This window comes from Mycobacterium sp. IDUB_28, from assembly GCF_055419285.1.
Map to the genome: position 1 here is coordinate 56,731 of NZ_JBVAXK010000014.1, position 51,304 is coordinate 108,034.

Here is a 51,304-nt window from a genome sequence, read left to right on the forward strand (position 1 = left end):
CTGGCCCAGTTCGCCGACACCACAGCCAGCGCCCTGCGCACCATGTCGGAGGCCTACAAGACTTTCGATCCTGATTCCGGCTACCCGGTCGATGTGTTCCGCGCCGGCCAGAAAGCCCTCTACTTCCTCTGCGAGAAAAAATGACCCGCCATGTTGAGCACGCCTGGCCACCGCCACCGCCAGCGGGGCCACCGTTCCAGCCGTACCCTCAACCGCCCACCGAGGGCCGGCCGCGGCGTGGGCCAGTCGTGGCCGCCGCCGTGCTCGGCGCGGTCCTCGCCGCGGTCGCCACCGCCGCGATCGCGGTACAGTCCCGGCCAGATCCGACCGCAACGCCAGCAGCGCACGCTCCGGTCACCGTCACGGTGCCGGCACCTAAACCTGCCGCGCCATCGCCGCTACCCACCGAGCAGGCCAACCGGCAGACCTGCGACCAAGGCTTGACCCCCGCCGAGAAGTACATCGACGAGGCCGAGGCCGCACTGGCGACCTTGCCAAGCGGGGTAAAAGTTGGTGATTTGGCCATACCTTCGAATCCGGCGTGGTATGCGGCAGCCCAGCGAGCCGCTGCCGCATACCGACACGCAAGTGATGTATTGAACGCCGGAATCGCTCCTGGGACTACGCCGATGTTGGCCGAAGCAGCCGCGACAGACGTCAAAGAGCTCCGCCTACTTGGCGAAGCGATTCGTACCAACGACACGATGATTGGCAACGCTGGCGAGGTTGCTAACGCGTCGGCGAAAACGATTGCCACTTTGTGTAACCGGTTTGCCCCGTAGCCCGGAAGGGATTGTCGACGTTCATGTTTGGTGACTTGGCGATGCCGACCACGGAGCATTCGGCCGCGATCCTGGCTGGTTCGTGGCCATCGCAGTCGGTGACGGCGTGGTCGGGCTACTCGACCACTCTCGATTCCGCGGCGCGAAATCTGTTCAGCCAGCTGGACATTCAGCAGGACATCAGAGATCTCCTCGCGCCGATGGAAGGCAATTTCATCGACGCGGCCCGCGGCCTGGAAGCCACGCGCGAGACCGCCCTGGAGAACCGGATCGAGGCCTACCGGCACGTCTCCAAGCAGGCGTTGTGGGGCGCCAACGAATTGCACGCGACGAAAGCCGATTTGGTGGAGATCGTCAATAAGGCCGAGGAGGACATCCACTCCGCACGCCAAGCCGCCGCACAGGCCAAAGCCGCCAACCCGCTGGCGACACCGCAAATCGACAGCCAGCTCGCTTCCACCGAAGCCGCGATTGTCGCTCGCGCAACGGCATTGGCGCGCGCCCGCGATCTCCAAGGTGCGGGCACCGTCGCCGCGCTAGCCGCCGACATCGGGCGGTGGACCGCACCCCATAAGGCGCCGAGCGCCGGCGGCACACCGTCCCCGCCCGCGCCGCCGCACGCACCCCAACCCGCCCCGCCCGCACCGCACGGCGGCGGAGGCCGCACTGCACCGGTCGATCACCACCCCAAGACGGATCGGGTTAATCCCGACACACTCCAAAACCCGCACGAAGGGCAGCAGGGAACTCAGCCGGGTAAGCAGTACCAAGAAAGTACGTGGCGTAAGCCCGAAACCGGTACCCACGGCCCAGGTAGCCCATCTCCGTTGTCCAACACTCCCGGGACCGGTTCTTCGCCGTCCCCTGGATCGAGTGCCGGTAGCGGTCCCGGCTCGATGATCAACAGCTTGATGAAGCCCATGACTGGCGGCTCATCGCCGGCATCTTCTGCTGCTCGTGGCGGTGGGTTAGGCAACCCCGGTGCTGGTTCCGCGCCGGCGGCGGGCCAGCTGGGCAACGCCAACGCGGCCTCGCCCAGTAGTGCCGCTGCTGCGGGCCGTGGCGGCGGTGGCGCAAGTTTGGCCGGGTTGGGGTCTGGTATCGCCGAAGTGTCCGCGCGGGCCGCCTCAGGGGCGATCAGCGGGGCGGCCAATGGGCTGGGCGCGGTCGGCAACGTCGGCAACCAGGTCGCGCAGAATGTGGCTGCTGCTGCTGCGCAAGCCCCTGCGGCGGTTCCGGCGGCCACGCCGCCTCCGGCTGCTCCGCCGGGAGGCGGGGCAGGTCCTCCGATGGCGATGATGCCGCCGCCGGCCGGCGGCTCGGGCGCGGTGACTCCGGTCAGCGGCGGCCCGGGCGGTCCCGCGTCGCCGCCGGCGCCCGCTCCACCACCGCCGGGGGGTGCGGCGGTCCCTGGCGGTGGTTCGCCGGCGGGCCCGCAGGTGGCGCCGATGGTGCTGTCGCAGCGGGGGACTCGGGGTATCGGCGCTGACGGCGCCAGCGGTGACGCGTTGGTGGAGCAGGCGATGGACGTGGGCCAGGCGGTGATCGCGTCCATGTTGACGCAGACGCTCGGTGTCGGCTACATCGGCATCGACTACGCGGTGTCGGTGATTTCGGAGCGCACCGGGTCGGTGTCAGCCTGGCTGGCCACCAGCGAAGGCGCTTCCTACATTCCGTTGGGGGTGCGGGTACCCGCCGATGTGCGTTTGGCGCTGACCGACCCCGTGATTGGGCATGACCTATTCGAGAAGGCCGCGGCGGCCGGCGGGGCCAACGCCCTTGAGATGGTGGTGCGCCACGCTGAGGCGCGTGAGATGGCCGCTCCGGGGACCCGGGTGTTGGCGATCGCGTCGTCGTTTCCGATGGAGCAGATGGTCGACTGGGCGGCCGCGGTGGGTGCGCGGCCGGTGTCGGTGCTCGCCGAGCAGGCAGGCTCGATTGCGCCGGTGCAGGTGCCGCTGATGCATCGGTGTGCTGTAGCGATGCCGTGGGAGTGGCGCCAGGCCAACGCTTTTAACGATCAGCAGCGCCTTCAGGTTGCGGCCCGGCACATGCACATGGCCGCCCTCGCAGGACATCTTCATGGTGCGGCGTGTGAGACAGTGATGCGGCAGTTCGAGCTTCGTCAGCCGATCGCAGATTCGTTGTGGGATGAGGTGCGCACCGAGCGGTTCATGGCGCTGGTCGATTACGAGTTGGAAATGCAAACGCAGGGGCAGGGCGGGTCGGATCCGGCGCGACTGTTGGCGTCGGCACGAGCTGCCGAGGTGATCGAGTGTCTGCGCAACTACGACACAGCCGAGGGCTGCGCGGACTTGTTGTATGCGGCCAGATTGGCGGGCGCACCGCTGAATCCGGTAGCAGCAGTCGTTTAGGAGGGGAAAGCGGTTTTGGCAAACGTCAACGTCAATCCAGGTGATCTGATCAGCGCCGCGGACTCATACGCCGCGCTGGCGGCGCGGGCGGCGCAGATCTCCCCGCAAGCGGGCGAAGAGATCCAGCGTATCGCCGCTACCCACGGTCCGATGGGATATCCCGTGGCGGTGGGGATCGCTGCGAGGCTGGCCGAGCGTGAGGGCCCGCTGATGGCGAAAGTTACTGACTTCGGGACATATTCGCAGCGATTCACCGAACATGCGGCCGCCTACACCGGCGCGGATGCGCGAGGGGCAGCGCAGATCAGGGCGGTTGATTTCACCACCGAAACACCGCGCACACCCGGCAACGGTGCGGCGGTGCCGTTGGATAACAACAGTCCGAAGGATTCGAACAAGCCTGGCTGGAACATTGGCGACCCGCGGCATTCGCCGTGGGTGGCGGGACCCAACGGGCCCAGGCCCCCGCAGGGGCCGGGTGCCCCGCGCTGGATCGAGATCGGCCCCGGTTCAGGGACTTACGTGCGTGCTGACGAAGTCCCAGGTGCCATCATAAAGAATCCCGGTGAACTCGGACCGTCACCGTTCTACGACGATTCGGGCAATCCGGTCATCTATGTCGAGCTGGGACCCAATACCGGCGTGTGGGCTCCGATCACCGATTTTCCGGGCGCGCAGTTCCCGCCTCCGCACACGTTTGGGCCGCCGGGAACATCGGAATACATTCCCGGGTCAGGTGTTTGGGTGCCGCGTGACTCGTTGATCCCCGAACCGTTGGCGCCGCAACCGGTGCCGCCGCGAACCGTCAATTCCGGGGCACCTCACTAAGCGAGGGCGCCTGCGCGGATGTCACTTACTTGCTGAGGTCCGCGTGGGATTTCTGCGGTTTGGCTTCGATCCTTTGATGATCGATGTGCCGGTGAATTCAGCATTGTTAGTGGTGTCGTTCTGCGCAGCTTCGGGCAAGATCGGCCATCACCGACACGGCAATATGGATTTGACGCCATATGCTGTTGATGCCATACTGGGTTTGTGGATGTCGATGCTCCCGAAGAGTTCTTCGACTGGCTCGACCGCACAGAAGCCAAGGCACGCAGCGGAAACGAGCCCGCGCGGCGGCTCCTTGCTCGCGCCGTCGATGCCTTGGCACAACTGCGGGCCCTCGCCGCAGCGCCCCAGACGGAAACGCCGGACCTAAAACGGGTGCGCCAATCACGGCACTACCCCGTTTGGCGCACCTCCCACCCCTACGATCGCGACATCGCTTTTCGGCTCATCTGTTGGTTCCCCCCGGAGAGCTCCACAGTGGTGGTCGCTCTCTTCGGCGCCGACAAGGCGCAGATGGGGGATGTCTTTTACGACAGTGTCGGGGCCCGGGCTGACGCCGCGATCAGGCAATGGATAGTTCAGAAAGGAACAGATGATGAGTGATACCGCGCGCACCCGCTTTCGGCGAGCCAACGGACGTATCGACGAGCTGGTCAACGATCCACTGATCGCCGAGGACGTGGCCCGCTACGGCGCCGAACGTGAACACACCAACCGCGTCTACGCACGCGGCCTGGCCGAGATCCGTAAAGCCAGTAACCTCACGCAGCAACAACTCGCAGTGCTGCTCGAAACAGACCAGGGCACCGTCTCGCGGATTGAGCGACGAGACGACTTGCTGCTGTCGACGCTGCGCGACTATCTGGAAGCAGCAGGGGCCCATCACCCGCGGATCGTGGTTGAAAAAGACGGCGTCGAAATTGCACTGGACTTGAACACCTTCGACCGAGGGATGTCGACATAGTGTTTGCTCACAGGCCGTAAGTTCCGAGGGCGACGACTGCGAGGCCGTCCGCTTTGCACACGGCGATGGGACGGTGGCCAGGGTCACGGTGGGCTGAAAATCTGCGTTGTCCGGGTCATCGCGCCGTTAGGCTGGTGGGATGACCGATCGAGTCGACTTGCTGCGCTTAGCAGATGAGCGAAGCAAATTCCGAGCGGCAGTATTTGTTCGCTCTGGCCACCGAATGTGCGATAGTTCGCCGAGCGCGGCATCGGCGATACGGCGTTGAGTCCTTCAGTTGTGCCGGGCGTAATTGCCTGGCCTTTGATCGTGTTCATGACACTGGTGCTAGAGGGGCGCTATCGCTGGTTTAACACCAATCTCTACGAAAGGTATTTCAATAGCACGTTGGCTTTCCTGCTGGTGGCGCAGATCCTTCGGGAGCATCGGGTACAGGATCTGCTCGTCGAATCCTCATTGATGACTAGACCCGGTGCGTGGCAATTAAGTACTGCTGTGATGGGGTACAGCTTCGCAGAGATGATCGGGTTCAGCTTGTTGTGGTCGGGCATGCCGGAAGCCGTGGCGCGCCGCAAGCAGCGATATTATCGGTTAGCGGGCGTTTGCTGCATGGTCGCTTTTCTTGCCTGTGGTACTCGGGCTCGGCTCGACCACAAACCGCTGGAGTTGTTGGAGGGCTGGGACTCTTTGACCACGCTGACTTGTCTGACGGCGATGCTCATGGTTCTCGCGGTACGTCTGATTTGGAATTCTGTTTCCGCGTTGCGATCCACTGGCAGTCGCCGGGAACGCTGGGTTGCGCGCGGCATTCTGGTACTAGGGATCTTCGGCGCTGCGATCGTGGTGCAAGAGGCTGTGTTGCAATTTTTTGATCAGCACGGCTGGACGCACACGGTGGTCTACCGGCAGCAGTCTCACTCGATTGGATTGTTTTTTGCCATCTTGGCACCTTTCGTTATTGCTGCTGTTCCCGTGGCCATCAAAATCCTAGGCTTGGTCGGCCTGGATCCGGTCAGCCGCGACTGGGCCAAGTTGCAGCCGCTGCGGCTGGCTCTGCGGACGGTGGCGCCAGAATGTGCCTATGACCTGGCCGATGGGGAAGGGAGTCGCCGCAAGTCGGCCCTTGAGCTTCGTTTGACCGTGGTCGAGATCCGCGACGCTATTTTGCGGTTGCGTCCGTACTTCCGGGACATTCCTGATGAGGCGCTGGCCGGTTTCCTTAAGGGGCCTCCGGCGGTTCCAGCGCGTGAGCGTGACGGGGCGATCGCAGCGGTGCGGCTCGCCTACGCTGCTGCAGCGAAGGCCGCCGGCGTCACGCCCCAGGTCGTTGAAGGCAGCGGTACTGCTCCGTCCGTGGTGTCGGGTGCAGCGACGTTGGAGGAAGAGGTGGCAGAGCTCGTGACGGTGGCGAAATGGTGGCCGTCGGCCAGCGCAGCGGCGGCGAACTTCCAAGAATCAAAAGTGAAACCAGTGCCATGACTTCATCAGTGTCCACACCGATTCCGCACTCTCGACTCAGGTTGCCTGTGCTGGGTGATCTTTTGACCATCGACTTCACCAGTCCCGTGTTGGGAACCACGGAGAAGTTATCGCGTGCCGAGGACGGCATTTTCGAGCAACGTATCTTCAATTTGTCCGCGGTCGCGCTCGCCAATGCTGAATTAATCGAGGAGGTGAACGACGAGTCTGTCTGGCAGAAGCATGTGGGGCCACTGGTGGAAAAGCTACGCATGACCTTGGGCGACGGACTGTTCACCGCGTATAACGACGAGCCCAGTTGGCGCAGGGCCCATAATATTTTGATGCCTGCGTTCACGAAGGCTGCGATGACGCACTATCACGACAGCATGGTGGTGACGGTGCGAGAACTGCTGGAGGCGTGGCACATCCACAGCGTCGAGCAGACGTGGATCGACATCCCCGCCCAATCCAACAGGCTCACCGTGGAGATCATCGCGCGGGCCGGGCTCGGCCATTCTTTCGGCGGCCTGGATGACCCCAGCGAAAACGCTGCCTTCAGCGCGGCAATTATCAGCGAGTTGGGTTACGTCAGGCGTGCGATGCGTGTTGATCCCATTCCGTTGTGGGATAGGCTATTTGGGAAGAAGCGCCGTGCCCAGCACGAAACGGATCGGAACTATATCCGCGGTCTGGTCAACGATATCGTCCAGACTCGCCGCGATCGGTTGCCTGCGGGCCAACGTCAGGACATGCTGGAGGCCATGCTGCACAGCGCGGATCCGGAGACCGGTGAACGTCTGGCCGCCGAGAACATTGTCAATCAGATTCTCACGCTGATGGCCGCCGGTAGCGAAACCTCCGCGAATACATTGTCTTTCGCGTTGCACTACCTGGCTACTAACTCTGAGGTGGCCGCAAAGGCCAGGGCGGAAGTCGACCAACGATGGCCTGGGCGAACCTTTCCTGAGATCGAGTTCGGCGACATCGCCAAGCTGCGATACCTGCGCCGTGTCGTCGACGAGACTCTGCGGCTGTGGCCCGTGGCCCCCGGCTATTATCGCCAGGCTCGGCGCGACACGACCCTCGGCAACGGCAAATACCATTTCCGACAAGGGGATTGGGTCGCGGTCGTGCTGTTGGCCGCGCACCGCGGGCCCGGGTGGGGTGAGGACGCCGATACCTTCAACCCTGACCGGTTCCTACCGGAGAATCTGCGCAAGTTGCCCGCGCACACGTACAGGCCGTTCGGGACCGGCCCCCGGGCGTGCATTGGGCGCCAATTCGCGCTGCATGAGATCGTGCTGGCCCTCGCCGCCATCCTGCACCAATACGAACTGGAACCACAGCCGGGCTATCGCTTAGAGATCGCTGAAACGCTGACACTCAAACCCGCTGGCCTCCAACTACGTCTGCATCCGCGCCACTGACGTGAGTATCTTTCCGCTGACTCCGCCGCTGGTGGTTGCGCGCGCCGTACTCGCTGCCAGACGCCGTGTTCTGGATCTTGCCGATGCCGCGTTACCGGGGGAGTTCGCGCTGTTTCTGGACATAGCGTCGGCGTTGCAGCGCCCGAAGATCGCCGGCGTTCTCGTGTCCTCAGGGTTGGCTGATGCTCTGGGTAGTGACGCGCGCAATCCGGTCGATCTGGCCCATCAGTTGGGGCTGGACCGCGATGTGACGACCAGGATCGTCGAGGCCGCTATCGCCTCGCGGCTGATGCGACGAAACCGTCGGGGCCGCGTGCGATTGACCAGGGTCGGGGCACCGCTGCGCAGGGATCACCCAAAATCGATCGCTTCCTGGATTACCTACTATGCGCACCCCGATACATCGGCGGCTTTTGCTCATATGGATGCGCAGCTGCGTGAGGGAGCCCAGATCTCTGGATATGACCGGGCATTCGGCAAGTCGATGTGGGAGTACTTCGGCGATCACCCGGAGGTCGGGGCAGTATTCGCTGACGCCATGCGTCAGCTCACGGAGTTTGACCTTGCGGGAATCGTGCGAACTTATCCCTGGCCCGCACATGGGGTGATCTGCGACGTTGCCGGCGGGAAGGGCCATCTGCTTGCCGCCATTCTCGAATGCCGCCCCGAGGCGCGCGGGATCCTGCTCGATGCACCCGAGATCATTGCGCAAGCGGACGGATTTCTGCGTGATCGGGAAGTGAGTAATCGCATCGAGCGGCGCGTGGGTGATCTGTTCGGCCAGTTGGACGCTCAGGCTGACCTTTACACGATGAAGTGGATCATGCACGACTGGAGCGATGACGTGTGTCGCGACATTCTCAAACGTGTGCGCGCCACCATGCCGTCAGGTTCCACGCTGGTGACCATCGATTTGCACCATGAGTCCCGGCACCCGAATGCACTGACGTCGACGGCTGATGTGCTGATGCTGGTGACGTGTGAAGGTGGTCGGGAACGCTCACCGCAGCAGGTGCATGCTTTGATGCGCGAGGCGGGACTCACACCGGGACGAGTGCGCCACTTTGGGCCGACGATGATGGTGGAGGCCACCGCCCCTTAGTGGGAGCCGAAAAAGGCGCGTCTCATTGTCGATTCTTTGGCGCCGGCCTCGGCGGCGGCGAGTAGGACGAGGTGAGCGAACATTTCGGCTTCGCGTTCCTGCTCAGCGACGAAATGCTCACGCCCGAAGATCCTTTGAAGCTTTGCGGGATTGAAGTCGGGCAGTGTTTCGCGGCACAGGTCCAGGTGAAGTTGCGTCAGCCGGGTCCGGGTGTCGCATTGGTTGGCGTGGCCAAGCACCATGTGGCCCACTTCGTGGCAGATGATTTGGTCGATGTGGTGGTGGGAGGTTCCGGCCTCGTAGAGGATGAGGTCCTCGGCGTCGGTGATGAACCACAGTCCGCACGGGCTGTCTCGGAGCGTGGCGGTGTTGACCGGAACCAACCGGATTGGACGTCGCTGCCGGTGCGCCAAATTGTCGACGAACGCTTCGACATTCCACGGCACGGGAAGCGGAAGTTGACCTACGAGGTTGCTCAGTTCGGCGTTAGAGATGGTCACGGCCTGAACTTTCGCCAGAGTCGTCGACGACCGGTGGTAGCTGCTCGAGTTGGCGTATCTGGTCGGCCATAGCTGCCAGGCTGTTGATGGATTGGGTGGTGAGCCCCTGGGCCCGCATGGCCAGGCCACGCACACCGTTATCGCGCAGCGCCTGAATCCAGTTAAGTTGCGCGTCGATGCCAGGGTGCTCGCCGGGTTCGATCAGGTAATACGCTGATACGCCGAAGAATTCGGCTATCGCGCGTAGGTGCTGAACGGTCGGGTTAGTTTTGGCGCCGGTGCGCAGCTGCCATAGGTAGGTTGCGCTAATGGATACGCCGGTCTGTTCGGCGATCGCGGCCGCGGCGGTGGCGTTGGACATCATTGGTTCGGACGGCTTGCGCATGACGTCGAAGAGCCTGTTGAGTTTCACCGACAGTTCAGAGGAGCTGTCGGAGGGTTCGTCGCCGACGGTGCTGGGCAGTGCCGCCTCGTCTCCCACGGTTATCCTTCCGGTTGCATTGACTGTACCCGCAGGGCGCCTGCCCCACGGATTCGCCGTCCACGTGAACTGATGATAGCAGCCTACTTGCTTCCTTAGCCATCCGCCTATATAAACGGCGACATGGTGGATTCATCAGCGCTCCGCCGGCTCGCCATCCATCGCGAGCTGCGATCGCGGTTGCGTGAGGGCGAGGCGGCACGAGGGGCGATGAGGGTCATCGGTTCGCGCGGGCCGGCCGCGGCGCCGAGTCGGCGAGGGCGTGCCCGGAGGCGGGAAGCGCCGCGTCGAGCAACGACGGCTGCTCGAACGCCGCACATATTGTTATCTAATCGTTACCAAAAAAGTGTCGTCTCGACCTTTGCTGAGTTTCGTGACTTTGGCGCGCTGACCTGCTGGAATCTGTATGTGCACTCGCAACGCATCGGGGCGAGTCCACGTCGACCAGGAGGACTTCGATGACCCGAACAGCGCTAGCTTGCTGGCCTTTCGGTGTCGCCCCATCAGCCCACACCGCGTCCCCTACCTGCGCCAGGTATCGCAGGAACATCCGTCACGAACTACCAGTGGATGGATCGCCGAGTTTGCTGGTGGAGCCTCGGTCGTTAAACCGAGGTTCCAGCCGGGCGCTGGCGTGCGCGGCTGTACGCCGCCTGATATTCCTCAACACTGATATCCAGGCACGCAGCCAGCTTGGCGGCGTTGGCCTCAGTCAGTCCAAGGTCGGCGCGTTCGATACCGCGCAACGTCGTGGTGGCAATCTTGGCCGCTGCTGCCAACTGTGGTTGCGTCACGCCCCTGATAACGCGCCAGTCACCGGGGTAGCGCTCCTCAGCGGCCACCGTGACCACATCCTCGATCGGAGCCCCGAGGATGTTCATTACCCGCGCCAGCAGATCGACCTGCGGGGTCCCGCGGCCAGATTCCCATGCGTGCACGGTCGACTGTCCAACACCAGCCAGCCGAGCGAGGTCGCTAACACTCATGCCGCGCTCCTGGCGGACGGTCGCGAAGGCATGCGGATCAAATCCGCGCAGTACGCGTCTTGTCATGCGAGGCCCGCGCCGAGGTCCATAGTCAGACAGATTCACCGAGTTCTCCTAAATCCTGTCAAAGCTGCTGTCATAGACAGCTGTCTTATCCTAGAGTACGGTGTGCTTATCGATCTTACGAAGAGGAGCGATTCGGTGAAATTGCCTCGCGCACTTGCCCAGCGCCCGACACCGCAGATGCCTGACCTTCCTGGCTTCGAGCCGTGTTTTGATCCTCTTCCGGTGTCGCAAGGGCATCAGCTGCCGCCGGCGGTGCGGCCCCTGTACTGGTGGGCGGCTGCACTGCGCACCGAGGGGGACGTGGTGGTCGACATGCGGTTCGACCGATCGTCGATGGTTGCGACGATCACGGTGCGCCAGGCGTCGTATCGGTTGACCAGCGTCGTGCGCCGGTGTGAGGACACTGCGTGCATTCCGCAGAATCTGCCGGCGTTGATGGCGGAGGCGGTGTGGCGGCTGGGTGCGCTCGGGTGGACCGGGGAATTCGCTGCTCTGGTTGACCGGATGCGTGCTGCGGGGGTGGTCGCGCGACCGGCCGCGACCGGCAGGTGCGTCACACCTATTCCCCGGTGGCTGCGTCAGCCCGATACCGAGGTGCGCGTCGCCTATTGGTGGGCGATGAAGCTCATCGAACACGGGTGGCGGTTGCATGCGTGCGGGGATGCTGTTGCCCGGCATGGCTTCATTGCCGAAATTCCCACCACTGGCGCAGAGCCGCTGCTGGTGGTGTTTCCCGGCGATATGGCTCACGACGGGTCAGAGGCCTCGGCGTTGGCTCGACATCTTGCACGGCTGGGAAGCGGCCAGCGGATGGTCGTGCAAACCATTGTTGATCACGCGGCGAAGAAACGGGCCGGGTGATCTGAAGTGTTGTTCCCACAGGGCTTTTTAGGGGCGGTGGTAGCGCTGCTGCTCTAGTGGTGTCGCCGCCGGCGGCGCGTGATTCTGCACATTTTCATAGCGATGACCCTGTCCCAGATGCAGAGAAACCCCCCGAAGGGGGTTGCTCTTGGGTTGGACGAGAAGTTGCGACCTTCGCGTCCAGGGTCTCCCCGAGCGAGAAGGAGATGACTTTGCCAAGTCGATCTCAGGGTAGAGGCTACCCCATAACCGAATCAAGGGTTGCGGCCCGAAACCGCGGAATTGCCGCCCTGACGTGCGATAACGCGTCGCGTCACGGTGCAGCTGCGACCCGAGCGATACCGGCTGCGCCGGCTTGCTGGTCGCCCTCGCTGTTCGATGACTGCCCGTTGTGCGGCAAGCCGCCGATCGAGCCGGTCCGCGTGGAGGGCCAGCTGGCCTGCCGAGGTTGCACCGGGGCGTGCGTGGTCTGCGGGGCTGCGTGCATACCGGGCGACGATGCGTGCGGTGAATGCGCGCGGTGCTTGCGGATGCAGATGGTGCCGGCATGAGGACCCCGCATCTGCTGGCCGGCTCGTGCGCCTCGGCGGATCCCGAGGCTGCTTTCCGGCACGCCGAACTGGCTATTTGGGACGAGCTCGTGCACAGCTTGGCGCGCTATCCGCGCCCGTGGCGATCGGCCGAAGAAGGCGCGATGGTCCTGGGAGAAGAAGTCGACGAGTTGTGGGATGACGTGCGCGCCAACCGGATTGGGTGTGCGCGCGCGGAGGCTGCGCAGGTCGGTGCGATGGCGGTGCGCTTTTTGGTCGAGGTGTGCGAGCCCGGTGGTGCGATCCGGCAGCGGTGCCGGGATGCGCTGGCTGAGCAGGGCCGGCGGCGCGGTGAGGTCGGGCCGCGGGGTCGTGCGCTGGCGTCGAGCCATGAGGGTTTCGGGTTTCTCAAGCGCGAGTTCGACGCGTTGTGGTGCGCGGTGTGTAGCGGCGAGTCGGCGCGATCGGCGGCCCAGCGCGTGGCGGCGGTGGCGGTGCGCTTCATCGCCGAGATCGGTGCAGCGCCGGCGGGAAGGTTGGTGCGATGACGCTCAGTGGTCAGCTGTGGCGGCGCAAAGCGGTGTGCTTTGTGGAGATGCCCGATGCCCCCGAGGTGTGGACGCCGCCGCGTAAACCTCCTCTGGCGGTCCTGGTTCCGCTGGAGCAGATGTGCCAGCGGTGCCCGGTTCGGCGGGAGTGCGCGCGTGATGCGGTCGCATCCGAGGCGGAATGCGGCATGTATGCCGGGGTGTGGGTACCGGAGCGCAAGGAATCCAACGGGTGGTCTCCGGCCATGACGAAGTTGTGTGAGGTCGCCGGCCTGGACCCGGGTGAGCTTGGTTTCTGTGTGGCGGTGGGGGTTTCAGCATGAGCGCTCCCCGGTTCATCGCGCCGCGGCGGCCACGGCCGACTGACTTTTCGGCTGTGACGTGGGCGGCGAGGCTGCATCTGTGTGCAGTGGACGAAGAGCCTGAGGTCCGGCGGCGCCACATTGCCGCGCTGCTGGCGTTCACTCCCACGGTGGTGCGCGTGGACACCAGGATGAGGATCCGGTTCGAGCACGGGGCGACGGCGTTGTGGCTGAGCCAGGTGCTCGCACACAAGGATGTCGCATTGGCCGATGTCAGCACCGACGGCGGCGCGGTGACGATCTCGAATCCGCAGATTGTGCTGGGCCGCTATGGGTTTCGGGACGGCCGCTGGGTGTTCGGGCGTGATCCCGCCGCGGTGGTCGGGGTGAGCCGCGGTGCGGTTCATGCGGCGGCGACGTTCAGTCGGCGTGGCATGCAGGTGCTGTGCCCCAGCGCGCCGATGATGCTGACGTTGGCAGCGCTGCTGGCACGGTTGGGGATTAAGGCGCAGCCCAGTGCTGGTGAACCTCGCGCGGTGGTGGGTCCCGGGCGGGTCGTGGACGCTTTAGATCGGTTGGGGATCGCCAATGTCGGTGCCCAGTACCACCTCATGCGTGAGTCGAACGCAGGTGATGGGCTGTGAGCACGATCGTGGGGGACAGGTGGATCGCTCACCGCATCACCGCGCACCGCATGCACGCCTCGGGTGCGTCGCGGGGGGTCATCGCCGAGCATCTTGGGGTTACCAAGCGTTCGGTGTCGCGGTATCTGAATCTGCCGTGCCCGGATCGTCCGGTGCCCGACAGCGATGAGGTCGAGCTGGCCAGCTTTTACATGGAGGGGGCGTGCGGGCATTTTCCTGAATTGAATTGGGCCAGCCGCAGTTTGCTGATGCAGGCCGAAGTCAAGGAAGTGTGCAAGCACTGCCCGGTGTTGGCGAAATGCCGCAGCTATGGGCTCACCAACGGGCGCCACGACGTCGGCGTGTGGGGTGCGATGACCCTGGCGGAGCGGCAGCGCGAGATCCGTAGGCGTCAGCAGACCGGGTCGCGCCCGGGGCGTGACGATGTCGCGGGGGTGGCTTGAGATGACGATGATGCTGGATCTGCACCTACGTTCTAGCGCGCAGTTTTCGGCTGATCGGCGCTACCGGTACCGGTTGGCTCGGCGCTGGGGGCCGGGCCCGGCGCTGATGTTCGTTTCGCTGAACCCGTCGACGGCCGGCGAGCACATCAACGATGCCACTATCCGCCGCGACATCCGGTTCGCCCGCGGCTTCGGATATGACGCCCTTAGTGCGCTGAACTTGTATGCCGTGCGGTCGACTGACCCGAAAGCGATTGCTTGCGTGGATGATCCGGTCGGGCCGGACAACGATGCGTATCTGGATGCTGCGGCGGCCGAGCACGAGTTAGTCGTGTTCGCGTGGGGATTCGGGGCCCAGGCGCAGCGTGCGCGGGCGGTGGCGACGCGGATTTGGCGGATCTGTCGCGGCACTGGTGGCACCGTGGCGGTGTTGGGCTGGACCCAAGGTGGTCAGCCGCGGCATCCGCTTTACATGCGCGCCGATACCCAGTTGCAGTGCTTATCTGCCGGTGCGCATTTGAGTTTCCTCGACGTCGATGCGCGGTGGTCGGACTTGTTGTCTGACAGCGCAGTACTGGAGGGGCCCGCTTCGGTCAGCGCAGGTGTGCGGTGAACGCGGGCCTGCACAGTTTCGCCGTGGGTGCCTCAGCTGGGCTGAAGCCTCGGTGGCATGCGGTCAATGTCGCTGCGCTGCGGGCGCGCAAGGAGGCCGCGCGTGAGGACCGGGATGGCCACCGGGTGCAGGAGTACTCGGTGTGCGGGCTGCCGTGTATGTCGGCGGCCCGGCTCGGGCCGTTCACTCCCGATAACCCCTTGTTTGAGGAGGGGGGCCGCTGCGAGCGTTGCGGCTGGGTGGTGGCGGTGAGCTGCGGAACTCTCGATCAGGAGATCGACGGGTATACCCCGGTCGGGGTGGCGCGGCAGATCATTGCTGAGGCCGGGCTGGATCCGGATCTGTTACCCACGATCTTGATTGCGATCCTGGCCGATGCTCCGCCCGGGCTCGATGGGGAGTCGGGTCACCGTTCGGATCTGCTGGCCCATGCCGCGGCCCACCGGCCGGTGATCCTCATGTGTGAGCAGTGCAGCCGCACCGGGTGTTGCACCGAGGTGCATGGTCCGCTGACGACGACATGCCCACATGCCTCGGTGATCTGTGGGGCGTGCACCTTCACTGCAGGCACCTGGGCAGGGTGGTGGGAGGGTGCGGCCACCGGCGACTGTGATGTCGCGGCGCCGTGCTCGGTGCTGACCGAGCTCGCCTATGTCTACGGCATCATCACCCGTCCCACTGGGGTCGCGGACCCGTGGCGTGAGCCGGTGTCTCATGGGCAGCTCTAGGAGGGTGCGGCCACACACGCTGGCTCGCACGTGCAGGTATCTCGAATTAGCGGTTTTCGCAGCGGGTTTGGCTGTTTCAGCGGATAGGTGGTCGTGATGGGTTCGCTTCGAGAGGGTTCCTGCGGGTGCGGGTGGATCGTGGTTGACCCCTCTGGCTCACCGTATGCCTGGTATGGATCGGCGCTGGCCTGTGATGAGGGGGCGGTGTGGACGGTCTTTGAACCCGCCCCTGATGTGCGCGCGCAGCTGCTCAGTGCGGGGTGGTCGGTGCGGGCGGGGTCGGGCGTGGAATTGTTCGGTGCTGCCGCGGCGTCGAAGGTGTCCGCGTGAGCCCGCTCAGACCCGCCGGTGGGCGCCGTCCCGGCCGCGGGTCGCGGTCTGCCCTCATTGCGGGTGAGCCTGTGCGGCGCCACGATTCGTGCGCAGTGTGTGGCGGTGCGATCACCTACTATCCGCGCCGCAGTGACGATGTGGTGCCACGTACGTCCGCGGTCGATGAGGCCGTGCGGTGGAGTCACGACACGGTCAGCGACTGGATTAGTCGGCCGCACCGGGCCCGGCCGGCGGCCGGTGTCCGGTCGGGCTGCACCGAGGGCCGGACTCGGCGGGGTGTGCGCGCCGGTGGGCAGCGGGGTGTGCGGTGAGTGCGCCCAGCCGCAGCCAGGCACTCGGTGGGGTGCCGGCGCCGGTGGATGCGGTGGCGATCGCCGAACGCGTGGTAGCGGTCTTGGGAGAGTGTGTGTATCGGGCCGCGCGTGAGGTCGATTTGCAGGACGGTATCGAGCAAGTGTTGCGGCAGAACCGGTTTCGGTTCGATCGGGAATATCGGCTCAGTGCGCAGGATCGTCCGGATTTTCTGGTCGGTGGCTGCGTTGCTATCGAGGTCAAGATGCGCGCTGGCGGGTCGGCGGTGCTCTCGCAGCTGGTGCGCTACGCGGCCCATCGACGGGTGCAGGCCCTGGTGGTGGCCACGGCTCGGCTGTCGACGCTGTCCGGTATTCCCGCAGAGATTCTGGGTGTGCCAGTGCGGACGGTGGCATTGCCGGGACCGGGGCTGGCGCTGTGACCCCGGGGCAGTCGCTTGGCCCCGATCTGCCCGCGCCTGGGTGCGCGCGCTCCGCCGCGGACGCCGTGTCGCAGAACGCGGGGGTGATGGGGTGAGCGCCGCTGCAACAGCCGAGCATCGGCCCGTTGTCCGCCGCCGTCGGTTCGCGCACGACGACCTGGTCGCAGTGGACCTCTTCAGCGGATTCGGAGGCCTCACAAGAGGTATCGAGTTGGCCGGGTTCACCACCATCATGGCGGCCAACCACAACCGCTACAAAGTCGAGGTCCACGAGGCGAACCACCCGCACGCCGAACACTGGATCGCCAACCTCGTTGACCGCGATTCTTCGGACTACCACTCGGCGCGAGACTTACCGGCTAGCGACTTGCTCGTAGCGGGTGTCAGCTGCTTCGCCGCTGGATCCCTCGTCCTGACACGGCGCGGCCTCGTCCCGATCGAGACCGTCTGCGTCGGCGACGAGGTGTGGACGCACCGCGCGCGCTGGCGGCCGGTCACGCGCACGTCGGCCGTCGAACGCCCCACGATCACGGTCAACGCCACCACCGCGATTACCTGCACCAGGGATCACCCGTTTTGGGCCGCGTCTGCGGAACGCGAGTATCAACCGCGCCGCAAGTACCAGCCGCTCGACGGTGCGTGCTGCCTCGAATGCGGCGGTACCGCTACGCGCTTCAGGTCCACGCGCAAGGCTCGGCTGTATTGCTCGACAGCGTGCAGGCGCGCCGCGGATCAGCGTCGAGCACTCCCCTTACTCGGCGAACGTCGGGAAGTCCGAGCGGACAGCCTGAACGGCGTGTTCGTAGGTTCTCCAATCCTTGACAGCGCCGGCGCCGAGCTGCCCGTCATTGACGGTATCGGACCTATTACGCACGACATCGCATGCATGTTGGGCCGGTGGGTCGGCGACGGATGGGTGAGTCGCCGGCCTGAGCGTAACGGCGCGTGGTCGCGCGTCACGATTTGCGCAAGCCATGCCGAGGCGGACGAACTCGGCAAGGAGCTGTCCCGGCTTTCGCTGCCGTGGAATCGAACGCGTCAGCGCACTACCGACACCTTCCATGTCAACCGCCTTGGCCTGGCCACGTTTATCGTCGACAACTTCGGCCACGGCGCTGGCGGCAAACGGGTACCGACGTGGATGTTGTTTGCGCCGCGAACGATCCGCCAGGCGTTCGTCGATGGCTATATGTCGGCGGACGGGTACGCGTGCCGAGATGGGCTGCGTGTCCAAGCGGTGACCGTCTCGAAAGAACTCGCAGTCGCGATGCGCCTGATGCTGACCTCGCTGGACTATTACGCGACGGTCACCTTCGCGCCAAAGGCGCCGGCGGCTGTCATCGAGGGCCGCGTAGTCCGGCAGAGGCCGCAGTGGGTAGTAACGGCGCACCGGTGCCGAGACCGCCGCCCGAAGCATCGCGACGCCGATGGTTACCGATGGGGCAAGGCCAGCGGCACCGTGACGCCCGGCGATGCGGTGACCGTTTACAACATGACGGTCGACGAGGATCACACCTACGTCGTCGATGGCGTGGTTGTGCACAACTGCACTAATCACTCGCAGGCCAACACGAAAAAGGCATACGCGCAGAGCCTTTCGCTGTTCGACATGGAAGACCCCGACTTCGAGGCTAGTGTCACCCGCTCCGAGCGTGACCGGGCGACCGCGAACTGCGTCCTTGCCTACGCCGCCCAGCATCATCCCCGGTTGATCCTGGTCGAGTGCACGACCGAGCTCACCTCGTGGGGGCCGGCTGTGCCCGGTCGGCGCAAGGTGGGTGACGGGTCGACGTACCGGTGGTGGCTGGGCGAGTTCGGCAAGCTCGGCTACCGCTACCGCGTCATGTACTTGAACTCGATGTTCTTCGGGGTACCTCAAAGTCGCGATCGCCTCTATATCGCGTTCTGGGACAGGAGAATCCCTACACCCGATTTGGAGCACCGCCCGCCGTCGTGGTGCGGCTCCTGCGGCCGGGTCGTCGAAGCGGTCTGGACCTGGCGCACCGGAGTGCCGCCGACCGGCTCGGTGCGGTACGGCAAGCAATACGAGTACCGCTGCCCATCGTGTCGGCACGCCGTGAGGCCACCGGTGACACCGTCGCTGGCCGCGCTGGACCTTTCCAACCTCGGCACCCGTATCGGGGACCGCAAGAAACCGCTCGCAGCGGCCACCATGGCCCGCGCTGAACGCTGCCGGCAGCGATTCGCCGAATTCCCGGCAGTTCTGATGCCCGCCAAGGCCGCCCGCGGCTCGGAGCGACACCCATGGCAGCCGATGGCCACCCAAACCAGCCAGCAAGAGACCGCGATCCTGTCGACCGGGGCCGCCATCGCGGCCGCCGCCAACACCTGCGAGCGGCCGGGATCAACGTGGCGCGGCCGGGATCTGTCGGAGCCGTTGTGGGCACACACCACCACCTCGACGGGGCCCCTCACGCCGGCGGCCGCGCTCACGGGTCAGGTGACGGCCGCGCATCGCCACAACGGCGACGGCAAGCACCTCACCCAACCGATGGACACTGTCACCAGCACCCATGAGAAAGCGGTCCTGTTCGCGGTCAACAACTTCCAGGGCGCACCCCGGGCCGCCGATGAGCCACTGCCGACCCAAGGCGGGTCCGAGACGCTGTCGCTGTTGTCGACCGGGGTAGTGCCGTACCGCAAGCACACCACGCCGACCACACACGCCGAGGCGATGCCTACCGTCACCTCCGAGCAGATCCCCGCGCTGATCACCGCAGCAGGTCGGGTGCAGTGCAACGGGTCGATCGACGAGGCGAAATACCGCGCCTACCCGTTGGACAAGCCGCTGGGAACCGTGGTCGGCTCAGCGATCACACAGGGCGTGCTGTTCGCGGGCTGGTACAAGCAGAACGGCAGCCACGGAATGGAGACCGCCTCGCATCCGGTGGCCGATCCGCTCGGCACACTCACACCCCGGGACACCACCGCCCTGCTGAGCGCCGAATGGCGTGCATCACTGGCCGACCTCCCACTCGCGGACTGCTACTTCCGGATGATGGCCGCCCACGAAATCGGGCGCGGCTGCGGATTCGACGTCACCTTCGGCGACTACCCCGGCACGTTCCTCGTCTGGGGCTCCGCGAGGGACCAGACCGACGGCTTCGGTAACGCCGTCTCCCCTCAGGTCGGGGAGTGGATCGGCAGACGGCTGCGCGCTGCACTTCACCAAGCAGCCGCCGCATGACCGATCAGACGACGAGGTCCGAAATGTCAGACGCGCCAACGGTTACGGGCGGGATGGACAGCATCATCCTCCTGGTTTCCGCGCCGCGGTTGGCGCGGCACGTGGGTAGGCCTGGACAGATTCTGGGTGTGCCGATTCGCGCGACGGCACTGTTCAGGCCGGGGCTGTCGCGGTGACCGCGCGGGTGGTAGGGGCATACCGGTGGCTGGCAGCGGGTCTGTGGGAGATCGAGGCCGCACCGGACGTCATGATCATGATCAAGAGGATCTTTCCTCGAGTCGATGCCACCCCCCGGGGCACCGTCACGTTGACGTCTACCTTGGAGGTAGCGCGCAACCTGGAGTGGCTGCTGGATCGCTGGCCGATGAAGGCCTCCCCGGGCGACAGGCAACGGCTGCGGTCATTGGCGCGCGAGCATCGCCGCGCCGAACGTGCTGTGCAACAGGTTCTTTCCGGACAGCACTTGCCGACAGGATCCGGCGCCGGCTGGGTAAGTCCTGCGGTGGCGCTGCGCGCCTATCAGCGGACGGCGCGTGATCTGGTGTGGGCTACCGGCGGTGTGTGCATCGCCGACGAGCTCGGTGCGGGCAAGACGTTCACGAGTTTGGCGCTGTTGGAACAGCCGGCGGCCCGGCCTGCGTTGGCGGTGACGCTGACCGGAACGATGCCGCGGCAGTGGCGCCGCCAGCTCGCGCAGTTCTACCCGGACCTGACTTCGATCGAGGTGCAAAACGGGCCGGTGCACTCCCTGCAACGCCGTGGGCGCACCGCGGATCTGATCGTGATGAACTACGCGAAGCTGGCCAAGTGGCAACACCACCTCAAAGGCGTTGTCCGGACAGTCATCTTCGATGAGGTCCAGGAGTTGCGCCGCGCAGAATCCGACCGCTATAAGGCCGCGACGACGGTCGCGGGGGCAGCGGCCTACCGCGTCGGGTTGTCGGGCACACCGATTTACAACTACGGCGGCGAAATCTACAACGTCATCGACGTGCTACGCCCGGGTGCGCTGGGCAGCCGCGAAGAGTTCGCCAGGGAGTGGTGCCACACGTCGGGGCTGGACACCAAGACCCAAGTCTTTGATCCGCCGGCGCTGCGGTCCCATCTGATTTCTCAGGGGCTGCTGCTGCGACGCACGCTCGAAGAGGTGGGGATCGAGATCCCGCCGACCATTCCGATCGAGCAGTGCGTGCCCTCCGATCCCGCCGTGCTTGCCCAGATCGAGGGCAACGCGGTCGCGTTGGCCCGGCTGATCCTGGACCAAAGCGCCAATCAGCGTCAACGGTGGAGTGCTGCAGGGCAATTCGACTGGATCATGCGTCAGCAGACCGGTATCGCCAAAGCGCCATTTGTTGCTGACTTCGTGGAGATGATCTTGCAGAGCGAGCAGCGGGTGATGCTGTTGGGCTGGCATCACGCAGTGCACGACATCTGGGCGCAACGGCTAAGCCAGTATCGGCCGGCGATGTACACCGGGCGGGAAACGAACCGCCAAAAAGAGCGCTCGATCGACGATTTCATGGCGGGCCGGTCCCGGGTGCTGATTTCGTCGCTGCGTTCCGGGGCGGGTATCGATGGGCTGCAGCACGTGGTGAACACGCTGGTGTTCGGAGAGTTGGACTGGTCCCCGGCGGTCCACAAGCAGGCCATGGGCCGGCCCGGGCGGCCCGGTCAAACGAAGCCGGTGCGCGCCTACTTCTGTATCACCGACTATGGGTCCGATCCGGTCATGCTCGAAACCCTCGACATCAAGAGCCTGCAGGCCGCCGGGCTGATCACCGGCACCGGACGAGGCGGTGTGGTCAAGGCCGCGCCCGTGGCGATGACGCCCGAAAAGTACGACCAGATCCGGCGATTGGCCGCCCAGGTGGTCGAACAGGTCGATCAGCAATCGGCGCCGAGGAGGATCGCGTGAGCACCGCCTCCTCCGGTCGTCGATTGGCCTTCTCCCGCGTTGAGAGGGTCTGTGGCGGTGGTGTGCTGCCCGCCTGGTCACTTCACCGCGGGTGCGGGGGCGGTGGTCGGTGATGGCGAACAATCCCCGCTGGGCCGAAGTGTCTGCTGAAGCCAACGCGGTCCGGGCTCGCCAGGCCGGTCAGGAGCAGGCGGTGCTGGCGCGCGCTGCAGTGGCAGTGCTGCGCATGCAGGAGGGCCCGCATGTGACGCGGTGGATCCAAGCGCTGCAGCACCGCATCGAGCGGCCCGACGCCACGCTGGCCGAGTTGAGCCAGTCGATGTACCCGCCGCTGACCAAGAATGCCTACGCCGCGCTGCTGCGGCGTGCGCTGCGGGGCGCCGAAATCGCCGCCACCGCAGCGTCATCCGAACAGAAGGGGAACTGATCAGTGTTGAAGCGACTCATCGGCACGGTGGCGATCTGGGCGGCCCGGCGGCGCGCGCCGTCGGCGTTTACACGGCAGTGCTGCGACAGCGGTCTTGAGCGCGAGATCGCGGCGGCGCTGACCGACGAAACGCTGGCGTGGGCTCTGAACACCTGGGGTCCTCGATATTTGTGACAGCTGTGACAGGCGTCAATTCCTGCGACATTGCCGCTGGTGGTGCCGGCAACACCACCGCGCGGCCGCGTCGGTCCCAGTCCATCGGCTCGTGGCGTGGTCGGATGGACGGTAACGACTCGGTAAAGGAGGTTCAGCAGCCCGAACACACCCGTTGACGACGGGATTTGACAACTGGATAGCGGGATCCGTATAGGACAGGCCCCCCAGGTTGGGGGCTGGTGGGAAGTTCTGACGAGCTAATCGGAGCGGTCGGTCCGAATTCTGGACAGAAACCCCCGAGGGGGTTTTTGAAAAGAAGTTCTAAGAGCTGATCCTCGGAGCGCCAACTCCGAGGCCTTGATGAGAGATAAAGCGCCAACTCGATCTCTCGGATCCCCAGGTAAATGAGGAGAACACCGTGCTAGGTAGTTCTCAGGGTAGCTTGCACCCTGGACACAGTTCAAGATTTCCGCGCCGAGTTTCACAAAAACCCTCTCTGAACTGCACAGAAGTCGATGCGTCATGGGCGTGTCGCGAACGGGGAAATCCCGGCTTTCGTGCGACCTTCGGCGACTCCGGCGCCGACGATTCTGGCGCCGGTCCTGCGGTGTCGGCCGCCCGCCCGGGTCGTGGCCGCACCGCGCGTGTGCACAGCGTTGGTTTCGCCGACGGCGAGGTCTCTGTGCGCTACACCTGCGCGCGCTCGGCCCCGGCCGCGGCCCGCACCGCCCGCCGGCAGTGGATCGAACAGGCCGGCCACACACCGGCTCAAACCCCGATGTGGCCGAGCCGCGACGCCTGGTTGACCGAACTGTCAGCCTGGCTGGCCACCGACGATGGGTTGGCCGAATGCGCGCGAGTGCACCTGCGGCCCGAACGCGCGCTGCAGGTGGCCATGGTGCTCGCCGCCCACGCCGACCACGCCACCGGACGGAACTGCGCGGTCACCAACGCCACCGTCGCCCAGGGCGCCGCCTGCTCACAGCGCACCGTCACCACCGCGCGCGACATCTTGAGAGTCTCGGGACTGGGCGTGGAAGCTCACCGCGGCAGCGGTTCGGCCTCGACCCCTGGATTCGGGCGCCGACCTTCGGTTTGGCATCTCATCAGCCGCCGCCCGGCCGATGCCTGCGCGGCGGGTCACGCTGTTTGCGACCTACCGCCATCACGTAGTGATAGGCGGTTATCTCTAGAAAGATCTCACTCACCAAACGCGCGTCCGCGCGCGTCGCGATCCCCATCCAGCCCCACCCGACACTCACCATCGCGGCGCTCGCTGCGCGCGCCACGACCCCTGGCCGTGCAGCGCCTAGCTGATGAGCTTGTCGGCAACCGTTACGGCCGCGCCCCGCTGTGTCATGGACTGGGCCGTGGTCACATCGGTGCCATCTGCGACGCGCTCATGACTGCGGGCATCGATCCCGCTGTGTGGTCGGCTAGCCAGCTCACTGAGGCACTGAACACCCAGATGCGATCCACGGGGTGGTCGTGGCCCGACCGCATCGAACGGCCGGCGGCGTTTCTTACCTCGCGTCTGCGGGCACTACCGGCCCGCCCCTGCGCGGCAGGCCGGGGCGGCGGGACCGCCGCCAGCCCGAACAAGAATGTCCGGGTCACTATGCAGGTCCGCGACGCTGAGCCCAACCCCACCCAAGCCCACACTCAACGGTGGTACGCCGATGTGGTCGCCGCGACGACCCCCGCACAGCGTCAGAGGTTGCTGCAAGCCCACGAAACGAAGTTCGGGCCGATCGTGGATCCCATCGTCGCGCTGGCCAACGCCGGCCGCCGTGCTTCGCGACTGTTTCCGCAGCAGCCGCTCACTGACAGCCTGATCCGGTGGGCTCAGGACGTCCTGGGCGGACAACCCAGAGTTGTTGCAGCCAAACCTCTTCCCGCGGCTACCTCACTGAGTACCGAGCTGCTGATCGACCTGGCGATCGGCAAGTGCGAATGCATCGTGTGCGCTGCGCCCCACGCTGTAGCGCGCCCGCAGCTACCGCTGTCATCCATGGTGTGCGAGCACTGCTGGCCAGTTATCGCCGCCGAACTCGACGACCCCAACAGCGACACCCCCGAGGAGACGTGGACGGCATGACCGATCTGCAGGACGCCCCGACCCACTGCCGCAACCAGAATCCGGTGACCCCCGTGCCCGCAGACAACCGGCAACCACCACAGGACCAGGGCGCCGAACAATCCGTGCTCGGCGGGATGCTGCTGAGTAAGGACGCGATCGCCGACGTGGTGGGAAAGCTGCGCGGAGACGACTTCTACCGGCCCAACCACCACAGCATCTACGACGCGATTCTGCACTTGTACGGGCAAGGGGAGCCCGCTGATGCGGTCACCGTGGCCGCCGAACTCGGGCGGCGCGGTGTCCTGCAGCGCATCGGCGGGGCCCCGTACCTGCACACCCTGATCGCGATGGTGCCCACCGCGGCCAACGCCGGCTACTACGCCGACATCGTCGCCGAGAAGGCGGTGCTGCGGCGCCTGGTGCAGGCCGGCACCAGGGTCGTGCAGTACGGGTACGCGGGCGCCGGCGGCGCCGATATCGCCGAGGTCGTCGACCGCGCCCAGGCCGAGATTTACGACGTCACCCAGCGGCGCACAGCCGAGGACTTCCAGGTCCTCGACGACGTGCTGCAAGCCACCATGGACGAGATCGATGCGATCCAGTCCGGGTCCGCGTTATCCCAAGGGGTGCCCTCCGGATTCGCTGAACTTGACGAAGTCACCACAGGCCTGCACGGTGGGCAGATGATCATCATCGCCGGACGCCCCGGTCATGGGAAATCCACTCTGGCACTGGACATTATGCGTTCCTGCTCCATCAAACACAACAAAGCCAGCATCATCTTCTCGCTGGAAATGAGCAAGTCGGAGATCGTGATGCGCCTGCTCTCAGCTGAGGCGCGAATCAAACTCGCCGACATGCGTGCCGGCACCCTCACTGATGCTGACTGGGCGAAAATGGCGCGGCGTATGAGTGAGTTCAGCCAAGCCCCGCTCTACATCGACGACTCAGCGAACCTGACCATGATGGAGATCCGCGCCAAAGCCCGCCGCCTCAAACAGAGAACCGACTTGAAGCTGATCGTTGTCGATTACCTGCAGCTGATGACCTCGGGAAAACGCGTCGAATCACGACAAGCCGAAGTCGGCGAATTCTCCCGCAGCCTCAAGCTATTGGCCAAAGAGCTCGATGTCCCGGTCATTGCGCTGAGCCAGCTCAACCGCGGACCCGAACAACGCGTCGATAAGAAACCCCAACTCGCCGATCTGCGCGAAAGTGGCAATCTGGAGCAAGACTGCGATTTGGCGATCCTGATCCATCGCCCCGACGCCTACGACCGCGACAGCCCCAGAGCCGGCGAAGCAGACTTCGTGATCGCCAAGAACAGGCAAGGAATCACCAAAACCATCACCGTCGCCGCCACTCTCCATCACTCAAGCTTTCGGGACCTTGCACATCCTTATCAAACACTGCCGCAACACCTTTAGCAGTTTCGACACTCGTCGTTGGAAGCCGTCGATGAAAGCTTCAAGGGGTGCATCGTCAATTGGTCGGCGATGCGCTACTGAGGTCGGGAGGTAAGTTCACACCCATGCGTGTACCGGTCCTGGCAGCGCTGTTAGTTGCTACCGCCCTGACAGGCTGCGCCAGTAGCTCAACGCCACCTAGTTCGACAGTCGCCGCACCGACCTCGACCTCCAGCGCGTCACCCGCGCCCAGGGCGGTGCAAGTGGGGGAACGATTCTCCGGGCCCGGAACGTTTCGGGTCGGAGAGGGCCTCGCGGGTGTTCCCATTGCAATCCCTCCCGGGGAGTATCGAATTGAATTCGATGAGGGCCGAACCACTGGACTGTGGTTTACCTGCCGTGGGTTACCGTGCGAGCCGAACAACCGCGGTGAGGTGACCGCGTCGGGCATCGTAAGCATCGAGGAACGCTCAGGGGAGGCCACCTGGTCGGGCATCCAAAGAGACGGCCAGCCCGCAGCTCACCGGACAACCATCGAGATCGACAGAACCGATGGAGCTTTATACCTCGACGGCATCAGCATACAGTTACTGCGGCGCCGCTGAATTCTCGGTGATGCAGCCCGCATCACCGAGATGCGAGACCGGCGGCTTTAGCCGTCGGGGGAATCGGGGCGGGTGACCCGCGTGTGAACCGAAATGTCGTACCCAGAGTGCAGGATGGGGCCATGAGATTGGATGCAGCGAATAGGCTGTGTACCGGCGCCAGTACAGTTCTGCTGTTCGGCTTCTCCTCTTGCCTAGGTCGTGGGGTGTTTGTCGATCGTGGCTCAAGACCTCGCTCCTGGGATCTGGGGCTAGGTTGCCGCCGTGGCGGTTCTTGCTGCTATGGCCCCGATGCCGGCGAAGAAGACCTGATTTTAGCGAAACAGCGAAACGGCCCCCGCACCAAGGACTTTCGCCGTGGGAAGCACCCTCCACATGGCCAGCTACCGAGACCTCGCGCGGTACTGATTGCTAGTAGTGCTAGTAGGACTTCCGCACCGCTTCGACGAGCTGAAAGGATAGCTTCCTGCTTTGCGCCCGATCATGTGCGAGGATGCTGAACCCGACATCGCACAGCGCGTCGACGATGCCGTCGCCGAGTACTTCCAGCGCATGCGGTTTTTCGACCATCCTGATCACGAGTTCAACGCTTCGGCGGCCGCGCTCGGGAGCGTCCCAGTCGGCCACTATTAGCCGGCCACCAGGTCGTACGACACGCGCGAGTTCGGTGTAGGTGTGGGTTCGGTCGGCACTGGGGATCTCGTGCAGGCCATAGCAGGAAATCGCGGCGTCAAAGGTGTTGTCGGAGAACGGCATCCGCGCGGCAGATGCGTGGGTGAACCGGATGTTGTCCATGTCTGCCTTCGCAGCGCGTTTCCTGCCGTATGCCACGGACTCCGCCGAGATGTCTAGTGCGTCGATCTCGCAGTCGCTCCAGCGAGCTGCGACCAACCGAGACAAGTAGCCAGAACCCGCGCACACTTCCACTATTCGCCGGTCTGCTGCACCGATGCGTTCGGCGACCCGCTCGTGCGGGCGACCGGCGATCTTCGGATTGTAAAACTCAAGGACCGGACCGGCGAGCATGAACTTCACCCGATTCGAAAACACAGTTCCAAGATAATGGCTCGGCTGCGGCCGTCGGCCCCACGCGGCGGGCGTTCCGGCTGCCGGGCCGCTTCTCGACGAGCGTTCGATTGAGGACCTCGGCGGGGCAGAAGTGAGGTGTTTTCTAGAAGGCCCGGCAATGATTAATGCGCCGAGCCGTGATGGCGTGAGCTGGTGTAGAACGCAGTCGGCACCCGGCGAGCATCGAGACCGGAGGGCATTCACCGGTGCATTAGTGTTCAACGGGTGACCGGGGAGAAGTCGGTATCCACGTTGGGGTGCGTGGCATTGATCGACACTGATGCGAGGTAAGCGCATGCACAAAGACTTTCCCGAAACGACGGATTCACCGAATTTCCCCGGGCCCGAGGGGCTTGATGTTGAGCCGTACTGGGCGGGGCGGGTGATGGTCTTGGCTGTCTCAGGCTGCGTTGACATGGTGACTTCTGGCCAGCTCAGCGACGCGATCGGAGTCGCCGCAGCGCAGGCACCGGTGGGCATCATTGTCGACTTGTCCAAGACGGATTTTCTGGCATCAACCGGTATGAGTGTGCTCATCCAGGCGCACACCGAGGTGACATCGACGGGGCAGTTCGGGGTAGTCGCCGATGGCCCGGCGACCAGTCGCCCGATGAAATTGCTGGGGCTGGATAAGGTGCTGGGGCTTTATCGCACTCTCGGCGAGGCGCTGGCCGAGATGAACAGCGAGTAGAAGCCGTCGCCAGCGGGTAAACCGTTGCCTGTGAACGAGTTTGGGCCGCCAGATCAGCTCAGGATCTTGGACGACCCTTCACGTCTGGTGTGCACTGTCAGCAGAGATGGCCGCGGTGCCGCGCGAGCCCGTGCGCAGTTCGCCGACTGGCTGTGGCGGCATTTCTGGCTCGATGAACAACAGCTCAGCGACCTGATTTTGGCCGTCAACGAAGCGCTGGCCGATACCGTGACATTCAGCAGCAGTGGTCTCTGCGGCCATGACACGGTCGACATCGTCGTCACCTATCACGATGACACCGACACATTGGTCGTCACGGTCACCGCCGGCGGGCGAACCCCGGGCTTCGGCGACCCGCCCTGCAATAGGCACAGGAACAATGGTCGCGCGAGTGGTGCTGTCCTCATGCGCCTGCTTGCCGATCAGGCCAGGATCGATCCCGCCGAACATGGTTCCCGGATTTCGTTGGTGTGGACCAATCTGCGAGGCCAGTCGAGGTCACACAACCGAGCTCACTGCGGTCCCAAGATGCGTTGCGCAGATGGGGGCTGCGGTCTATCGCGCTTCGCGTAACCGCACGACGTCGCGTTCGGCGCAGCCGATCACTTCGGCTGCCTGTGCGGTCGACAGCGTCGGGTTGAGCAGGATCTGCAACTCATCGGCGGTGAAGAATGGCTCGTTGTCCCACGGTGCCTGATCCCAGCCTGTTTCAATGAAGCCGGAAAACAATTCATCACTCATGGCTGTCCTCACCAATTGATGTGTGAGACCAAGTGTTTGGCGACGGACGACGTGCATAGCCGGATACCGTCGTGGGGGCTTCTTTGCCGCCCCGAGTACGCCGCACTGGGTCAAGTGTAGTGGCGCGCCCCCCAGATCGCGCTCCGCCGAGGTGTGTCCGCGAACCGGCGCGACAGCCTCCCCGTATTGCACTGGCGTCGATGTCGGCGGTCCACCGTGAGCGGGCTTACCGTGGTGGGCGGTTGAAGGCCTCGCGTAGCAGGCCGAAGCCAGCGTCGGAACGCTGGCGGCGCGGGTGTGCCCTGTCGCAGGAAGTTGTGCGGATTGCCGGGTGTTGGGGGGCCCGCTGGTGATGCAGCCTGCATCACGGCACGGGCAGCAATGCCAGATTGTCGTCCGAGGTCTGCCCCGCGCGGATCCGTTCCTCGGCTGACCTGGCGGTGTCCCTGAACGATCGCTCGTATTGCGGTGGGTGTCGCTGGCGAACCCCACGCGGCCCAGTAACACCGTTGGGTCAGGTGTTAAGACAAGCTGCCGTGGCAGCCGAACGGTCTTTCACAGTGATCGGTAGATGATATTTGGCGGCGACGGTGAGGAAACGAATTACGTAGCGGCACTTGCCTGTTTCGGGAATCCATTCGGACAAGGTGGAGTCACCCTTTCGGCTGTTCGCCGAGCTGGACACCGCGATGAGTTCTGTTAGATCGTTCGCGAAGATGCGGCGTAATCGGAGATCCCAGTGAGCAGCGCCGGCATTCCATGCCACCTTCAGTGGGATGACGTGGTCCACCGCCACGTGTGCGAGGTCGATAGTCTGGCCGGTGTATGGATCTGGGTCCAAGCGCCCGGCGGTGACCTTGCATCCACGCGTCCCGGGTTTGTATTCGATATCCCTGAGAGACAGGCGAATTAGCCGGTTGCGGGTATCGCACCCGCTGTGGTCAAGGGGGTCATTCCAGGCGGGACCAAAAACACACGCCTCGCGCACTCCGGTCTTCTTGTCGACCCCACACCCGCGTTGGTAGCCCGGAAGAGGGGCAATAACGTCGACAACAGTGACTTTCGCGAGCACCTCCGAAAGTTCGGTGTGGGTGGCGGTCGAGGTGGAGCCGGCTGTGACGGCTGGGTCGGGGCGGATGCCGATGGTCAGCAACGCCGCCACGGTCGCGGCAGCTGCTGCGATGGCAGGTATCCGGTATTTCGCGGAAGGCCTTCGGACGGCACTGTGGCGCATGGTTGGTGACGGTAACGCGTGAGGGCGACACCGTGGCCAATCGTTGGGGGTATCAAGCGGCGCGGGTGGTGAAATCGGAGAAGGTTGGCAGTTGCAACGTGCTCGGCGAACGCAGCGGCAGGCGGATGTTCAGGGCCATCGCTCGCGCGAGTGAATAGGCCAGGATGCTGGCCAGAACGCGAGCGTCGTCAAGCGCATCGTGGGGCTTTGTTTGTGGCACGTCCCAGTGATGGGCGAGCGACGCCAGCCGCAGGCTGTCGAGTTCAAGGTGTAGCAGTTTCGAGAGTTCTACCGTGCATAGCACCGAAGTGACGGGCAACGTGGTGTTGCTGCGGCGCGCTTCTGCCGCCAAGAAGGCGTAGTCGAAGGCAACGTTGTGGGCGACGAGGATTCGGCCGCGCAGTAGCCGCGCCAGAGTCGGGGCTATGTCGCGGAATCGCTGTTGTCCCGTGAGCATCGCTGCCGTGAGGCCGTGGATGTTGGTGGGACCGGGATCTACGCCGGCGTCGAGGAGACTGTGCAGGGTGCGGCCGACGGTCCCGTTGTGGCTGACGGTGAGGGCAGCGATGCTGAGGACCCGGTCGGTTGCAGGGTTGGTGCCTGAGGTCTCGACGTCGACGACGACATAGTCGCTAGCGGTATCCATAACTGCAAGGATGGCTAGGGGGTCTGACATGTTGGGGTAGTCCGGCCGTAGGTGTGCCCGAGTCGCGACTGGCGGGCGAGCCCGGCCCGCCGCCTGGGAACGTTCACTTTCGATTTGACGACTTGACGAGTCGACTGGTGTCGCAGCGTGACTGTTGGTTGGTGTCGCGGGGCGTGGGACGCTGAAGTGCGACTGGATCATCAGGAAGGCGGCGACGATGGCTGGGGCTCGATGAGGTGTGGGCGCCGTGGCTGATACGGACATCGTGAAGTTGTCGGATGCGGCGCAGAGCTGCGGTATACCGGCGGATATCCTGAAACTGATGGCGAGCGACGGGCTGTTGCCGCAGGTAGTCCGCGGTCGGGCTGGACACATCTACTTCCCCGAAGGTGGTGTTCCAACGTGGGCTGAATGTGTGAGAGTGCTGGAAGAGCAACGAGATCGGCACCTGCGCAACATGAATTCGGCGCTACGGCGGCTTGAGACCGAGCTGGAAGCGGTACGTAACGACATCAGCGAGGCGCGCGAATATCCGCGCCAGGCGCTCGGTATCGACATGATGAGTTTCGGGCACTGGACCCACGATCGGATCGCATCGACTCTGGTCGGCAGGCCTGTCGTAACCAGCATCCTCGAGAAGTTCACGATTGAGAGGATGGCATTGCAGAAGTACCACGATGCTTACCTCGACGCGGTGTCCTCGCACGGCCGCCCCATGTCAGGTGACGCCGTGGGAGCCCCGGTGTCACCCTCGTGAGGATCAGGGCTGCGGGGCACCGTCGTAGTTCGTAACTGAAAGCCAGGAGCACCCGGCTGAGCTTGAGCGCGTAGTCGATGCAGCGCACGCGTACGTCATCAGCGAACGGTTCGACCGGTCCATTGGAAGATGCCGCCATCGGGGTGCAGGCTTCTCGTCATGACCTTGGTCCAGACATTGCTGACTCCGCGAGGCGTGCTGCAGGTCTCTGATAGACAGCTGACCGACGTCCACGGGCGTGTGCATTCCTCGACAGCCAATAAAGCGGTTATCTGGTGCGGACATATAGTTATCGGCTTCAGCGGCATCGCCTATACAGACTCCCACCAGCTGCACCCGATTTCTGAGTGGATTGCGCTGTGCCTGCGCGGCGCGCGCACTCTCGGCGACGCGGTGGACGCGTTGCAGCAGGCAGGTTCTCACTTGATGTCTCAGACCGACCTCACCAGGCGCCCGCTGACGATGGTGGTTGCGGGATCACCACCCGGCGAGGGCGAAGTTCTGATGTTCGCGATCTCCAACTCCCTGCCCACCGGTGCGCCTGCGCATCACGCAGAAAGCCGATTCATGCGGTCCAACGATCTGGTCGTGCCGCTGTACGGTTCCGATTACCGGTACCAGGCGATCGGCGTGCCTTTGGAGCCAGCGGTCCAACGGCTTTGCCAGGCCACCCTGACAACGATCCATCAGCGGTTCGGACTCGACCACGCGGCCAGGCAGATGATCGCGATCCAGCGCCGCGTTCGGCAGTTCCAGATTCAACGCAGCCGCGGCGCCACAGTGGGCCGATCGGCGATGGTGGTATGGCTTCCAGCCGTGCCGGATCCCGATCCGGCCCTCACCTTCATCGTGACCAACCCTGTGAGCAGTGCCATCCAAGAGATGGTGCCCATGTACAGCTTCGTCGCCGACTACGGCTTCTCAAAGACGCGGTTCGGCCCGCATTTCGTCTGCGATAGTGCCGTGGGATTCGACCTCCAAAGTGGTCTAACCCCTACCACTAAACCCGGCCCACCCAAACAATGGTCCAGTGTTCGCGTGGTCTGAAGGTGTACACCATGACGCTGCTTCGAGTCAGCGTATCTGCGCCGATCCCACTGCCGCCGTGGACGATTGGCGACCACCCCCAAGGGAGCCGCCGGCATGTCTTCAGGCCGAGCTGGTGGGCGTCGTGTTGGTAGTTGCTGTGGGCGGGCGAACCATTTACGTGTCGTGTTGTGCAGCGAACAAGAACCACACTCGCGTTGGCGGTTGAGACGAGCTGGTGAGAAATGAATGCCCGCACAGGTACAGCCGCCGTCGCAGATCGGGGCGCTCGGCGAGGACCGGACTGGTCCGCGCAACCTGTAAGCGCTCCTGTGCACCCGGCTCGACCTCACCCCCGCGGTGACCCTGTTAACGCCGTGGCGATGAAGCTGGCGGTGATCGTGATTGGTGCGTGTTGTTTGGTTACCAGTTGGTGGAGGGCGTTGTGTAGGGCGGCATTCTCGCCGTTCAGGGTCGGCGGCGTGTGTACGTCTGCGGCGGCATCGTCGATGAGGGTGGTCAGGGTCTCGACGAGTCTTCGTGGGCCGCCGCCGTCGTAGCCGGTGCCGTAGTAGCTGAAGCCGGCGTCAGGGAGTGGCCAGATGTGTTGGGCGGTGTCCCAGAAGAAGGCGGCGTCGTCGTGGATCTCGGCGCGGCGGAGTTGGCCTTGGGCGCCGGGGGTGAAGGTTCCGACGCCGGCGTAGATGGTGGCGTCGTCTCCTTGAATAGCCCAGGTGTGCGGGTTGTCGGGGTCGGTGAGCCAGCGGGTTGGGTGGACGCGCCTGGGCACGTAGTTGTTGACGAACCAGAAGCCCAGTTCTGTGCGGCGGGTGTGGTCGACGTCGGTGAGTCGGGAAATCCATTGGCGGGCTGCCGATGTGGCCGATGCGCGGTGGATTTCGATGACGTAGGTCAGAAGATGTGGTCGGAAATCCCAGTGATGGGTTACCCGTAGGGCGTGCCGGGCCGTGTGTTGGTCGGCTCGGTGGTGCAGGAGTGCCGCGACCTCCTCGGCGGTCAGTGTGGGTTTCGGCTGGGTGGGATCTATAGGGCTTATCGCGGCGTGGACGAGCCCGGGCGTGAGGCACATGGCGTCATGGCGTGCGCCTCCGTTGATCTGGTGAAGGACGCGGTTGGCCAGTTTGTTGATGATGCCGCGCACGTCGGTGGTGGCCTCGGGAGTGGCCAGTGCGGTGATGTGGCCGGTGTCGAGTCGGGGTAGGTAGGGGGCGATCCGCGTGACGGGAGCGCCGGGGTGCCAGGTCAGCATGGCGTCGAGGTCACTGACCAATGGGGACCACCAGGGGATGTCGACGCGCAGCAGGTTGGCGAGATCCGCCCAACTGTAGTAATTCGCGTAGGGGCCGATGGGGTTGTGTCGGTATACCGGTTTACGTTCGGCGCCATCGTGTTCCACATTGAGGCGATCCACGACGACGGTGGTCGGTGCGTTTTCGGTGGCAGGACGTACGGAGACTTCCCCGTTGGGCACGGCGACCGCAGCGTTCGCGAGCGAAACGCTTCTTGGGCAGCGAGTCACGTTGACCCCCGACCCCACGCAGGACCGCACTGACCGCTATGGCCGCACATTGGCCTACTTGACAAAGGCCGACGGCTGGGACTACTCGACTGAAGCCGCTAGAGCCGGTGCGGCCTGTTCCTACGTTTACCGCGGGCACCCGGCCGCACGGGGCCGGCGACATAGCCGCGGCCGAAGCGGAAGCCAAAGCTGCCCAACATTGCGCGTTCACCTCGCGGTCGACATGTGTCGCTACCGTCGCTATGAGTGGGGCTCGGCGTCCGGTCGAGCAAGGTTGAACAGTGGTCGGAATCGCAAAGCAGTTCGCGCACGGTAGCGTTCGGTGCTACCCCCGGGCGCTTGATGATAATTGCGGCAGCGCTTGTGATCCCGCCGGGCAGCGATGCGGTAGCGCTCCCACTGCTGCGGCATGCCGTTGCCGACGGGTGCCCAGGTGGGAGAATGGTGACGTCGCGATGAAAAGGGCTGTGCTGCAACACCAGAATGCTGAGTCGGTCAACTGCCGGCGCAGTGCTCAACGGCAACCTGCGGTGTCGGCCTGCCTCAGTATCGTTGCTTGTCAGGGCGATTGGTGCCGAGGGAAAGAAATGGCGATGAGGCTCCAGCAGCTGCGCCGGCGGCGTCCGCGCATGCCGCCCATCGCCATGGGCGCGGCCGTCACCATCACGCGTCTGCCGATGCCGACCGTCGGTGGCTGGCGATGGCCCTGTGCCTGAGCGCGGGATTCATGGTGGCCGACGTGACAGTCGGCACGGGTCCCCGGGCCCAGCCCGGGATCGCCAGGCTTCGGCACCCCTGTCACCGCGGCGGCTCGTCGCACCTCAGTCGGCAGCAGCGTCACGGGCTGGGGCGAGGGTGCCTCGGTGGCTGATGCGCCCGGTCTGTGTCGACGCCCTCGCGGGGCGGGCGCAGACCCGCGACCATCTCGGGATAGCGGCGATAGAGGCCGTCGAGGAGTCGGTGCGCCTCATGGAATTCGTGGCGCAACGAGTTGACCGGCTGGCGTGGGTGCGCCCTGCGCAGGCTCCGCGCGCGCCGCGGCGGGGTCGCCGGTGCTTCCAACCGTTGCGAAAGGTCGGCGATCGTCGCCTGCAACAGCCCTGCGAGCACCCGGGCTTGCCTCAAGTCAGCGTCCTCGGCCACCCCGCCATTTTCACCGACGAGATATTCCCTGCGCAAATCCGCAGGTGGAAAATACGGTGCTTCGCACGACGGCGATCCCGCCGCTGTTCAGGTGCAATCGACGCACCGCGTGCGGACACCAACCACACACCGCCGGTAATGACATTCATAATCGTTAATTGATGCAGATCTCATATCGCCGAGAAATGGCGAACCGGCCATTGGGGGAGTGTCCCGCCCGAACCACGGCCCACGACGTGCGGTCGGGCGGCGGCTGCCGAGGCGCGGCCGGCCCGCTGCCCCGATGTGCGGGCACAGCAAGCCCGAGTGTGAATCATGCGCTACAACAATCATTTACACCGCAGCTGCGACTGTTGTCCGGCGACGCAGTGCCGCCTGGCCGATGCCGATGATCCCGCCCACCGCCCGTCGTTCCCGCGATGCGGGTCATCCCGCGGGAAAGTCGTCCCATTGCGCGCGGTATGTATCCCGCGACTGCCGGGCTCAATACTGAGGCACATGTTTCCTGCTGAGGAAAATCGACTACAGTACATTGGGTAACCGATTCGAAAGTAACCAATTGATGATTACGAAAACCGTTACCATTTCCGCTTGTTCCGCAATGGCCGTGACGGCAGCTATTGCGTGTGCTTCGCTGGCAGCCGCGATGCCTTCACCATTTGAGTCGCTGAGTTGCCTCTGTCAGGAGCAACATGCGGCCGGCAGCCCAACGCTGCGTAAGGAAATCGAGCTCGGCGTGCAGGAGGGGGAACTCGTCACCCCTGCCGAGCTGCTTGGCCTCTACCCCAACGTCAGCTGACCGGGCAGCTGCGCACCGCGCTGGTACGGACCGCGGCGACGCGGATTTTCCCGTCCGTTCACCCGTCGTCTCCCCAACGGTTATTGCATACATTGCAATCTCTGCATATGTTGAGTCGTGTGTCCGGTGAACACGGGACGCATCGAGGAAGGCGGTAGTCATGGGCGCTGGTCATGGTCACGGGCATGCACACGGGCACGGGCACGCGTCGCCGGACGCCGACCAGCGCTGGTTGTCCGGCGCGTTAGCGGTGATTACTGCGTTCATGATCGGTGAGGTGGTCGTCGGGATCATCGCCGGATCCCTGGCGCTGCTCTCCGATGCTGCGCACATGCTGACCGACGCTGCCTCTATTGCGCTGGCACTGTGGGCGATTCGGCTTGCGGCGCGGCCGGCAGCCGGGCGCATGACGTACGGATGGAAGCGGGTGGAGATCCTCTCCGCCCAAACCAACGGTATGACGTTGCTGGTGTTGGCGGGCTGGCTCGGCTACGAGGCGGTCCGGCGGTTGATCGAGCCACCCCAGGTGACCGGCATGCTGGTGTTGATCACTGCGCTGGTGGGTGTGGTCATCAATATCGCGGCGACGTGGATGATCAGCCGCGCCAACCGATCCAGCCTCAATGTTGAGGGCGCGTTCCAGCACATTCTGAACGATTTGTTCGCCTTCATCGCCACCGCGGTGGCCGGGGTCGTCATCGTGGTCACCGGCTTTGCGCGTGCGGACGCGATCGCTACCTTGATCGTGGTGGCGCTGATGCTGCGCGCCGGCATCGGGCTGGTGCGCGCGGCGAGCCTGGTCTTCCTCGAGGCTGCGCCCGCGGACATGGATCCCGAGCTGATCGGACGGGCCATGGCCGATCACGACGCGGTCATCGAAGTCCACGATTTGCACGTCTGGGAGATCACGTCCGGTACGCCGGCGTTGTCGGCCCACGTGATCATCGCCCCCGGCTGCGACTACCACGCGACCCGGACCGATTTGGCGCACCTGCTGGCCCATGAATACGCGATCACCCACACCACATTGCAACTCGATCAGGCGAAGTCCGTCGACGCCGGCGTCGCCGAGGGGGACCCGCACTGCGACGATGCGCACGGCCCAGTGCACCGCTCCGCGAACGGGTAAGCGCTGGTTCACGCCGGGCTGCCCGGCGGGCGAGGTCCTGGATTCGTCAACGGCAGTCGAGGAATTTCACAGAAAGGCACACCAGGCAGATGGCTACCGAGCAACCACACGGCGTGGGAGGCACACGGCTCTGTGAGCGATGCTTGGATCCCGCTGGTGCGCGGCCGCTGCTCGGGGTCAGCGTGCGCAAATGCAGTGGGTGCGGGCGGGCCGTACTGGATCCCAGCGACATTGAGGTGGTGCTGGCTGACCGTCGAGGTGCGCGATCGGATCAGCAGCAACTAGTGATGCGGCCGCGTGCGGTGGGCGACGTGTTCTCCCGTGAGGCCCGGTTGTCGTGGATCCTGGCGGCAGTGGCGGGGCTGATCGGTGCTGCGGCTTTCACGCACTCGGCGGGCTACTTCGTCACGTTCATGACCGGTAACAGCGAGCGGGCGGTGCTGGGAGTCTTCCGCAATGAGCAGTGGCTGTCGATCACCGCGGGTCTGTTGCTGGTGTCATTCGTCACCGGCGTGGTCATCGCGTCGCTGTGTCGGCGGCATCTGTGGCTGAATCACCCGCACGGCCCCACCGTGCTGGCCGCGGCATTTCTGGTGCTGGCCGCTGTCGTGGACGTCCAGGTGGATGGATGGTCGACCACCAACGTGTCTTTCGTGCCGGTGTTGTTCGTTGCCTTCGGGATCGGCGCATTGAACACCTCGTTCGTCAGCAACGGTGAGGTGTCGATCCCGCTGAGCTACGCCACGGGCACGCTGGTCAAACTGGGCCAGGGCATCGAACGTCACCTCAGCGGCGGACGCGCCACCGACTGGCTCGGATATTTCCTGCTGTGGGGGAGCTTCATCGCCGGCGCTGCGACCGGCGGAGGTATCAGCCTGATCGTCAGTGGATCCCAGATGCTCGCCGCCGCCGCCGCGGTGTGTGTGCTGACGAGCGCCTACACGCACTTTCACGCCGACCGCCGCGCCTTGAGGTAAGTCTCACTCACCGCGTCGAGCATCGAGGTTCCGACAGCGCGGACGGCCGCCGTTCGAGGGGGTTGTCGGTCCGTGCCGCGGCAACGACGACCGGCGGATCTCAGAGTCTCGGCAGGCATGCACACCGCCCGCCGGGGACCTCTCAATCCGGTTGTTGGTGAAGGATTCGTTCACTCCGCCGGGAGGAAAGGCGGACCGCCGCCATACCCACCGGAGACTCCCACCTGCGGGTGGTCATCGGTCACAGGGCGAAGGCCAGGGCCAGGCCCTCTCCGATGCAGAACTCTACGTGACAGCGAGGCCGCTGACTATCCGGCGTCGTCGGCGTACTGCGGGCAGAAAGAAGCAACGGTGACGCCGACGAAAAAGCCCGCTTCATGGGCGGTGAGGTTGGCGGCTTTGGCCAGCGGCAGCACCAGTGATGTCCGCGACCGCCCTGCGTCCAGATCGCTGCACACGCTGTGCGCTGTCGCGATCGCGGTGTTGGGGTTGGCGACGGTAATCCCGTGTCGCTGCAGGGCTGCGATGAACGCATCGTCGGTGCCATCGGCTGCGGCCGGCGGGGACGCGAGGACAGCGGCGAACGGCAGCAGCACCGCGCCGATCAGCAACGACATCGCGGAGCCCACCTGCCGGCGCGACAGGAGCCTGTGGATGGAGGAACCCCGCTCCCGGTCGCTGGTGGGTGAATTAGTCACCGGCGCAGGCCAACTCCTTGATGTCGCCCTCGGCGGGCGTGAGCTGTGGCCGCCCGTTGGTGAGCCGATACCGGATCAGCCGCGAGCTGTTGGTGACCACGGCCACCGACGACGCGTTGTGCAGGATCGCGGCCAGTACCGGCGACAATGCTCCACCGGCACCGATCAGCAGGCCGACGGCGTTGACCGCGATGGACATCCCGTAGTTCTGTCGGATGACCTTGACCGCCTCGGCGCCCAAATCAGGGACATCGAGCAGCCGCCGCAGGTTGTCGTTGGCCAGGGCGATATCGGCGGTCTCCACCGCGACATCGGTGCCGGCCAGGCCCATCGCAATACCCAGATCGGCGGTCGCCAGCGCCGGGGCGTCGTTGACCCCGTCGCCCACCATCGCCACCACATGCCCTTCGCTCTGAAGTTTATGGACTGCGGCGAGCTTGTCCTCCGGCATCACCTGCGCGCGCCATTCGTCGATCTCCAGTTCGCGCGCGACCACCTCGGCGGTGTCGGGATGGTCACCGGTCAACATGACGATGCGGCGGACTCCGTTGTGGCGCAACCGGTTGAGCACCTCGGCGGCCTCGGGCCGGATCTCGTCGCGCAGGCTGATGACACCGACGAGCGTGCCGTCCACGGCCAGCAGCAACGGCACCTCAGCCTGCGCGCGGAGCTTGTTGACCCACTCGGTGGCCTTCGCCGAGACCCGGACCTTCTCTTCGCGTAGCAGTGTCGGGCTGCCCAGCAGCAGAACCCGGCCGTCCGCCCAGGTGCGCATGCCCAACCCGACCAGCACCTCGCACTGCTCGTGCGGCGGGATGGCGATGTGGCGTTCGGTGGTGGAGCGGATCACCGCCTCCGCCAGTGGGTGCCGCGAGTGGATCTCCGAGCTGGCCGCGTAGGCGAGGATCTGCTCAGGCTCCCAGTCTTTGTGCAGGGCAACGATGTTGGTGACCACGGGGCGCCCGATGGTCAGGGTTCCGGTCTTGTCGAAGACGATCGCATCGATGTGACCGGCCCGCTCGAGGTGGGATCCTCCCTTGATCAGGATCCCGCGCCGGGCGCCGTTACCGATCGCCGCGCTGATCGCCGTCGGCGTGGACAGACCCACCGCGCAGGGGCAGGCGATCAGCAGCATCGTCATCGCGCGCCGCACATCCCCGGTCACGGCCAGCGTGATCGCCGAAACAAGGAACGAGATGGGGACGAAGCGCCGGGAGAAGTTCTCGCCGACGGTCTGGATCGGGGCGCGGTCGTGCTGGGCCTCTTCGACCCGGGAAATGATGCGGCCGATGGTGGTTTCGTTGCCCACCGCGGTGGCGCGTACCACCAGCCTGCCGCGCATCACCACCGAACCACCGTGCACGGTGGCGCCGGCACTGATGCTGACCGGCAGGGTTTCGCCGGTGATCGCGGACTGGTCCACGACCGCCACACCGTCGATCACCTTGCCATCGACCGGGATGGCGACATGCTCATGGATCACCACCTCGTCACCGATCTGCAAGGTGTCGATCGCCACCTGCACTTCGGTGTCGCCGTCGGTGCGAATCCACGCCGTGTCCGCGGTACCGCGCAGCAGATCCGAGATGGCGCGCCGCGTGCGCCGCAGCGTCAGATCCTGCAGATACTCGCCGATGTTGAGCAGCCACAGCACGGTCAGGGCCACCACGTTCTCCCGCAGCACCATGCTGGCCACCGTGGCCGCGGTCACCAACGTATCGGTGCCCGCCCGCCCGTCGCGCAGTGAACGCAACGCACCCCGGAAGAACGGATAACCCATGAATATGGTCGCCCCGGTCGCGACCATCTGCCCGTTGGCGCCTAGCAGCGGAGGCCGGCGCAATCCGTAGCGGCGCACACCGAGCAGAAACAGGGCCAGCCCGCCGATCACGATCCGCAGCACCTCGGTATTGCGGACGTCCGCCGAGCGCGGTGTGCGGGACGGAATCAGCTCTGCGGCAACAGCTCGCGCCTCGCCGATGGCCGCCTGCAGCGCGACACGATCGCAGCGTGTCGGTGAATACCACACCACCACGGACCCGGTCAGCGGATACGCGTGCACTGCCCGGACACCACCCCGGCGGCCGACGGACTCCTCCACCGCGACCGCCCGCCGCGCGTCGTTGCGGACCCAGGGCACCTGGACTCGCATCCGCCCCGCGGCATCCGATACGACGACCGTGTCGGCATCATCGGCACCCACCATCATCACCCGATCAGTGGTCGTGATCGTGAGCCGCCACAGCCGCCGGCGGCTGAGACTCCTCACCGAGACGGCCACGCGCCTCGGCCACGACATCGGCCATCTTCAACCGCGCAGATTCCGCGGCCACCTCGGCCCGGCGTGTTCCGCGCAAACCCAACGTCGTGACCGCCACCGTGGTCCGGCGCACCGGCGCCTTACCCACCGCCTTGCGGACCACCTCATAGGCACTGACCCCCACCAAACCGGTGAAAACCGTTCCCGCGACCTTGCCCGCCAACACCTGCGGAATCATCGTGTCCTCCTTCGTCGCTGCCTGACCGGCACCTGCTGTTTACCTACCGCCGACCGTAGCCGAAATATATAGCAATATCGACATATCTTGATTAATTTACTGATATGCGAAATCGCGTCGTCGCACGAGAACCCGCATCGTTGCCGTAATGACAATCATTTCTAGGGAGCGCATTTTTCCCGATGCTCCGATGTTGTCGCATTTGGGATATGTGTTGGATGTGAAAACCATGATCGAAAAGCGGTTGACTCACGGCGTTGGTCCAGAAATCAGAGCGGCCTCTTGGAGGCACATGATAATCATTTCCTTCTGATGCGCTGACGTTGTTTACGATGGCGCGCGCCTATCGGTCGCATATATATCTCATGGTACACATATGCGGGAAACGCCGCCCGTTCGGCGATCCATTGATCATATTCGCTCTCGGTGCCACACTGAATCGTTGCGCTAAGCCACGCACGAAGACAGACGAGTGGAGTCGCGTGCAGCCACAATCGCCGGCGAACGCAAAAGTCTGGCGTCACGGCGATGGTGGTGAGAACACTCTGGGGCTTTTCCGGGCGGAGCGGTGTCACATTTCACCATGAAGGTCTCGCCAGCCGCAGCTGGTCGTCGCTGCGATTTGTCGTGGCAGTCGCCACGCGCCGGGCGTGGTCGCGGACCGCGCTGGGGTTCGAGTCCGCGGTCGCGCGGATCGCTTGGCTGGCAAATGCCCCGCCCAGACTTGCGTCGGCGGATCGGTCGACGTCGACATCGACCCGCGCGCTTTCCGTCCCCGCAACGTGCCCCAGCGCAGCTGCCAGCGCCGAGTCGACGCAGCCTGGTCCAGGTCAGGGCGTGAGGGCGCGGGGGGGTGTCTGACGACGCCGGGCACAGAGGGCCGGCGTCATCGGCGCCGATGGGCAACACACGTGCATGCTGGCCGATAAACCCATGGCTCGCGATTGACCGTCAGTGTCTCAACCGGTCGGTGGCCGGGCAGGGGCATGGCCCGCGGGGTCGGGCTCGGCAAGTGCCGTCGTTTCACAACGACTTCAGGTCGCGCGGCAATTCGCCAATGCCGCCTCACGGGGGCGTGCCGGTAATTGAGAAGGAGTGCCCGAGAAAATCGGCGGGCAGGCATTGCCGTATCTCGCTGTCGATATGCTGACACAAAGTTCCGTGGCACCAATATTCGCAACGAAACGCGGGTCGCTCCCTTCTCTGCTGGTTACTTTCTGCACATGACATTCATTGTCTTTGGCTGATAGCGAAGCACGTGCAGCAATCCACACCGATTTTGCATAGTGCAAATGAAAACCGTTAACACAAATCTTGCGGGATACCGGCGCGTGCCATTAGGGTCCGAATCGGCCTCAGCGATAACGCCGCTGTCGGAATTCACCCCCACCGCGGCGCTGCGACACATCGAAGGCCATGGCGACGGGCGGTGACGGTGGTGGCGGCGGCACAGGCGCGGGCGGATCCGGCGGTAACGCGACCACCATCTCCGCGGGCGGGGCCGCCGTCGGTGGCAGCGGCGGATCCGCGCGCGGGAACATTACCCGGCTCTGCGGTCGACCCTGGAGCACCCCTCGTCAACCAGCGTGCGACGACCGTCCCGAATCCGTGTGCGGGAAGCGCCCACCGTTTCCAGGTCTGGCACGCCTACCAAAAACCGAACCGCCGAAGGAGAGGCGAGTCGCAGCGCTAGCCACCCTGGTGATTGCTTGCATCGACAACCAGTTGTGAGGTCCTCAACACCCTGCGCCGGAGGCGGCACTGTCGATGCGCAGCGGCTGAAAACATCGACAGCACATTCAGAAAGCGTCGCGTCCGAAGCGCATACGCGAATGTACGGTCACGCGAAGTGGCTATGAACCTGTGATCGGTAACTGGTTCTGCCCGATTCGTCGCGGTCAGCATCCGCAGTTGTGTCCGCGCCAGGCCCGTACTCCTTGCCAGACACCGATGCCGGCGATACCGAGGCCGATCGCTGGGTCCAGGAACCAGCCGTCGGGCCATACCGCGGTCGCTGCCAGACCGATGAATACGGTGGCGGCTTGCGCGGCGCACAGATAGTTCTGGGTGCCTTTTCCGATGGTGGCCGCGGACTTGAGGCGGGCGCCCAAGGTGTGCTGGGCCCAGCCGAGGATGGGCATCTGCAGTAGCGCGGCGGCGGTGACCGTGATGGCCAGGGTGGTGATGTGAGGTTCGTGGTCGCTGATGAGGTGATGCACGGATTCGGCGGCAACATAGGGGGCGGTAAGCCAGAACGACACCGCGACGCCGCGCTGAGCATGTGATTCGGCGGTATCGGACAGGGTCCGTGCGCCGCTGAATCGCCAGATCACGACCAGGCTGGCCAGCGCCTCGGGGGCACTGCCCAGGGCCCACGCGGTCAGCGCGATGGATCCGGAGGTGATGCCTTGCCATAGCCCGACGGCTCCTTCAGCGACGATGAGGGTCAGGCTGATCCAGGACAGCCGGCGGGCCCAGCGGGCGTCGCGGTGCCAGTGCGCTCCGCGCACCGGAGCGGTGTGGGGTGTGACGTCGTGTGTGGTGGAACAGGTGTCGTCCATAGTGATATCGGTTTCTCCAAGCGAAGTGGGCGAGATGTCGGCGCGTGAGCTTCGGGCCTGCGCCGGATTGCGTGGTCGGGGGTGTTCTACGGGGTTCGATGGGGTGTGGGGGTGAAGCGGCTGGCGAGCAGGTGAACGATCGCCGCGGGCCGCGGTGGTGCTGTGTCGACCCAGGCTTGCGGGACCGAGAGCCCGCCGACCGTGGCCGCGGGCCCGAGGTGGGACTGTGTGTCGGGTGTCGCCGGCGTGCAGGTAGCGCGCAGACGCCGACCCCCGGGCGCGGGGCACCCGTTGAACCACGCCTGCACCGGCAGCGGCAGCGGCAGACCGCGTGTGCCGCGGCGACCGGTGTCGGGTTCGGCGATCTCTGAGGCCAGCGCGGCGACCGCTGACATCGGCGACGCCGTACTCGAGGAGTCCCAATCCGCGGGATCATCAACGGTGCCCGGCGCCGACAGGGGTTCGTCCGGCGCCGTGGGTGTGGCGAGCCGGTCCAGTGCCTGCGGTACCGCCCCGTACAGCGCTGCCTGGACGCCGGGTGGCGCCGACCTGCCGCTGTCAGCGGCCGGGGTCCCCGCGGCGTCGGGCACCGGGAAGGCCAGCAGTCGCGTCGCCATCGCGGCGTGGCGTGCGTACCGGTACATCGCGTGGGCGTCCTGTGCCCACATCTCGCTGTAGCGTGCTTCCACCGCGGCAATCGCCGGTGTGCATTGAGCGAGGCGGTTGGCCGCGGCCAGCGCACGGAGCCGGGCGCGGTTCTCGGTGACCTGGGTCGGCACCACCATGGCCGTCAACGCGGTTTCGTAGGCGGCGACGGCCGACCTGGCTTGGGCTGCGGTGTGGTGCGCGCGGATGGACGCTGTGGCGATCCAGGCCAACAGCGGCCGGATCGCCTCGGCCATCGATGTGGCCGCGGGCCCGTGCCACACCTCGCTGCGCAGGCCCGAGATTGCTGAGACGAAGGAGATCTCGGTGGAATACAGCGCCGATCCCAGCGCATTCCACGCGGTGGCCGCGGCCAGCATCGGCTGTGATCCCGGACCGCGAAACATCCTGTTGGAGTTGACTTCAGGCGGTAGCAATCCAAAATCCATGGTCTGGCCCTCACGCTGACCGGGCGGGCGGGGTAAGCAGCGGCGGACGCTGCCGGGGCGTGGCGACGTGTGCAGTCGGGCAGCGCACGGCGACACTGCCGGCACTGGGGATTGCGTGGGCGCGCAGGGCGGCGGCAGCGCAATTGCAGCGCGGGTCGACGGGGGAGCGGTACGGCGACAGGGTGTAAGCGGGCGTTGTCGGCGCAGGGTTCGCGACGGGGTGGGTGAACATGAATGTCCTTCACGCGGTGGGCTTTTGGGTGGACGATCAGGCCCGTCCCGCGCGGATTACGCGCTATGCGGAGATGCCGAATTGGCAGCACGGTCCGCGCGTCGGGGCAGGAGTCACGTGAGAGGGCCCGTGCCGCGTTGTGCAGGGTTCAGCTGAGAATGCGACGACGCCAGGAGTCCGCAGCCGCGGTGATTGAGTGCGCGGCCACGGGCGCGTCAACGATCTCAGGGCAGCGTGCACGGCCCAACGACATGACGCCAGCGACTCAGCGGCGCGCCACGCACAAAGAGGTCAACAGTGCTCGACCATGGTGAGCAGGGATGTGCCGTCGTGGCGGGCTTCGTCCGGACGCCGGCGTGTGCTCGCCGCTGCGGCTCGCGACGGCGATCAGCGCCGCGAGCATGCCGAGTGCGATCAACGCCGGTGCCAGTGGGGGCAGGATTCCCGCAGCGAATGCCTTCGGGCATTGCGGTAGCGGAAACTGTTTGAGATGCATGGGATCACCGTTGACGACGGCAGCCCCGGTGAAGGAGGTCAGTACGGCGTGGGCGGTGTCGGGCGTTGCCGGCGCGGTGTGCTCGAACTGGGCGGTGCCGCCGATCAGCAGCCACAAGATCGCTGCGATCGCGACCACCGATCGCAGCGGCGACCGGATACGCCTGCTGGAGAACATGTTAAGTCGAATTTAGCACCGGTTCATCTGTGTTGACCGCTGACCGGGCGGGTGGCGGCTAGGCCAGTGGCCGGTGTCCGCCGGAGATGGCGAGTAGGCGCTTCTTGTGCTCGGCGTAGTCGTGTTCGCTGAGCTGTCCCTCGGCGCGCTGTCGGGCGATGTCGCGGATCGCGGCCGCGACTCCGGTCATGACGGTGCGCGGTGCGGGCGACACGTCGACGTCCGCCTGCGCCGGTGTGCCGGCAGCGGACCCGGCCGGCCGCGCGGGGGTGGCGCGTGTGCCGTTGGGGGTGCTGCCGACGGCGGGTGGTCCGGCCGTGGCCTGCCCGGCCAGCGCCGCCGCAATCTGCGACGGGTCGGCGGTCAGAGATGTAGTGAACGCCGCAGTGCGCACTTCGGGTGCGGCCGGCGTCCAGCTCGACGGCACCGATAAGCCGCCGACCGCGTGTGCCTGGCCCAGGGTCGCCGATATCGTCGGCGCGGGAAACCGGCCGGTGGGTAGAGCCGGAAGGGTCGCGCGGAACGGCTGCACGGGTGCTGATCCGGTATCTGGCCAGGATGCCTTGCCGTCCCAGCCGCTGACCGTGTCATCGTCGATGAGGCCCGACAGTGTGTTGAACGCGGAGGCGGGAAAGTCGCCGAAGGTCGTCAGCAGATCGGTCGGTACGAGCACAGCGAGACCACTGATGTCGCTGGGGGCAATGAAAAGGATCGAGCTGACGCTGGCCAACAGGCTGAGCGTTTCAGCCGGGGCCGGTGCCGCCGCCGCGGACAACGCCTGCGGCACCACCGATATGGGGTCCAATGCGGTGCCGGCAAAGGTGCCGGTGTGGCCGACGGTGGCGGCGGGGTTGGCCGCCGCGCCCGGGTCGGCGCTCTGTTGTGGGGAGCGAAACGGGCTGAGTACGACCGCAGCTGCCGACGACCCCGCGTAGGTGTACATCGCCAGCGTGTCCTGCGCCCACATCTGGGCGTAGACGGCCTCGGTGGCCGCGATCGCCGGTGTGTTCTGACCCAAAAAGTTCGAGGCCACCAGCACTGCCAGCAGGGCGCGGTTGGCGGCGACCTCCGGTGGCGGGACCGTGGCGGCGAATGCCGCCTCGAACGCGGCGGCCGCTGTGCGGGCCTGGACGGCAGTTTCCTCGGCGTGCGCGGCGGTGGCGCTGAGCCACTGGACATAGCGCTGGGCGGCGGCACTCATCGCCGCCGACGACGGACCCGACCACGCCCCCTCGGTCAGTTCGGCCACCGCCGACGCAAATCCGGTCACCGTCGCGTACAGCTCGTCAGCCACGCTGCCCCACGCCTGGGCTGCGGCCAGCATCGGCCCCGGTCCCGGACCGGTATACATCCGGCCGGAGTTGATCTCCGGCGGATAGATCCCGAAATCCATGACCACACAAACCTCTTCCCGATGACCGACGTGTTCGGCAAACGACAGTGGGGCGTTAGCGACCCAGCAGAAGGTTCTTCTGCTCGGCGTATTCCTCGTCGGACAAAATCCCCTCGTCGCGTAGCTTGGTGAATTCGCGGAGTTCCGCAGCTACGCCCGTCACCACCACGCGGGGATTCTCCTGCGGCACGGTGTCTTTCGCGCCCGTGTCCGCCTCATCGACGCTGACCGCACCCGTGGTGGCGCGTGCTGTCGCACGGGTGCGGTGCGCCACCCTTGCGGCGCCGGTGCCCACCGTGGCGGCCACGGCCCGCCCGGCCATCCCCGCCAGGGCCATCTCGCTGAGCGTGCCGGCCACCCCGTCTGCTGCCGCGGGGACGGCAGCGGCAGAAGGGGTCCCGGGCAGCGCCGGCAGCGTGACCGCGACAGCGCGCACCGCCGGGGTGGCAACAGTCCAGGCCGCCGGCACGGACAACGCGCCGACAGTGCCGGCCTCGCCCAGACCGGCCTCGACGCTGGGCACCGTTCCTTCCGGCAAGTTGAGCAGCGGCGCCGGGAACGGCCTCACCGGCGCCGGCGCATCACCGGGAAACGGTTCCTCGCCCTGCCAACCGCTGATGATCTCGTCGGTGTGAATACCCGTCTCGGCGCCGATGATGGACACCGGAAGACCGATCACCCCGACCACCCCGGACGGCACGCCGACCGCAAAGGTGGCCAGGGCCGCGGTGATGCCGAAGGAAATGGTGAACAGGTCAGCCAACGTGCCGAGGGAGTCCGCGTTCACCGGGACCGCCGCGGCGGCAGCGCGCTGCAGCTCGCTGGGCACCGCGGAGAAGACCTGTTGGACAGTGCTTTCCGCGACACCACTGGTCGGGGCGGCGGCGGCCTGGTTGGCCACGCCGACCGGGTTGGTGGTCTGCTGGGGTGGGGTGAACGGTGTCAGCGCCGTCGCCGACGCTGACGAGGCCGCGTAGCCGTACATCGCCGCCACGTCCTGGGCCCACATCATTGCGTACTGGGCTTCGGTGGCCGCGATCGCCGGGGTGTTTCTACCGAATATGTCGGTCGCGATCAGGGTCATCAGCCGACTGCGGTTGGCCGCCACCAGCTGTGGCGCCACCGTCGCCGAGAACGCGCTCTGATAGGCGGCCGCCGCGGAACTGGCCTGAGCGCTGGTCTCTTCGGCCTGGGCGGCAGTGGCCCGCAACCACGCCACAAACGTTGCGGCCGCGGCGCTCATCGACGCCGACGCCGGCCCCAGCCAGGTTCCGGCGGTCAGTTCCGCGACCACCGCCTGGTAGGAGCTCGCTGTCGAATGTAGTTCGGCGGCAAGCACATCCCACGCCTGGGCCGCGACCAACAGTGGTGCGGACCCGGCGCCGGTATACATCCGGGCGGAATTGACCTCCGGCGGAAAGCTCGCGAAATCCATGGCTCGTTGCTCCTCTACGTCACCGCGGCCAAGGCCGGACCCCGCCGACGCCAACGAGGTCCGAAGAACGGGTCACCCCCGCTCCGGGGGGGCGCCGCTGTCCGGTGTGGCTCGTCATCAGGCAACCTCACAACCGTTGCGGGTCAACGGAGTTGAGTTCATTCTCTCTGCTCCTGACTGTCCTGGCGTCATCACACGCACCCAGGGACAGATCTGCTTTTCCCCGATAGTTAAACAGAAAATGCATACATGCGCATACCTAAATATGATTGTCGTTTTCGGATTGGCCGGCCCGCTAGCGGGGATCGCGTTGCCTGACTGATCCGCTGCCGGGTGAGCGGGGCGTTGAAGGTCGAGAGACGACCGGTGAGCAGCACCGCGATGATCCGCAACGCCCACAACGCGACATACGTGCAGGTTTTCAGGCGCGCACGAGATACCGGTCGGGATCGGGCGGGGCAGGTTCAGTGAGCGCGCGCTGAACAGCGGATGAAAACAGCAAAGCCGCGACGTCAGGACCTGACCAATCTCTCCTGGAGTGCTAGCGTCGAAGAGTCATGAAATGTGAGGCCGTTAGTCGAAACTCACAAAAGCGCTACCTCGTCGCTGCGCTGACAGCAGCATGGATGGCGTTGGCAGTCGTTGTCCTCGGCGCCCATGACGGCACCCACAGCAGCGTGCTCTGTTTGCAGCTCAGCGCCCGCCCCGCACCGCAGGCGCCGGCGAGATCCCCGAGTGCTCACTCCGCATCCGACACCGATAACCAGCATGTGCACAAGAGGTCGCCCACCGACCATCACGAGCCGCTGTCGGTGACGGCGATGCCACGATCGGCTGCGGCGTGGGTGATCGGCGGCGCAGCCGCAGCGCTGGGTGCGGTCGTGGCTGGATGGGCCCGGGCCGGCGCGCTGGGCGGGCACGGTCCTCATGGCTCGGCGCTCGTGGACGCCGGGCAAGACATCTTGGCGCGATTCTGCTTGTCGCGTCGCTGACCGGTCAGCGGCAGGTCGTCGTGCCTTGCGCCGACGGTCGGTGATCATTCACTTCTTCACGGACCCCCATTGCGACGCTGGTGCTTACCGCTGATCTCACGATCGGCCGTCGGCCTGGCAGATCGCTAATGAGGCAGCCGGTCAGACGACAAACCGCCTGGGTGGGATGAATCCCCGTCGATGGCGGTCCTATCACCACTTGAAAGGCTCATGATGTTCACCACCACAGTTAGTCACCCCGACACCACCAGCACGCACCCGGACCCCACCAGCACGCACCTACCCACCACAAGCACGCACTCCGTCAGCACCAGCACGCACCCCGACAGCGCGGTGTCCCTCACCATCGTAGCGGCCGCTGCCGGCCGAATCCGCCTGCGCTTCAGCGGGTCTCGACTCGACCAGGCCCGCGCACGCAGGGTCCAGGACATCGTCGGGCGCCTCACCGGAGTCCGGGACGTGCAGATGTACCCCAAAACCGCATCAATGGTGATCTGGTATTCCTCGGCGTGCTGCACCAGTGCGGCCATCCTGTCCGCCATCGAAGACCAGGAACACCTCTCAATCATGTCGGCACCTTCCCGTGTCCGGCAGTCCGCGGATGACAGTGAGCCGGGGGCCTTACAGCACCTCATCGGCTGGACAGCGCGAGTGCTCGCCGGTCACCGCGATGACTCGTCACCGGCTGCTCCTACCGCGCTGAGCAGCATTGCAGCTCAGCGTGACGCCGAGGACAGCACCGGCGGTCCGCAACCGCTGTGGAAGAACGTCAAACTGCAGCGAGCAGCGTGCTCTGCGACGCTGTTGACCGCCTCGGCCCTGTCTACGTGGATCATTCCGCTCAAGCCCGTGACGCTGGGATTGAAGGTCCTCGCGCTGGCGCTAGGGGCTTCGACGTTCGTGCCTCCTACCCTCAAAGGATTGAGCCGAGGCCGCGTCGGCGCGGACACCCTGACCGTTACCGCTGCGCTCGGTGCCGTCGGACTCGGCGACATTGGCGGCGTCGCCAAGTTGGCATGTCTGCTGTCGATGACCGAGGGCTTGGATGAGTACTCCGCCGCACGCGAGCGCCGCAGCCTGCAGGCACTGCTCTCGCTGGCCCCAGATCACGCCACGGTCGAGCGGAACGGTACGCAGACGGTGGTAGCCGCTGCGGATTTGCGCGTCGGTGATCAGATGATCGTCCAACCCGGGCAGCGCCTGGCCACCGATGGCATCATCCGCGCCGGGCGCAGCGCCCTCGATCTTTGTGCGATCACCGGCGAATCAGCGCCGGTCGTCGCCGTACCCGGGGACCACGTGCGCGCGGGAACAACCAATGGGCACGCAGCGCTGCGGGTCGAGGTCACCGCGACGGCCTCGACCAACTCCCTGGCACGCATCGTGCACGTTCTGCAAGCCGAACAGACCCTGGAAGCTGCAGGCAAGCAGCACGCCGACCGCGCCGCGCGACCGCTGATAGCCGGCCTCGTC

At 65.3% G+C, this 51,304-nt stretch carries 50 protein-coding genes and 1 pseudogene (1 of these 51 cut by a window edge); 32 read left to right on the forward strand and 19 right to left on the reverse strand.

Annotated elements, in window-relative coordinates; all coding sequences use genetic code 11:
* From ACZYZ9_RS23635 to ACZYZ9_RS23660, 6 genes are all read left to right on the forward strand, one after another.
* Window positions 1-144 carry the 3' end of a hypothetical protein gene (locus ACZYZ9_RS23635; protein ID WP_133437160.1) on the forward strand. It extends 462 nt beyond the left edge of the window, so only the last 144 of its 606 coding nucleotides appear in the window; its start codon lies off the left edge, out of view; its stop codon occupies window positions 142-144.
* A 104-nt stretch (window positions 145-248) separates the two neighbouring features.
* Window positions 249-782 (forward strand): hypothetical protein, encoded by a 534-nt coding sequence (locus tag ACZYZ9_RS23640; RefSeq protein WP_133437161.1) that lies wholly within the window; start codon window positions 249-251, stop codon window positions 780-782.
* A 23-nt stretch (window positions 783-805) separates the two neighbouring features.
* Window positions 806-3,157: a hypothetical protein gene (locus tag ACZYZ9_RS23645; protein ID WP_240743947.1), complete on the forward strand. Its 2,352-nt coding sequence runs from the start codon at window positions 806-808 to the stop codon at window positions 3,155-3,157.
* A 15-nt stretch (window positions 3,158-3,172) separates the two neighbouring features.
* Window positions 3,173-3,985, forward strand: coding sequence for a type VII secretion target (locus ACZYZ9_RS23650; protein WP_133437162.1), 813 nt, complete (start codon window positions 3,173-3,175; stop codon window positions 3,983-3,985).
* A 204-nt stretch (window positions 3,986-4,189) separates the two neighbouring features.
* Window positions 4,190-4,588, forward strand: coding sequence for a hypothetical protein (locus ACZYZ9_RS23655; RefSeq protein ID WP_133437163.1), 399 nt, complete (start codon window positions 4,190-4,192; stop codon window positions 4,586-4,588).
* Window positions 4,581-4,949, forward strand: coding sequence for a helix-turn-helix domain-containing protein (locus ACZYZ9_RS23660; RefSeq protein WP_306255843.1), 369 nt, complete (start codon window positions 4,581-4,583; stop codon window positions 4,947-4,949). The genes ACZYZ9_RS23655 and ACZYZ9_RS23660 overlap by 8 nt, the downstream gene beginning before the upstream one ends.
* An 83-nt stretch (window positions 4,950-5,032) precedes the next feature.
* Here the strand turns inward: ACZYZ9_RS23660 and ACZYZ9_RS23665 are convergent, their stop codons facing one another.
* Entirely contained in the window at window positions 5,033-5,266 is a 234-nt protein-coding gene (locus ACZYZ9_RS23665; protein ID WP_273437390.1) for a hypothetical protein, read from the reverse strand.
* On the opposite strand from ACZYZ9_RS23665, the gene ACZYZ9_RS23670 reads away from it, so the two are divergent.
* Genes ACZYZ9_RS23670 through ACZYZ9_RS23680 form a run of 3 tightly spaced genes read left to right on the forward strand, consistent with a single transcriptional unit; the run spans window position 5,265 to window position 8,939 of the window.
* A complete protein-coding gene (locus ACZYZ9_RS23670; protein ID WP_133437165.1) occupies window positions 5,265-6,428 on the forward strand; it encodes a DUF6545 domain-containing protein in 1,164 nt (387 codons plus the stop codon). The genes ACZYZ9_RS23665 and ACZYZ9_RS23670 overlap by 2 nt on opposite strands.
* Complete coding sequence (locus tag ACZYZ9_RS23675; RefSeq protein ID WP_463828655.1) at window positions 6,362-7,837, forward strand: cytochrome P450; 1,476 nt, start codon at window positions 6,362-6,364, stop codon at window positions 7,835-7,837. Before ACZYZ9_RS23670 ends, ACZYZ9_RS23675 begins: the two co-directional genes overlap by 67 nt.
* Before the next feature lies 1 nt (window position 7,838).
* On the forward strand, window positions 7,839-8,939 hold the full coding sequence (locus tag ACZYZ9_RS23680) for a methyltransferase (protein ID WP_133437166.1): 1,101 nt from the start codon (window positions 7,839-7,841) through the stop codon (window positions 8,937-8,939).
* On the opposite strand, the gene ACZYZ9_RS23685 is transcribed toward ACZYZ9_RS23680, so the two are convergent.
* The 3 genes from ACZYZ9_RS23685 to ACZYZ9_RS23695 form a co-directional block, all read right to left on the reverse strand.
* A complete protein-coding gene (locus ACZYZ9_RS23685) occupies window positions 8,936-9,439 on the reverse strand; it encodes a hypothetical protein (RefSeq protein WP_133437167.1) in 504 nt (167 codons plus the stop codon). The two genes, ACZYZ9_RS23680 and ACZYZ9_RS23685, sit on opposite strands and share 4 nt — an antisense overlap.
* Window positions 9,426-9,920, reverse strand: coding sequence for an XRE family transcriptional regulator (locus tag ACZYZ9_RS23690; RefSeq protein WP_370530969.1), 495 nt, complete (start codon window positions 9,918-9,920; stop codon window positions 9,426-9,428). The genes ACZYZ9_RS23685 and ACZYZ9_RS23690 overlap by 14 nt, the downstream gene beginning before the upstream one ends.
* A gap of 605 nt (window positions 9,921-10,525) precedes the next feature.
* Complete coding sequence (locus ACZYZ9_RS23695) at window positions 10,526-11,011, reverse strand: helix-turn-helix transcriptional regulator (RefSeq protein ID WP_133437168.1); 486 nt, start codon at window positions 11,009-11,011, stop codon at window positions 10,526-10,528.
* Window positions 11,012-11,194: 183 nt separating this feature from the next.
* On the opposite strand from ACZYZ9_RS23695, the gene ACZYZ9_RS23700 reads away from it, so the two are divergent.
* From ACZYZ9_RS23700 to ACZYZ9_RS23755, 12 genes are all read left to right on the forward strand, one after another.
* Window positions 11,195-11,833, forward strand: coding sequence for a hypothetical protein (locus ACZYZ9_RS23700; protein ID WP_240743945.1), 639 nt, complete (start codon window positions 11,195-11,197; stop codon window positions 11,831-11,833).
* Between the two features lie 547 nt (window positions 11,834-12,380).
* Window positions 12,381-12,911: a hypothetical protein gene (locus tag ACZYZ9_RS23705; RefSeq protein ID WP_133437171.1), complete on the forward strand. Its 531-nt coding sequence runs from the start codon at window positions 12,381-12,383 to the stop codon at window positions 12,909-12,911.
* A complete protein-coding gene (locus tag ACZYZ9_RS23710; RefSeq protein WP_133437172.1) occupies window positions 12,908-13,234 on the forward strand; it encodes a WhiB family transcriptional regulator in 327 nt (108 codons plus the stop codon). The genes ACZYZ9_RS23705 and ACZYZ9_RS23710 overlap by 4 nt, the downstream gene beginning before the upstream one ends.
* 86 nt (window positions 13,235-13,320) lie before the next feature.
* Window positions 13,321-13,857, forward strand: a complete 537-nt coding sequence (locus ACZYZ9_RS23715) for a hypothetical protein (protein WP_240743944.1) — start codon at window positions 13,321-13,323, stop codon at window positions 13,855-13,857.
* Window positions 13,854-14,300: a WhiB family transcriptional regulator gene (locus ACZYZ9_RS23720; protein ID WP_240743943.1), complete on the forward strand. Its 447-nt coding sequence runs from the start codon at window positions 13,854-13,856 to the stop codon at window positions 14,298-14,300. The genes ACZYZ9_RS23715 and ACZYZ9_RS23720 overlap by 4 nt, the downstream gene beginning before the upstream one ends.
* Window position 14,301: 1 nt before the next feature.
* The gene (locus ACZYZ9_RS23725) at window positions 14,302-14,913 is read left to right on the forward strand and encodes a DUF1643 domain-containing protein (RefSeq protein WP_133437174.1); all 612 of its coding nucleotides are present in this window, start codon (window positions 14,302-14,304) and stop codon (window positions 14,911-14,913) included.
* Window positions 14,914-14,936: 23 nt separating this feature from the next.
* Window positions 14,937-15,641: a hypothetical protein gene (locus tag ACZYZ9_RS23730; RefSeq protein WP_205879618.1), complete on the forward strand. Its 705-nt coding sequence runs from the start codon at window positions 14,937-14,939 to the stop codon at window positions 15,639-15,641.
* A 138-nt stretch (window positions 15,642-15,779) separates the two neighbouring features.
* Complete coding sequence (locus ACZYZ9_RS23735; protein WP_133449238.1) at window positions 15,780-15,971, forward strand: hypothetical protein; 192 nt, start codon at window positions 15,780-15,782, stop codon at window positions 15,969-15,971.
* Window positions 15,972-16,281: 310 nt separating this feature from the next.
* A complete protein-coding gene (locus tag ACZYZ9_RS23740) occupies window positions 16,282-16,707 on the forward strand; it encodes a hypothetical protein (RefSeq protein ID WP_240743941.1) in 426 nt (141 codons plus the stop codon).
* 91 nt (window positions 16,708-16,798) lie between these two features.
* Entirely contained in the window at window positions 16,799-19,915 is a 3,117-nt protein-coding gene (locus ACZYZ9_RS23745; protein ID WP_133449237.1) for a DNA cytosine methyltransferase, read from the forward strand.
* Window positions 19,916-20,087: 172 nt separating this feature from the next.
* Window positions 20,088-21,830 (forward strand): SNF2-related protein, encoded by a 1,743-nt coding sequence (locus tag ACZYZ9_RS23750; RefSeq protein WP_133437176.1) that lies wholly within the window; start codon window positions 20,088-20,090, stop codon window positions 21,828-21,830.
* 112 nt (window positions 21,831-21,942) lie between these two features.
* The gene (locus ACZYZ9_RS23755; protein WP_240743940.1) at window positions 21,943-22,257 is read left to right on the forward strand and encodes a helix-turn-helix domain-containing protein; all 315 of its coding nucleotides are present in this window, start codon (window positions 21,943-21,945) and stop codon (window positions 22,255-22,257) included.
* 924 nt (window positions 22,258-23,181) lie between these two features.
* Here ACZYZ9_RS23755 and ACZYZ9_RS23760 read toward each other — a convergent pair.
* Window positions 23,182-23,424 carry a hypothetical protein gene (locus tag ACZYZ9_RS23760; protein WP_133437178.1) on the reverse strand — a complete coding sequence of 81 codons (243 nt, stop codon included), beginning with the start codon at window positions 23,422-23,424 and terminating at the stop codon, window positions 23,182-23,184.
* A gap of 289 nt (window positions 23,425-23,713) precedes the next feature.
* Between ACZYZ9_RS23760 and ACZYZ9_RS23765 the strand changes: the two genes are divergently transcribed.
* Together ACZYZ9_RS23765 and dnaB are read left to right on the forward strand one after the other, a co-directional pair.
* Window positions 23,714-24,511 carry a hypothetical protein gene (locus ACZYZ9_RS23765; RefSeq protein ID WP_133449236.1) on the forward strand — a complete coding sequence of 266 codons (798 nt, stop codon included), beginning with the start codon at window positions 23,714-23,716 and terminating at the stop codon, window positions 24,509-24,511.
* A gap of 68 nt (window positions 24,512-24,579) precedes the next feature.
* A pseudogene (dnaB, locus tag ACZYZ9_RS23770) lies at window positions 24,580-25,920 on the forward strand (replicative DNA helicase); the annotation flags it as partial.
* 1,004 nt (window positions 25,921-26,924) lie between these two features.
* Here dnaB and ACZYZ9_RS23775 read toward each other — a convergent pair.
* Window positions 26,925-27,530 (reverse strand): class I SAM-dependent methyltransferase, encoded by a 606-nt coding sequence (locus ACZYZ9_RS23775; protein WP_240751290.1) that lies wholly within the window; start codon window positions 27,528-27,530, stop codon window positions 26,925-26,927.
* A gap of 337 nt (window positions 27,531-27,867) precedes the next feature.
* On the opposite strand from ACZYZ9_RS23775, the gene ACZYZ9_RS23780 reads away from it, so the two are divergent.
* Window positions 27,868-28,263: an STAS domain-containing protein gene (locus ACZYZ9_RS23780; RefSeq protein WP_133437182.1), complete on the forward strand. Its 396-nt coding sequence runs from the start codon at window positions 27,868-27,870 to the stop codon at window positions 28,261-28,263.
* A gap of 87 nt (window positions 28,264-28,350) precedes the next feature.
* Window positions 28,351-28,836, forward strand: a complete 486-nt coding sequence (locus tag ACZYZ9_RS23785; RefSeq protein WP_370530970.1) for an ATP-binding protein — start codon at window positions 28,351-28,353, stop codon at window positions 28,834-28,836.
* Here the strand turns inward: ACZYZ9_RS23785 and ACZYZ9_RS23790 are convergent.
* The 3 genes from ACZYZ9_RS23790 to ACZYZ9_RS23800 all read right to left on the reverse strand — a co-directional run bounded on the left by ACZYZ9_RS23790 (window position 28,819) and on the right by ACZYZ9_RS23800 (window position 30,884).
* Window positions 28,819-29,004 (reverse strand): hypothetical protein, encoded by a 186-nt coding sequence (locus ACZYZ9_RS23790; protein WP_133437184.1) that lies wholly within the window; start codon window positions 29,002-29,004, stop codon window positions 28,819-28,821. The genes ACZYZ9_RS23785 and ACZYZ9_RS23790 overlap by 18 nt on opposite strands.
* 514 nt (window positions 29,005-29,518) lie before the next feature.
* On the reverse strand, window positions 29,519-30,238 hold the full coding sequence (locus ACZYZ9_RS23795) for an HNH endonuclease family protein (RefSeq protein WP_133437185.1): 720 nt from the start codon (window positions 30,236-30,238) through the stop codon (window positions 29,519-29,521).
* 52 nt (window positions 30,239-30,290) lie between these two features.
* Complete coding sequence (locus ACZYZ9_RS23800) at window positions 30,291-30,884, reverse strand: exonuclease domain-containing protein (protein WP_133437186.1); 594 nt, start codon at window positions 30,882-30,884, stop codon at window positions 30,291-30,293.
* 247 nt (window positions 30,885-31,131) lie between these two features.
* Here ACZYZ9_RS23800 and ACZYZ9_RS23805 point away from each other — a divergent pair, with 247 nt between their 5' ends.
* On the forward strand, window positions 31,132-31,641 hold the full coding sequence (locus ACZYZ9_RS23805) for a DNA-binding protein (protein ID WP_240743939.1): 510 nt from the start codon (window positions 31,132-31,134) through the stop codon (window positions 31,639-31,641).
* A gap of 159 nt (window positions 31,642-31,800) precedes the next feature.
* The gene (locus tag ACZYZ9_RS23810) at window positions 31,801-32,688 is read left to right on the forward strand and encodes a hypothetical protein (protein ID WP_133437188.1); all 888 of its coding nucleotides are present in this window, start codon (window positions 31,801-31,803) and stop codon (window positions 32,686-32,688) included.
* 328 nt (window positions 32,689-33,016) lie between these two features.
* Here the strand turns inward: ACZYZ9_RS23810 and ACZYZ9_RS23815 are convergent, their stop codons facing one another.
* Together ACZYZ9_RS23815 and ACZYZ9_RS23820 are read right to left on the reverse strand one after the other, a co-directional pair.
* Window positions 33,017-34,159 carry a hypothetical protein gene (locus ACZYZ9_RS23815; RefSeq protein WP_240743967.1) on the reverse strand — a complete coding sequence of 381 codons (1,143 nt, stop codon included), beginning with the start codon at window positions 34,157-34,159 and terminating at the stop codon, window positions 33,017-33,019.
* Window positions 34,160-35,044: 885 nt separating this feature from the next.
* A complete protein-coding gene (locus ACZYZ9_RS23820) occupies window positions 35,045-35,350 on the reverse strand; it encodes a hypothetical protein (RefSeq protein ID WP_133437190.1) in 306 nt (101 codons plus the stop codon).
* Between the two features lie 562 nt (window positions 35,351-35,912).
* On the opposite strand from ACZYZ9_RS23820, the gene ACZYZ9_RS23825 reads away from it, so the two are divergent.
* The 3 genes from ACZYZ9_RS23825 (at window position 35,913) to ACZYZ9_RS23835 (ending at window position 38,255) form a co-directional block, all read left to right on the forward strand.
* On the forward strand, window positions 35,913-36,149 hold the full coding sequence (locus ACZYZ9_RS23825; RefSeq protein WP_133449235.1) for a hypothetical protein: 237 nt from the start codon (window positions 35,913-35,915) through the stop codon (window positions 36,147-36,149).
* 160 nt (window positions 36,150-36,309) lie between these two features.
* Complete coding sequence (locus tag ACZYZ9_RS23830) at window positions 36,310-37,278, forward strand: cation diffusion facilitator family transporter (protein WP_133437192.1); 969 nt, start codon at window positions 36,310-36,312, stop codon at window positions 37,276-37,278.
* 287 nt (window positions 37,279-37,565) lie between these two features.
* Window positions 37,566-38,255, forward strand: coding sequence for a YoaK family protein (locus ACZYZ9_RS23835; RefSeq protein WP_133437221.1), 690 nt, complete (start codon window positions 37,566-37,568; stop codon window positions 38,253-38,255).
* Between the two features lie 308 nt (window positions 38,256-38,563).
* Here ACZYZ9_RS23835 and ACZYZ9_RS23840 read toward each other — a convergent pair whose 3' ends face one another.
* From ACZYZ9_RS23840 to ACZYZ9_RS23875, 8 genes are all read right to left on the reverse strand, one after another.
* On the reverse strand, window positions 38,564-38,953 hold the full coding sequence (locus ACZYZ9_RS23840; protein ID WP_240743937.1) for a DUF732 domain-containing protein: 390 nt from the start codon (window positions 38,951-38,953) through the stop codon (window positions 38,564-38,566).
* Window positions 38,946-41,159 carry a heavy metal translocating P-type ATPase gene (locus ACZYZ9_RS23845; protein ID WP_133437223.1) on the reverse strand — a complete coding sequence of 738 codons (2,214 nt, stop codon included), beginning with the start codon at window positions 41,157-41,159 and terminating at the stop codon, window positions 38,946-38,948. Before ACZYZ9_RS23845 ends, ACZYZ9_RS23840 begins: the two co-directional genes overlap by 8 nt.
* A 10-nt stretch (window positions 41,160-41,169) precedes the next feature.
* Entirely contained in the window at window positions 41,170-41,451 is a 282-nt protein-coding gene (locus ACZYZ9_RS23850; protein ID WP_133437193.1) for a DUF1490 family protein, read from the reverse strand.
* 1,898 nt (window positions 41,452-43,349) lie between these two features.
* A complete protein-coding gene (locus ACZYZ9_RS23855) occupies window positions 43,350-44,012 on the reverse strand; it encodes a cation efflux transmembrane domain-containing protein (protein ID WP_133437194.1) in 663 nt (220 codons plus the stop codon).
* Window positions 44,013-44,098: 86 nt separating this feature from the next.
* Window positions 44,099-45,106, reverse strand: coding sequence for a PPE family protein (locus tag ACZYZ9_RS23860; protein ID WP_133437195.1), 1,008 nt, complete (start codon window positions 45,104-45,106; stop codon window positions 44,099-44,101).
* A gap of 497 nt (window positions 45,107-45,603) precedes the next feature.
* Window positions 45,604-46,011, reverse strand: a complete 408-nt coding sequence (gene lpqS, locus ACZYZ9_RS23865) for a putative copper homeostasis (lipo)protein LpqS (protein WP_133437196.1) — start codon at window positions 46,009-46,011, stop codon at window positions 45,604-45,606.
* 58 nt (window positions 46,012-46,069) lie between these two features.
* The gene (locus ACZYZ9_RS23870; RefSeq protein ID WP_133437197.1) at window positions 46,070-47,404 is read right to left on the reverse strand and encodes a PPE family protein; all 1,335 of its coding nucleotides are present in this window, start codon (window positions 47,402-47,404) and stop codon (window positions 46,070-46,072) included.
* Between the two features lie 55 nt (window positions 47,405-47,459).
* Window positions 47,460-48,839, reverse strand: coding sequence for a PPE family protein, SVP subgroup (locus ACZYZ9_RS23875; RefSeq protein ID WP_133437198.1), 1,380 nt, complete (start codon window positions 48,837-48,839; stop codon window positions 47,460-47,462).
* A gap of 626 nt (window positions 48,840-49,465) precedes the next feature.
* On the opposite strand from ACZYZ9_RS23875, the gene lpqS (ACZYZ9_RS23880) reads away from it, so the two are divergent.
* The gene (lpqS, locus tag ACZYZ9_RS23880) at window positions 49,466-49,831 is read left to right on the forward strand and encodes a putative copper homeostasis (lipo)protein LpqS (protein ID WP_133437199.1); all 366 of its coding nucleotides are present in this window, start codon (window positions 49,466-49,468) and stop codon (window positions 49,829-49,831) included.
* Window positions 49,832-50,044: 213 nt separating this feature from the next.
* Window positions 50,045-51,304: P-type ATPase actuator domain-containing protein (locus tag ACZYZ9_RS23885; protein ID WP_463828656.1), on the forward strand; the 1,260-nt coding region annotated here is incomplete at its 3' end.

Excerpts from the sequence above, each read along its gene's own strand:
- ACZYZ9_RS23645 (WP_240743947.1), top strand. The coding sequence starts at position 806 with ATGTTTGGTGACTTGGCGATGCCGACCACGGAGCATTCGGCCGCGATC.
- ACZYZ9_RS23660 (WP_306255843.1), top strand. The coding sequence starts at position 4,581 with ATGAGTGATACCGCGCGCACCCGCTTTCGGCGAGCCAACGGACGTATC.
- ACZYZ9_RS23670 (WP_133437165.1), top strand. The coding sequence starts at position 5,265 with ATGACACTGGTGCTAGAGGGGCGCTATCGCTGGTTTAACACCAATCTC.
- ACZYZ9_RS23665 (WP_273437390.1), bottom strand. The coding sequence starts at position 5,266 with ATGAACACGATCAAAGGCCAGGCAATTACGCCCGGCACAACTGAAGGA.
- ACZYZ9_RS23675 (WP_463828655.1), top strand. The coding sequence starts at position 6,362 with ATGGTGGCCGTCGGCCAGCGCAGCGGCGGCGAACTTCCAAGAATCAAA.
- ACZYZ9_RS23705 (WP_133437171.1), top strand. The coding sequence starts at position 12,381 with ATGAGGACCCCGCATCTGCTGGCCGGCTCGTGCGCCTCGGCGGATCCC.
- ACZYZ9_RS23710 (WP_133437172.1), top strand. The coding sequence starts at position 12,908 with ATGACGCTCAGTGGTCAGCTGTGGCGGCGCAAAGCGGTGTGCTTTGTG.
- ACZYZ9_RS23725 (WP_133437174.1), top strand. The coding sequence starts at position 14,302 with ATGACGATGATGCTGGATCTGCACCTACGTTCTAGCGCGCAGTTTTCG.
- ACZYZ9_RS23755 (WP_240743940.1), top strand. The coding sequence starts at position 21,943 with ATGGCGAACAATCCCCGCTGGGCCGAAGTGTCTGCTGAAGCCAACGCG.
- ACZYZ9_RS23760 (WP_133437178.1), bottom strand. The coding sequence starts at position 23,424 with ATGTCGCGCGCGGTGGTGACGGTGCGCTGTGAGCAGGCGGCGCCCTGG.
- ACZYZ9_RS23775 (WP_240751290.1), bottom strand. The coding sequence starts at position 27,530 with ATGCTCGCCGGTCCGGTCCTTGAGTTTTACAATCCGAAGATCGCCGGT.
- ACZYZ9_RS23780 (WP_133437182.1), top strand. The coding sequence starts at position 27,868 with ATGCACAAAGACTTTCCCGAAACGACGGATTCACCGAATTTCCCCGGG.
- ACZYZ9_RS23790 (WP_133437184.1), bottom strand. The coding sequence starts at position 29,004 with ATGAGTGATGAATTGTTTTCCGGCTTCATTGAAACAGGCTGGGATCAG.
- ACZYZ9_RS23795 (WP_133437185.1), bottom strand. The coding sequence starts at position 30,238 with ATGCGCCACAGTGCCGTCCGAAGGCCTTCCGCGAAATACCGGATACCT.
- ACZYZ9_RS23800 (WP_133437186.1), bottom strand. The coding sequence starts at position 30,884 with ATGGATACCGCTAGCGACTATGTCGTCGTCGACGTCGAGACCTCAGGC.
- ACZYZ9_RS23810 (WP_133437188.1), top strand. The coding sequence starts at position 31,801 with ATGACCTTGGTCCAGACATTGCTGACTCCGCGAGGCGTGCTGCAGGTC.
- ACZYZ9_RS23825 (WP_133449235.1), top strand. The coding sequence starts at position 35,913 with ATGATTACGAAAACCGTTACCATTTCCGCTTGTTCCGCAATGGCCGTG.
- ACZYZ9_RS23830 (WP_133437192.1), top strand. The coding sequence starts at position 36,310 with ATGGGCGCTGGTCATGGTCACGGGCATGCACACGGGCACGGGCACGCG.
- ACZYZ9_RS23835 (WP_133437221.1), top strand. The coding sequence starts at position 37,566 with ATGCGGCCGCGTGCGGTGGGCGACGTGTTCTCCCGTGAGGCCCGGTTG.
- ACZYZ9_RS23845 (WP_133437223.1), bottom strand. The coding sequence starts at position 41,159 with ATGGTGGGTGCCGATGATGCCGACACGGTCGTCGTATCGGATGCCGCG.
- ACZYZ9_RS23850 (WP_133437193.1), bottom strand. The coding sequence starts at position 41,451 with ATGATTCCGCAGGTGTTGGCGGGCAAGGTCGCGGGAACGGTTTTCACC.
- ACZYZ9_RS23855 (WP_133437194.1), bottom strand. The coding sequence starts at position 44,012 with ATGGACGACACCTGTTCCACCACACACGACGTCACACCCCACACCGCT.
- ACZYZ9_RS23860 (WP_133437195.1), bottom strand. The coding sequence starts at position 45,106 with ATGGATTTTGGATTGCTACCGCCTGAAGTCAACTCCAACAGGATGTTT.
- lpqS (WP_133437196.1), bottom strand. The coding sequence starts at position 46,011 with ATGTTCTCCAGCAGGCGTATCCGGTCGCCGCTGCGATCGGTGGTCGCG.
- ACZYZ9_RS23870 (WP_133437197.1), bottom strand. The coding sequence starts at position 47,404 with ATGGATTTCGGGATCTATCCGCCGGAGATCAACTCCGGCCGGATGTAT.
- ACZYZ9_RS23875 (WP_133437198.1), bottom strand. The coding sequence starts at position 48,839 with ATGGATTTCGCGAGCTTTCCGCCGGAGGTCAATTCCGCCCGGATGTAT.
- lpqS (WP_133437199.1), top strand. The coding sequence starts at position 49,466 with ATGGCGTTGGCAGTCGTTGTCCTCGGCGCCCATGACGGCACCCACAGC.